Below are 53,553 nucleotides of genomic sequence, written 5' to 3' on the forward strand. Positions count from 1 at the left end.
CTACCCGCGGGTCGTTCCCGGAGCACCAGGTAAGGCAGGTTGCATGGTTGAGCAGAGCGGCAGGACCGGACTCGACCGGTTCTTCAAGATCACCGAGCGCGGTTCGAGCGTCGGCCGCGAAGTGCGCGGCGGCCTGGTCACGTTCGTCACGATGGCCTACATCGTGGTGCTCAACCCGCTGATCATCGGCAGTTTCTCGGCGCAGGACACCGGCGCGCACAAGGACCTGTTCGGCAACATCCTGCCGGTCCCGCAGGTGGCGGCGGTGACCGCGCTGATCGCCGGGGTGATGACGATCCTGATGGGGGTCGTGGCGAACTACCCGTTCGCGATGGCCACCGGCCTGGGGATCAACTCGCTCATCGCCGTCAGCGTGGCGCCGCAGATGAGCTGGCCGGCCGCGATGGGCCTGGTGATGCTCAACGGCCTGGTCATCATGGTCCTGGTGCTCACCGGCGTGCGCACGATGGTGTTCCGGGCGGTGCCCGCGCCGCTCAAGTCGGCGATCGCGGTCGGAATCGGCCTGTTCATCACCCTGATCGGCCTGGTCGACGCCGGGTTCGTGCGGCGGATCCCGGACGCGGCGAACACGACCGTCCCGGTCGGCCTCGGCATCGGCGGGTCGATCGCGAGCTGGCCGACGCTGGTGTTCGTGATCGGGTTGCTGATCACCGGCATCCTGATGGCGAAACGGGTGCGCGGGGCGATCCTCATCGGTGTGCTGGTGACGACGGTGATCGCGATCGGGCTGGAGGCGCTGGTCAAGGCCGGCCCGTCCAACGGCACCAACCCCAAGGGGTGGAACCTGGGTTACCCGGCGCTGCCGGACAAGGTCGCCGGGCTGCCCGACCTGTCGCTGATCGGCAAGGTGAACTTCGACGCGTGGGCGCAGGTGCCGGCGATCACCGCCACGCTGATCGTGTTCACGCTCATCCTGACCGACTTCTTCGACACGATCGGGACGATGACCGGCCTCGGCAAGGAGGGCGACCTGCTCAACGAGAGGGGTGAGCTGCCGGGCACCGGGAAGGCGCTGTTCGTGGACAGCCTCGGCGCGGTCGCCGGCGGGTTCGGCTCCTCCAGCTCGAACACCGTGTTCGTCGAGTCGGCGTCCGGTATCGCGGAGGGTGCGCGGACCGGGCTGGCCAACGTGGTCACCGGGCTGCTGTTCATCGCCGCCATGTTCTTCACGCCGCTGTACGAGGTGATCCCCGTCGAGGCCGCGGCCCCGGCCCTGGTGATCGTCGGTGCGTTGATGATCAGTCAGGTGCGCGAGATCGACTTCGCCGATTTCCGGATCGCGCTGCCCGCGTTCCTGACGATCGTGGTGATGCCGTTCACGTACTCGATCACGAACGGGATCGGCGCCGGTTTCATCACCTACGTGGTGATCCAGATCGTGACCGGCGGTGCGCGCAAGGTGCACCCGCTGCTGTGGGTGATCGCCGTGGCGTTCGTGGCGTACTTCGCCGTCGGCCCGATTCAGGCGGCGCTCGGCTGAGTCACGAGCCGCTCGACGGCGGCGGTGACGAGCTCGTCGCGCTCGGCAGCGGAGAAGACGTCGGGGCAGGGTGAGCTGCTCGACGATCAGCCAGTTGAGGGTGAGGATCAGCAGCCGCACCGCCGTCGCGTCGCCGGGCAGGCCGGACGACGCGTGGTGGGCCACGTTGGCCTCGACGTCCGCGCGCACGCGTTCGGTCAGCACCTCCCGCAGCCGGGGCGGCGGGTGGCTTCCAGGCGTAGTTCCAGCAGTTCCAGGTAGCCGCTGCGGAACGCGCTGATCCGTCCCACCAGCTCGCGCATCAGCTTGGTGCAGGTCTCCCGGTCGGGCTTGGCCGACAGGTGCCGGGCGATCGTCGCGTCGTCGGGCTGGAGCCGTTCGTAGACCCGCTCCCCGGCCTGGTAGAGCAGGTCGTCGCGATTGGCGCCGGTGCCGGGATTCCGGTGGTCGCCGGGAAGTTCGATCCCACCCCGTTCGAGGTCACCGACCGCCGGTCGTTCGGCAACGGGGTGGTGGTCACCTGGTTCGCCCGGCGGTAGTGCGATCGAATTCACCCGGCAGCGTGCTCGATCGTGAGGTATGCTAACTATGTGTCCGATGTGCGGGAGCCTGCCCTCGCGAGCCGGTTGCGGCTCGCGGTGGTGCGGCTCAACCGCAAACTCCGGGCGCAGCGCACCGGCGAGAACGTCTCGCTGACCCAGCTGGCCGCACTGTCCACACTGCACAAGTGCGGCCCGCTCACGCCGGGCAAGCTGGCGGCCAAGGAGGGTGTCCAGCCGCCGTCGATGACGCGGGTCATCGCGGCGCTGGAGGACTTCGGTTTCGTCGAGCGGAGTCCGCATCCCACCGACGGCCGCCAGTCGATCGTCGCCCTCACCGAGCGGGGGCGCGCGTTCGTGGGGGAAACGATTCTGGTGCGCGAAGCCTGGCTGGACCGGAAGCTGACCGAACTGAGCGGCGAAGAGCGGGCAGTCCTCGCTCGCGCCGCCGAGATCATCGACAGAATGGCGGGGAACGAATAACGGTGCGGGCCAACACGGGTACTGACAGAGAGTCCGATCAGACGACCACAGCTACCCGAGGCCAGGCACCTCCCGCCAGGAGCACTCCGGCGGACCGGGCCTGCACCGCGCCCGCGGGCCGGGTGCGGAGCCGCGTCACGGGGCAGCCGCCGACCGCGCAGGCCGAGGGGGCCGCCGAGCAGGCGGCCGGCGCGGCGACCGAGCCGGAGACGAAGCCCGAGCCGAAGGCGAGCATGTTCGCCTCCCTGGCGGTGCGCAACTACCGGCTGTTCTTCTCCGGCCAGGTGATCTCCAACATCGGCACCTGGATGCAGCGCATCGCGCAGGACTGGCTCGTCTTCCAGCTGTCCGGGAACAACCCGGTGGCCCTCGGGATCGCCGTGGCGCTCCAGTTCCTGCCGACCCTGATGCTGTCCCTGTGGGCCGGCGTCCTGGCCGACCGCGTGGACAAGCGCAAGCTGTGCATCGCGATCCAGAGCGGCATCGCGGTGCAGGCGCTGGCTCTCGGGCTGCTCGACGTGGCCGGTGTGGTCACCCTCTGGCAGGTCTACCTGCTGTGCTTCGTGCTGGGCATCTTCAGCTCGCTGGACGTGCCGGCCCGTCAGTCCTTCGTCGCGGAGATGGTGGGGCGCAAGCAGATCAGCAACGCCGTCGCGCTGAACTCGTCGGTGTTCAACATGGCCCGCATCGTCGGGCCCGCCCTCGCCGGTTTCGGGATCACCTGGGTCGGCACCGGCTGGATGTTCCTGGCCAACGCGGTCAGCACGCTCGCGGTCGTCACCGGCCTGCTGCTGATGAACCCGGACCAGCTGTTCCGCGGGCCGGCCGTCGCGCGCGCCAAGGGGCAGCTGCGTGAGGGCCTGGCCTACGTGCGCGGCCGCGCGGACCTGGTGTCGCTGATGGTGCTGGTGTTCTTCGTCAGCACGTTCGGCATCACGTTCTTCACCTCGCTCGCGATCATCGCCGGCAACGTGTTCGGCACCCAGGCCGACGGCTACGGCCTGTTGTCCACGCTGATCGCGGTGGGCACGTTCACCGGTTCGCTCATGGCCGCCCGCCGCGGCGCCCGCGGAAAGCCGAGCGTGCGGCTGCTGCTGGTCGCCGCGTTCAGCCTGGGCGCCGTCGAGTTCGTCGCCGGGTTCATGCCGACCTACCTGGCCTTCGGCCTCGCGTTGATCCCGCTGGGGTTCGCCACCATCACGTTCCTCAACACGGCCAACTCGCTCGTGCAGACCTCGGTCAGCCCGGAGATGCGCGGCCGGGTCATGGGCCTGTACGTGCTGGTGCTGATCGGCGGCAACCCGATCGGCGGTCCGATGGTGGGGTGGATGGCCGAGACCTTCGGCGGCCGCTCCCCGTTCCTGATCGGCGGCGTGATCTCCGCGGTCACGGCGGTGGCCTGCGCGGTCGTCCTGGTCCGCCGGGGCGGGATGACCCGGCCGGTCCAGCTCGCCGGCCTGCGGGTGCTCAGCGGCCGAGGAGGGCCGGCAGCACGGACCCGGCAAGTGCGCTGAGGTCCCGGCCCGTTCCGGTGAAGACCAGTTCCTCGGTCTCGTCGTCGGCGATCTTCACCGCGACCAGGTCGCTGGTGATCAGCGCCGGACGCCCGGCGAGCGTGTCCGGGTAGGCGCGCGGGGTGACGTCGTCGTTCAGCACGGCCTGCACCGTGCGGACCGTGCAGCGGCCGTCGAACTTCGGCTTCGCCGCGGACGGGCTGGTGCCCATCGCCTTCGCGAGCTCGGTGCACAGCTGCCACGACACCACCGGCCAGGGCGCACCGCGGATGCCGTAGCCGGGGACGGGCTCGGTCACCTGCATGGCGATCGTGCCGTCGCGGCTCCGCGCGGGCAGGCCGGGACCGGGTGCCATGGTCGCGTCGAGCACGTCCCGCGCGATGGAGACCGCCAGGTCGTCGAGCGCGAGGTCGGGCCGGGTGACGGCGGACCGCGTGATGTCGACGCGCAGGTACGGGTGCACCCGGCCGCTGGGCGGCTCGTCGACCAGGTGCGCGTTGAGCCGCGCGTTGACGGTGCCGCTGGACTCGACCTCGGCGGCGTGCCCGGACACCGTGACCGCCTGCGGCGCGCTCAGCGTGGCCGGCGCGTTGTCGAGCCGCACGCCGACGTCGAGGCTCCCGGTGACGAGGTGGCAGCCGTTGCCCCGGACCTCCCGCAGCGTCGTGCCGCCGAGCAACGCCTGCCAGTGCCGGTCGGACAGGGCCTGGCAGAGCACGTGAGCGGAGCTGTCCCCGGGCATCGCGACGAGCATCTCGCCGGACGGCATCGGCACGCGGTGCGGCAGCTCGCCGTCCCTGGTGGGCCAGACGGTGGGCAGTCCGGGCGCGGGTGGTGGAGCTGCGGTGCCCCGCGCCCACAGGTAGCCGGCCGCGCCGGCCACGGAGGCGATGGACAGCAGCACGCCGAGCACGATCGCGATCACTGTCGACGTCTTCACGGCCGAAACGCTATCCGGTGGCTTTCCTGGCTCGACCGGTGATCCACGCCGGGCCGCTAGGCTGGGTCTCGCACGACTGGCGTCGGGTGGGTGAACCACCAGGGAGTGCAGGTCGAGAAGGCATCGCCCGCCTGGGTGCCCCGCAGTCCACGATGGATGCGGAGCACTCCATGGTCGCCCGGCTCCTGGACGGCGCATCGGTCGCCGCCACCCTGCTCGACGAGACCGCCGCACGCGTCCGTGCGCTGTCCCGTCCGCCGCTGCTCGCCACGGTCCTCGTCGGCGACGACCCGGCGTCGCACACCTACGGCCGGATGAAGCGCAACCGCTGCGCCCACGTCGGCATCTCCTCGCGCAGCGTCGAGCGTCCGGCGAGCACCACGACCGCCGAACTGGTCGGCCGCGTGGCCGAGCTGTCCGCCGATCCCGGCGTCGACGGGATCCTGCTGCAGCACCCCGTGCCGCGGCACATCGACGAACGGGCGGGCTTCGAGGCGATCGCGCCCGCCAAGGACGTGGACGGCGTGACGATCGCACAGCTTCGCCGCCATGGCGCTCGGTGAGCCGGGCTTCCACTCGTGCATTCCCGGGCGGGATCCTGCGCCTGCTCGACGCCTACCGGGTACCGCTGACGGGACAGCGGGTCGTGGTGGTCGGCCGCAGCCCCATCCCCGGCAAGCCGCTCGGCATGCTCCTGCTCGGGCGGGACGCCACCGTCACCTACTGCCACTCGAAGACGTCCGGGCTGGACGAGGTGGTCCGCGCGGCCGACATCGTCGTGGCCGCGGCCGGGCGTCCCGAGCTGATCCGCGCGCAGTGGATCAAGCGGGGCGCGGTGGTGGTGGACGCGGGCTACCACCCGGGCAAGGTCGGTGACGTCGAGTTCGCGGCGGCGGCCGAGCGTGCCTCGCTGATCACCCCGGTGCCCGGCGGGGTGTGGGCCGATGACGATCGCCGTGCTGCTGGCGCAGACCACCGACGCCGCGGCTGCCACGATCGGATGAGCGGACCCGCTTGCGAGCCGCAGTGAAGTTAGGCTAACCTAATGCTTGTCCGCTTCGTGGTGGGAGCGGCAGTCAGTTCGGGAACGGGCGAGGCCCCGGTGCCGGGAACGATCCGGGCACCGGGGCCTCGTTCACGTCGATCCCGAAGTGCGCCCGGTAGGCCTCGACCTTCTCCGCGGCGGTCAGGTCCCGCTCGGCCCGCTCGCCGTCCACCGTCTCGATCAACTGGTCGCCGGCCAGGGTGATCCGGCCGGACGGCGTCGCGATCGTGCACACCACGTTCTGCGTGAAGTGCGAGTCCGGCGAGGTGGCCTGCCACCAGCAGGTCGGGCCGAAGTCGGCGAGCTCGCGTGGCCGCTGCTCCAGCCGGTACGCGGGCTCGCCGTTCATCCGGATCTCCAGGTCGCCGCCCGGCACGTCCAGCACCAGGAACTCACCCTCGCGATCGGCTTGCGGCTCGCACCCCGCCAGCCGCAGCGGGTGGCGGGCGAAGCGGCCGAAGCCGACATCGGCCAGCCACGGCTCGTCCAGGTCGACGCGCAGCGCCAGGTGGTCGAACGGCGCGCCCCACCGCCCGCCGCCGTGCACGCGAGCGCTCAGCAGGGTGACCCGGAACCCCAGCTCGCGCAGCAACGCGGCGAACAAGCCGTTCAGCTCGTAGCAGAAGCCGCCCCGGTGCCGCCGCACGATCTTGTCGAACAACGCGTCCTCGTCCAGCACGATTCGCTCAGGCAGGTGAACGCTGAGGTTCTCGAACGGCACCGCCAGCTGATGAGCCTCGTGCAGGTCCCGCAGCGTCTCCGCGGTCGGGGCGGCCGGTTGTCGGGCGCCGATCCGGGCCAAGTACGCGTCCACATCCATGCCGCCAGCCTGCATCCTCCACTGTGGTCGAGGTCAAGCGGCAAAAAGGAAGGGCCCTGTCCGCGCGGGCGCGCGGAAGGACCCTTCGGACGGTCGTGCTCTAGAGCAGCAGGCCGTTGCCGCCGGAAACGGCGTTGTCGAAGCGCTTGCTGATCTCCGCCCAGTTGTAGACGTTCCACAGCGCCTTGACGTAGTCCGCCTTGACGTTCTTGTAGTCGAGGTAGAAGGCGTGCTCCCACACATCGACCAGCAGGATCGGCACGGTCGGCAGGACGAGGTTGTTGTGGTGGTCGCGCAGCTGCTGCGTGATCAGCGTCTTGCCCACCGGGTCCCACGACAGGGCGGCCCAGCCGTTGCCCTGGATGGTCGTGGCGACGGCGGTGAACTGCGCCTGGAACTTGTCCCAGGAGCCGAACGCGTCGTCGATCGCCGAAGCCAGCTCGCCGGTCGGCCGGTCGCCACCCTCGGGGGACAGGATCTTCCACCACACCACGTGGTTGGCGTGCCCGGCCAGGTTGAACGCCAGCGTGGTCTCCAGGCCGACGATCGAGCCGAAGTCGCCCTTGTCCCGAGCCTCCGCGAGCTTGTCCAGGGTGTCGTTGGCCCCCTTGACGTAAGCCGCGTGGTGCTTGCTGTGGTGCAGCTCGTTGATCTCACCCGAGATGTGCGGGGCGAGCGCGCCGTAGTCGTAGTCGAGGTCAGGAAGCTCGTAGCGGGCCATCAGCCCTCCTTCTTGTCTGACGCAGAGTCCCTTGCGGTATCAAAACCTAGTCCTCGCGAGCGCGGGAAGCTAACCGGGGAGCCGCTGTCCGCACTGCGGGAACTGGTTCTGGTCCCAGCCTGCAATCTCCAGCTAGATCGAGGTCAACGGGCTGTGCCGATGATCACTTCGCCAGGTCGTCGAGCACCGCGATGTTGAACTCGAACGCGACCAGCGCCTCGGTCACGATGCGGGTGCGCTCGGCCTCGGTCCACGGGGTGGCGTCGAGCAGCGCCCGGTACCGCTTGCGGAAGGCCGGGACGCTGCCGAGGTCGTCGAAGCGGTAGAACAGCGCACCCGGCCCCTCGACGCCGTGCACGTCGGCCAGCAGCTTCCGCACCGCCTGGCCGCCGGCGAGGTCGCCGAGGTAGCGGGTGTAGTGGTGCGCGACGTAGCCACCGGCCCAGTCGAACGCCACCGCCCGGATGCGGTGCACGTAATCCTCGGTGGCCGGGACCGGCTCGATCCGCCCGCGCCAGTGCTCGCCGTGCAGGAACTCCAGGTCGGCGGCCAGCGCGGGCAGCCGGCGCAGCTCGTCGAACACGAACCGTCCGCCGACCGGGTCACGGCGCATGGCGTCGGCGGCCTCCTCGATCGCCTGGTAGATGAACCAGTACTGCGCGGCCAGCCGCGCGTAGTCGGGCAGGTCGAGGTCGCCGTTGAACAGCTCGCGCATGTACCGCGAGTGGTGCGCCCGATCGTGGGCGCGCCGCGTCGATTCCCTCAGGGTTGTCGAGAACGGGGTCCGGTCCAGGTCCAGGTCAACCGCGAGGGGAGCCACCATGAGTGGCAGCGTAGGCGAGATCCGTCACCGGGCCTACCTGCGCGGACCGGATTGACCCGATCAGCGTCCCCATGATCACTCAGGGTCGACCGGCCAGGTGTGCACCGCCGCACCGCCGCGGCTCAGCTCCAGGTAGCGCCCCAGCATCGTGCTCAGCGCGGTCTCGCGGTCCGCGCCGCGCTCCTCGGCCTCGGCGACCGTCGCCCGCTGCCACCACGCGCCGTTGCGGCGGGTCAGGCAGCGCTGCTCGATCACGCCGAGGTAGCGGTCGATGGCCGCCCCGGAGACGTCGGCGCTGCGCAGCCCCTCGGCCGCGAGCGGCAGCAGCACGCGCAGCACCAGTTCGTCCGGCGGCACCCAGCCCTGTCCCGGCCAGTACAGCTGGGCGTCGAACCCGTTGCGGGCACCGGCGTAGAGGTTCTCCTCGGCCGCCTGGAACGACATCTGTGTCCACACCGGACGTTCCGCCTCGGCGAGCGCCCGCTGCGCCCCGTAGAAGAACGCCGCGTTGGCCATCATGTCCAGCACCGTCGGCCCGGCCGGCAGCACGCGGTTCTCCACGCGCAGGTGCGGTTTGCCGTCGACCACGTCGTACACCGGCCGGTTCCAGCGCCACACCGTCCCGTTGTGCAGCATGAGTTCGGTGAGCTTGGGCGCCTGCCCGGCGTCGAGCGCGTCCAGCGGGTCCTCGCTCACGGTTTCCGGCAGCAGGCCCGGGAAATAGCGGACGTTCTCCTCGAACAGGTCGAAGATCGAGGTGATCCACCGCTCGCCGAACCACACCCGCGGCCGCACGCCCTGGTTGCGCAGCTCCTCCGGCCGGGTGTCCGTGGCCTGCAGGAACAGCGGGATGCGCGTTTCGTGCCACAGCGCCTTGCCGAGCAGGAACGGCGAGTTCGCGCCGACCGCCACCTGCACCCCGGCCAGGCACTGCGCCGCGTTCCAGTGGGTGGCGAACTCGTCCGGCGCGACCTGGACGTGCAACTGCACCGAGGTGCACGCGGCCTCGGGCAGGATCGACTCGGAGTGGGTGCGCAACCGCTCCGGGTTGTGCCCGCCGAGCGGCGCCCCGTCCATGGTCAGCGTCATGTTCTCGCCGCGGGCGGCGAAGATCTGGTCGTTGAGCAATGTGTAACGCGTGTTGTCGGTGATCCACTTCTGGTCGAAGTGGTCCTCGGTCAGGGTCGGCAGGATGCCGATCACGGCCAGCCGCGCCCCGGCCGTCGCCGCGCGCGTGTCGGCGTCCGCCAGGTAGCCGACGAGCTCGTGCTCCAGTTCGATCGCCGACTTCCCGGCCAGCGGGCGTGGCGGCACGTTCAGCTCGATGTTGTGCTGCGACAGCTCGGTGGTGAACGACTCGTTGTCCAGCGCGGCCAGCACGGCGCTGTTGGACATCGACGGCCGCAACCGGTCGTCCACCAGGTTCAGCTCGACCTCGAGCCCGATGTGCCGCCGCGGGAACGAGAAGCCGTCGTCGGCGAGCATGCGGGCCAGGGTGTCCAGGCACCGCTGGAGCTTGTGCCGGTACCGCGCCCGGTCCCGGTGGGTGAAGCTCTCCGCCGACACGTCCTTGCCCATGCCATCCCTGCTTCTGGTGTCCGGCCGCGGCGGGTGGTGCCCCGGCATGCCCGGCCGACAACGGTCGCACATGGATAGACGCGCGGCCATCGGCCAAAACGGTGGCTCCACCGTGACGCGCGCGACTTCCTCCGATGCTGCTCCGTTCGGCCCACGGGTGCCCAGCACGTTCGGAGCACCCACCCCGACGACGGAGGATCTACCCCGAAGCCGCAGACTTCATGCCGTGGCGCAGATCGTGCGAACCGAAGACGAGGATGATCCGCGGCTCGACGACTTCCGGGACCTGTCCACGGCCGACCGGCGCCCGGACCGGCCTGGTGGGCGCGGCCTGGTGATCGCCGAGGGCACCGTGGTGGTCCGGCGCCTGCTCGCCTCAGCGTACCCGCCGCGGGCCCTGCTCGGGGTCGATCGGCGGATCGCGGAGCTCGCGCCCGAACTGGCGGACGTGCCGGTGCCGGCCTACGTGACCTCCGCCGAGGTGATGGCGAAGGTCGTCGGGTTCCACCTCAACCGCGGGGTGCTGGCGGTGGCCGACCGGGCGCCGCTGCCGGACGCCGACGGGATACTGGCCCGTTCGCGGGTCGTCGCGATCCTGGAAGGCGTAGGCGACCACGAGAACATCGGCGCGCTGTTCCGCAACGCGGCCGCGCTGGGGGTCGATGGGGTCCTGCTCGGCGCCGGGTGCGCGGATCCGCTGTACCGGCGCAGCGTGCGGGTGTCGATGGGCAACGTGCTGCGGGTGCCGTTCGCCCCGTTGACACCGTGGCCGTCCGGTCTGGACCGGGTGCGCGCGGCCGGGTTCCGCGTCGCGGCGCTCACGCCGCGGGCCGATTCGGTGAGCCTGCGCGAACTGGCCGCGGGGGGCGGCCGCACCGCGCTCCTGCTCGGTTCGGAAGGTCCCGGCCTGACCGCGGGGGCGCTGGCCGCGGCCGATGTCGCGGTCCGGATCCCGATGAGCGAAGGTGTCGATTCGCTCAACGTGGCCACTGCCGCGGCCGTGGCCTTCTACGAGCTCGCCGCAGCGGTAAATTGACTGCGACCCGGCGTCCCGGCGTGCCGGGCGGAAAGGTGCTGGCGTGGAATTGCGGGTCCGCGGCGACCGCGCCGTGCTCAAGGGGCACGGCGCCGCGTACACGCGCGAAATCGACCCCCACAGCCTCGCGCTCGGTGTGGAGCTGGCCGACGCCCTGCACGAGTGGGCGCAGGTCGCGGCGGCGCTGCGGCGGTCGGCGACCGGGCCGGGTGAGGCCGCGGCCGTGGTGTCCCGCCGCGGCCGGCAGCTCGCGGCGCGGGTGGCCGGGGTGATGGGCACACCGGTGCACTACGTCGACCCGGTGACGGGCGAGCAGGTGGTCGTGCCGCCGCCCCCGCGGACCGACCCGCCGCCACGGCTGTTCGCCGGGGTCGGGGACGAGCCGACGCCGTGGGGGACCGGGCTGGTGGCGGCGGGGTTCGTCGCGGCCGTCGTGGTCGTCGCGATGATGGCGCTGGTGGTGGCGCTGGCGGCGGAGACCAGCGGCTGGGTGGTGCTCCTCGCCGCGGTCGTGGTCACCGCCGGGATCGCGCCGTCGCTGTGGCTGGCGCGGAAGCTGCCGATCATCCGGTGGGTCGCGCTGGGGGCCGCCGCCGGGGTGGTGCTGTCCTGGTTCGGCGTGCTGGCTGTCGTGTTCTGATGGACCCGCTCGGTCCGCTGCGGGAGATCTGCCTGGCGCTGCCGGAGGTGACCGAGCGGCTCAGCCACGGGGAGCCGGCCTGGTTCGTCCGCGGCCGCAGGACGTTCGTGATGTTCGCCGACCACCACCACGACGACCGGGTGGCGTTCTGGTGCGCCGCGCCGCCCGGGGCGCAGGAGGAGATGACCGGCGCGGAACCGGACCGGTTCTTCCGGCCACCGTACGTGGCGCATCGCGGGTGGCTCGGGGTGTACCTCGACGTGCCGGTCGACTGGGACGAGATCCGCGCGATCGTGCGGGAGGCGTACCGGGCGGTGGCGCCGGTGTCGCTAGCCGCGCGGCTCCAGGGTTGACCAGCGGTGCACGCCGGCGCCCTGCGCGTAGGACAGGTGCCCGCCGAGCGCGCCGCCCGCGCTGACCGCGAGGAGCCCGGCCGCGGTCCAGGCGCGCGCCGCGCCACGGCTGGACCGGTTCGCGGCGAGGAAGCAGCTCGCGGCGACGGTGTTGGCGGCCGCGTGGACCATCCCGACGCGGCGCTGCTTGCGGTCGAGTCCGGAGAACTCGGCGAGGCCGGTCAGGACGGTCGGCGGGGTCGCGACCAGGCCGATCGTGACCAGGCGGCGGGCCGCTTCGGGCTGACCGGTGAGGTCGAGCACGACCGACGACACCCACGCCCCGATCGGCAGCGTGACCAGCAGCGGGTGCACGGGATGACCCAGCCAGGCGCCGCGCAGGAGACGGTCGGCGGTGCCCCGGCCGATGACCTTGCGCAGGCCGCGTGCCAGCGCGGTGCTGGTGGGGTCGAGAGCGCGGAGTGACTCGGCGGCGTCCAGGATGCGTTTCACACGGGGTCTGTACCCCGTGGCGGGGATTCGATTCGGCGCGGCTGGCTCGTGTTCCGGCGGTTCGTTCCCGCCCCGGATGGGTAGCCGTGCCGGCATGTGGGGACGAGCTGTGGCGCAGGGCGCGGCCGCCGGGCTGGCGGGAACATTCGTGATGACGGCGGCGGAGAAGGTGGAGCAGCGCTGCACCGGGCGGCCGGACTCCGAGGTGCCGGGGCGGACCCTGGCGCGGTTGCTCGGTCGGCCGGACCGCCGCCGCCGCTCGATGAACCTCGCGATGCACTTCGGGCAGGGTGCGCTGGTCGGCGCGCTGCGCGGGGTGATGGCGGCGGCCGGGCTGCGCGGCCCGTGGGCCTCGGCGATGTTCTGGGTGGTGCGGCTGACGAGCGACCAGACGCTGGAGAACGCCACGGGTGTGGGGGCGCCGCCGTGGACCTGGCCGCGCCGCGAGCTGGCCGTGGACCTCACGCACAAGGGCGTGTACGCGCTGGGCACCGGAGCCGTGGCGGACTGGCTGGCCGCGCGGCAGGGACCCGGACCGGGACAGCGCCATGCGGCGAAACGCCCCGGCCGGCGTTCGGGTGCAGGCCCGCTCGCGCGGCGGTCGGGCTAGGCCGTTCTCCTGCCGACGGCCAGCAGTCGTGTGCTCAGCCGCGCTGGCTGCGGACTCCCAGCAGCACATCTTCCCAGGCCGGGACCGCGGGGTGGGCCTTCTTCTTCGGCTTGGGCTTCGCCGCGGCGGGGTCCGGCTGGGCGTCGATGTCGAGCGCGGGCCGGCCGGGGGTCTCCTCGACGGCCGGCTCCGGCGAGTCGGCCTCCACCGCCCGTAGCGTGCGCGGGGTGCGGTGCGGGTCCAGCAGGTCCTCGGCGTGCTCGTCCAGCGCGGTGACCGTGCCGCCGTGGGCGCCGGCCGAGAACTGCCAGTGCGCCGCGTTGTCGGAACGCCCGGCGGTCCACCGGAGCGCCACGATCCACCGGCCGTCGTCGCCGCGCCAGGCGTCCCACGTGGCCTGCGAGTAGTCCTGGCCGCGCACGCCGAACGCGTACGCGACGATTTCGCCGAGCGTCCGCACGTCCGGGCCGTCCTCACGGACGGGGTGCGCCGACTGCGCCAGATCCGCGGTCCGCGACCGCTCCAGCAGCACCGGGTAGGCGAACCGGTCCACCCGTTCCACCGACACCCCGGCGGCGTCCGCGACCTGCTGCACCGACTCGCCGGCCCGGATGCGGGCCTGGATCTCGCGTGGTCGCATCTGGCTCTCCGTCTCGATTTCGATCTGCCCCAGCCTGGGAACGTCACCCCGGACGGCCGCTCGCAGTTTCTCATCGGCGGGCAGGAGGAAACGCTCGCGCCGCGCCGGGTCTTCGCACACGATGGACTTGCCGTCCTCGTGCAGTCCGACCACCCTCAGCGTCCGCATCCGCCGCCTCCTCCTGGCTTCACCTCGGTGGGTGTTCACGGTAGGTCGGCGCGTCCGCTTGACGGGTCAGGCGCGCCGACACTTTTTGGTTGATCTTGCAGGAATTCCGCCGGTTCGGCCACCCGGGGAAACACGCGAGCGCCCGCATCGGCCAGGATTGCCCCATGCGGCGGCGGGTTCTGGTCACCGGAGTGGCGATCGAGGTCGTGCTGGTCGGGATCGTGCTGGCGTGGAAACGGTTGGACGGACTGGATCTCGACGTCTACCGGCTCGGCGCGCAGGCGTTCTTCGACCACGGTGACCCGTACGGCCTATTGCCACCCACCCGGAACGGGACGCTGCTGCCGTTCACCTACCCGCCGTTCGCGGCGATCGTTTTCGCGCCGTTGCTGGTGGTTCCACCGGATGTGGCACTCGTCGCGATCACCGTGGTGTCCGTGGTCGCGCTCGGCGCGGTCGTCGCGTTGTGTTTCGCGCGGTACGACCGGCGGCTGCACGTCACCGGCGGCCTCGCGCTGGCCGTGCAGGCCCTCGCGTTGTTCAGCGAACCGGTGCGCGCCACGCTCGGCTTCGGGCAGATCAACCTGTTGCTGATGCTGCTCGTCGCGGTCGATGCGCTGAGCCCGGTCCGTCGTCGCGGGTTCGGCATCGGGATCGCCGCGGCGGTCAAGCTGACCCCGGCCGCGTTCGTGCTGTTCTTCCTGGTGCGCAAGGATTTCCGGGCCGCCGCCCGCGCGGCGGGTGTGTTCGCCGGGTGTGCGCTGCTGGCCTGGGCGTGCGCGCCGCGGGCGTCGGTCACCTACTGGACGAAGCTGGTGTTCCAGGGCGACCGCGTCGGAGACCCGGGGTACGCCGGCAACCAGTCGCTGCACGGCACGCTCGCCCGGCTCGGCGCGCCCACCTGGGTCTGGCTGATCGCGGTGGCCGTCACCCTCGTCGTCACCGTGCTCGTGATGCGCCGCTCCGACCCGGTGGTCGCGCTGCTGGCGTGCGCCGTCGGCGCGCTACTGGCGTCCCCGGTGTCCTGGACGCACCACTGGGTGTGGGCGGTGCCCGTGATCGGGGTCCTGACGTGGCGAGGGCGGCGGTGCCGGCCGCTCGTGCTCGGCACCGCCGCCCTCGCGACAGTCGTGTTCGTGGTGAGCCCGTTGTGGGACCACCGGGACGTCTGGCCGCTCGCCGAGAGCTACGTCCTCACCGGCGTGCTCCTGCTGCTCGCGCTGGGACTAGGGCGTGTTTCGGATGTTGACTGCCCACCACAAGCGGCTCCGCCGCTCGAGAAACGGAACCTAGTCGCCCAGCCGCTCGACGACCCACTCGATGCAGCTGGTCAGCGCCGTGACGTCGCCCGGCTCGATCGCGGGGAACATGCCGACACGTAGCTGGTTGCGGCCCAGCTTGCGGTACGGCTCGACGTCGACGATGCCGTTCGCCCGCAGCACCTTGGCCACCCGCGCGGCGTCGACGTCGTCCACGAAGTCGATCGTGCCGACGACCTGGGACCGCAGCGCCGGGTCCTTCACGAACGGCACCGTGTAGCTGGTTTCCTCGGCCCACTCGTACAGCCGCGTCGAGGAGTCCTTCGTGCGCGAGACCGCCCAGTCGAGGCCGCCGTTCGACAGCATCCACTCGATCTGGTCGGCCAGCAGGAACAGCGTCGCCACCGCCGGGGTGTTGTACGTCTGGTCCTTGCGCGAGTTGTCCAGCGCGGTGGTCAGCGAGAGGAACTCGGGGATCCACCGGCCGCTCGCGCCGATCTTCTCGACCCGCTCGACCGCCGCCGGCGACATCAGCGCCAGCCACAGGCCGCCGTCGGAGGCGAAGCACTTCTGCGGCGCGAAGTAGTAGACGTCGAAGTCCCCGGCCTGGACCGGCAGGCCGCCGGCGCCCGAGGTGGCGTCGATCGCGACCAGCGCACCCTCGCTCCCGGCGGGGCGGCGCACCGGCACCGCGACGCCGGTCGAGGTCTCGTTGTGCGCCCAGCCGACCAGGTCCGCGCCCTGCTCGTAGGCGATCTCCGGCGCGCTGCCCGGCTCGGCCTCGACGACGATCGAGTCGCCCAGGAACGGCGCGTCCGAGGTCACCTTGGCGAACTTCGACGAGAACTCGCCGTAGGTGAAGTGCTGCGCGCGCGACTCGACCAGGCCGAACGCCGCGGCGTCCCAGAACGCCGTGGTGCCGCCGTTACCGAGCACGACCTCGTAGCCCTCGGGCAGGCCGAACAGCTGGGACAGACCGGAGCGCACCCGTCCGACGAGGGACTTCACCGGCTTCTGCCGGTGGGAGGTGCCCAGGTACGCGGCGCCCTCGGAGGCGAGGTTCGCCAGCTGCTCCGGGCGCACCTTCGAAGGTCCGCAGCCGAAGCGCCCGTCGGAGGGCTTCAGTTCAGCCGGAATGGTCAGCTCATCGGTCATGCATCCCAGTCTCGCAGGTCGCGTTCCCGCCGCGTGACGGCGGTGGCGGGTCCCACTATGCGGTACGCCAGCCGTCCGGGTCGACGCCGCCGGGGACCGGCGCGGCCGGGTCGTACGGGGTGCGGGTGAAGACGAAGGTCGCCAGGTCCAGGTGCCGCGGCGTGCCGTCGGAGTCGCGGCCGACGCGCAGGGTCTCCCCGGCGTAGTAGCCGTCCAGGCCGAGCCACTCGTCCGCGCCCTCCGGGCGGAAGCGGGACGCGCGGCCGGTGCCGCTGACCGGGGTGAGGCTCAGCATGCCGCCCCGGATCAGCCGCAGGTGGTAGGGCGTCGGGCCCCAGTGCCACAGCCCGGTGAGGGTCAGCAGCGAGCGGTCCACCTCGGACGGCCGCCACTGCTCGGGCAGGTTGGGTTCGTGCTCGTCGGCGATCGAGATCAGGTCGACCGTCAGGCCCATGATCGCCGGGCCCGACGTGGCGTTGGCGAAGGCCAGCGCGCCGGTACCGGTGCCCTCGTCGACCAGCGTGCCGGCGAGGAACCCGGGCATCGACCCGCCGTGCCCGGTCAGCCGGCGGCCCTGGTGGCGGACGAGCTGCAGGCCCAGGCCGAAGCCCGAGGTCCAGGTGTCAGCGTCGTCGACCGTGGCGACCGCGCGCATCTCGGCGAGGGTGTCCGGGTTGAGCACCCCGGCGGTGTCGCCACCGACGAACGCGGTCCAGCGGGCCAGGTCGCGGACCGTCGACCAGAGCTGGCCCGCCGGCGCCATCGCACCGGCGTCCGGGCTGGGCTCGGGCAGCAGCAGGTCGGCGAACGGGTGCACGGCCCAGCCGCGCGCGTACCGGCCGCGCGGGTGCGGGGTCGTGCGGGTCATGCCCAGCGGTTCGAGGACCTCGCGGGTCAGCGCGGTCAGCCAGCCGGTGCCGCGGTGGCGGGCGATCAGCTCGCCGAGCACGCCGTAGCCGACGTTGGAGTAGTGGAAGCGGCTGCCCGGACGGTTCTTCAGCGCGCCCTGGGCGAGGCTCGCCTGCAGCGCGGCCCAGTCGCCGCCTTCGCTGCGTTCCCACCACGAGCCGGGCGACTCCGAGGTCAGCCCGCCGGTGTGCGAGAGCAGCTGGCCGACGGTCGAGGCGCCGAAGCTGGTGCCGGGCACGTGCTTGTCCAGCGGGTCGTTGAGGTCCAGGCGCCCCTCGTCGCGCAGCCGCATGACGACCGTGGCGACCAGCGACTTCGTGATCGAGCCGAGGCGGTACTGGGTGTCGTCGTCGGGCGCGGCGCCGTCCACGGTGCCGTCCACCGTGCCGCGGGCGCCCCACCAGGCGATCTGACCGTCGCGGACAACCGCAGCGACCATCGACGGCGCACGGCCGTTGGCCTGCTCGAGGGACAGGCGGCGGAGCAGGGCGAAATCGGTGCCGGGCAGCATGGCGTCATTCTGCCGCCCGCGGTGTGGGAGCCGGAACGGCCCCGGAACCACGCGGTTCCGGGGCGCCGCCCGCCGATCAGAGCGGCTGGACCGCCGACCAGCCGTCGACCTCCTCGGGTGAGCGGGGGCCGGGGCCGACGTAGCTCGCGGAGGGGCGGACCAGCCGGCCGGTCTGCTTCTGCTCCAGGATGTGCGCCGCCCAGCCGGCCGTGCGCGCCGACGTGAACATCGCCGGCATCATGCTCGTCGGGACCCGGGCGAAGTCCAGGATCACCGCGGCCCAGAACTCCACGTTCGTCTCGATCGCGCGGTCCGGGCGCCGCTCCCGCAGCTCCGCCAGCGCCGCCTGCTCCAGCGCGGCCGCGACCTCGTACCGTTCGGCGCCCAGCTCGCGGCACGTCCGGCGCAGCACGCGCGCCCGGGGGTCCTCGGCCCGGTAGACCCGGTGCCCGAAACCCATCAGCCGTTCCTTGCGGTCCAGGATCCCCTTGACGACCTTGCGGGCGTCGCCCTCCTTCTCCACCGCCTCGATCATCGGCAGCACCCGCGCCGGGGCGCCGCCGTGCAGCGGCCCGGACATCGCGCCGATCGCGCCGGACAATGCCGCGGCCACGTCCGCGCCGGTCGACGCGATCACCCGGGCGGTGAACGTCGAGGCGTTGAGGCCGTGCTCGGCGGCCGACACCCAGTAGGCGTCCACGGCCTTGACGTGCGCCGGGTCGGGCTCACCGCGCCAGCGGATCATGAACCGCTCGGTGATCGTCCGGCCCTGGTCCACCCGGGACTCCGGCACGGCGGGCACCCCGACCCCGCGCGCGGACTGGGCCACGTACGACAGGGCGGTCACCGACGCACGCGCCAGGTTCTCCCGCGCTTCGTCGTCGCTGATGTCGAGCACCGGCCGGAAGCCCCAGATCGGCGCGACCATCGCGAGCGCGGCCTGCGCGTCCACCCGGACGTCGCCGGTGTGCACGGGGATCGGGAACGGCTCGGCCGGCGGCAGCCCGTCGCCGAACCTGCCGTCGACCAGCAGACCCCACACGTCGCCGAAGCTGACCCTGCCTGCCAGGTCCTCGATGTCCACGCCGCGGTAGCGCAGCGCGCCGCCGTCGCGGTCCGGCTCGGCGATCTGGGTGCGGAAAGCGATGACGCCTTCCAGTCCGGGCTTGAACCCGTCGTCAGGTTCTGTGTTGTTCGCAACGGGCGCTGAAGTGGTCACTGGTGGAACCTTTCGCTGCGCATTTCCCCGACAGATTTCGCGCGCGGGACGCGTCCGGGGCGCCTCGTCGCACGGTGTCAACACCATCCTCCCGTCGCGGCGGGGGAGCAATCGAAGAATGCGGTGGTTTCGGTCACGATTACGAGAACGATTCAGCCCAGCGTGCGCCGAAGGTGAAAATCTTGCGTTTCCCAGGAGGCTCCGCCGCGGTTGCGTGTCCGTGGCGGGTGTCACCGTTCGTCGGCTTCCCGAGCGGCCCCCCAAGCCCTAACGTGAGCGGTTACGGGTGAGTAAGCGGGTCGTGGAGGTTGGCAGATGCCAGAGGTCGAAAACATCGACGACGTTGCGGTACGCCTTCCCGGCATGCGGGTGGCCTACGACGGTGAGGCGCTGGACGAGTCCGATCTGGCTCCCAGCTGGACCGAGCAGTTGCAGGACTGGCTGAACCACGCCATCGCGGCGGGGGTCGCCGAACCCAACGCCATGGTGCTGGCCACCGCGGACGCCGATGGACGGCCGTCCTCCCGCAGCGTGCTGTGCAAGGGCCTCGACGAGCGGGGTGTGGTGTTCTACACGAACTTCACCTCCAAGAAGAGCCACGACCTGACCGTCACCCGGTACGCGTCGGCGACCTTCCCGTGGTACGCCTTGCAGCGGCAGGTGACCGTGCGCGGCGAGGTGGAGAAGGTCGACGTCAAGGAGACCGCCGAGTACTGGAAGCAGCGCCCGCGTGGCTCCCAGCTCGGCGCCTGGGCCTCGCCGCAGTCCAAGGTCGTCACCGGACGGCGCGACCTGGACGTCGCGCTCGCCTCGATCGAACGCCGCTTCGGCGACGTCGACGAGGTGCCACTGCCGCCGCACTGGGGCGGGTGGCGCATCCGGCCCGAGGTGGTCGAGTTCTGGCAGGGGCAGCGGGACCGGCTGCACGACCGGTTGCGGTACGTGCGCACCGCGGACGGCTGGCACATCGACCGCGTCGCTCCCTGAGGCGCGAGGGAAATCACGCGACCCGATTAGTTAGCGCGGCTAAACTGGTCGGTTGTGAGTGTCGAGGCCGGTGCGCGGCGCGGTAAGAAGCGAAATCTGCTGAAGTCCGTGGTCGTGGACGTGCGGCCGCTGCGCACGCCCGGCTTCCGGCGCCTGTTCACCGGTACCGCGATCACCGCGATCGGCAGTCAGCTGACCACGGTCGCGGTGCCGAAGCAGGTCTTCGACCTCACCGGGTCGTCCGGGTACGTGGGTCTCACCGGCATCGTCGCGCTCGTCCCGCTGCTCGTCTTCGGGCTGTGGGGTGGTGCGATCGCCGACACGGTGGACCGCCGGAAGCTGCTCGTCTTCGGCAACGCCGGTATCGCCGTCGTGTCGGCCCTGTTGTGGGCGCAGGCGTTCTTCGGCGTCGGCTCGGTGTGGCTGGTGTTCGTGCTGCTCGCTTGCAACCAGGCGTTCTTCGCGATCAACATGCCGACCCGCAGCGCGATCGTCGCCCGGCTGATCGAACCCGAGCTGCTCCCGGCGGCGGCCGCGTTGTCCGGCACCGTGAACACCTTCGGCATGGTGTTCGGGCCGATGGCCGCCGGCGCGCTGATGCCGGTGCTCGGTCTGCCGACCCTCTACCTCATCGACACCGTCGCCCTGGTCGTCGCGCTGTACGCGGTCTGGCGGCTGCCCGCACTGCCGCCGCTGTCCGGCACCGCGCGGGCCGCCGGGCTGCGCGACGTGCTGGACGGTTTCCGCTACATGGGCACCCAGAAGGTGCTGCTCGCCTCGTTCGTGGTGGACATCATCGCGATGGTCGCCGGCATGCCGCGGGCGCTGTTCCCGGAGATGGCCGAGCGGACCTTCGGCGACCCGCCCGGCGGCGGCCTCGCCCTGGGCTGGCTCTACGCCGCGATCCCGATCGGCTCGATGGTCATCGGGTTGTTCTCCGGCTGGCTCGGCCGGGTGCGGCGGCAGGGGGTCGCGGTGACGATCGCGATCTGCGCGTGGGGCGCGTCGGTGATCGGGTTCGGGCTGTCGCACTCGCTGTGGCTGGCGATCGTGTTCCTGTGCCTGGCCGGGGCCGCGGACATGGTCAGCGCGATCTACCGCCAGGCGATCCTGGTGATGGCCGCGACCGACGAGATGCGCGGCCGCATGCAGGGCGCGTTCACGGTGGTCGTCGCGGGGGGCCCGCGGCTGGCCGACCTCACCCACGGCTGGACCGCCGCCGCGGTGGGCACAGCGGCCGCGGCGACCGGGGGCGGGATGCTGGTGATCGTGTTCATCGCGATCGCCGTCGCGCTGCTGCCGGCGTTCTGGCGCTACCGCGCGGCCGCGGTCGCCGGCTAGCGATCAGCCGTCGCGGAACGCCTCGGCGCCGGCTCGCGCGCGGTGCGGTTCGAGGGTCTCGCGCTGGTGGGCAGCCCGCTCGATCAGCTCGTCGAAGTCGACGCCCGGTACCCGGTCGGAGAGGTCGGCCTGGTCCCGCAGCGTCGTCCACAGCTGCTTCTTCCCGTCGATGCCCATCGCGAGCACTTCCAGCTCCAGGAACCGGCTCAGCGGTGAGTACGACAGCAGCCGGCCGTTCGGTTTGAGCCGCGCGATGCGTTCGGCACCGAACACGGCCGCCGTCTTGAGCGGGTTCTGCCGGACGCCCAGGTGGTCCATGATGGACCGGAACGTGTCGACGTCCTCCGCGATCCCGGTCGCCACGCGGGACAGTGCCTCGCCCGCATCCGTGGCGCGGTTGTTGCCCGCGGCGCGGCGGGCCAGTTCGCGCCAGCCCACGCCGAGCGCGAGCTGGTCGTTGAGGTAGATCGCCAGGTAGCCGTCCATCGGCGGCGGATACCCGCCGCCGCTGGGATCACGCATGCGATCACTTCGCGCGCCCGCGCTTGAGCGTCCGCCGGATCTCCTCGGACGCCGCGCGGTATGCCGGTGCGGCGCGGGCGAAGTAGTCGAACAGGACGTCCTGCTCTTCCGGCGAGTACTGCGCGATCACCTCGGCGATGTGGCGCCGGGCCGGGCCGACGATCTCCGCGACGCCGGCCAGCGCGTCCGCGACCGGCTCCACGACGACCTTGCGGCGGTCGGCCGGGTCCGCGGCGCGGCGCACGTACCCGGCGCGTTCGAGCCGGTCGATCAGCCGCGTGGTCGCGCCGGTGGTGAGCCCGGTGCGGGCGGACAGCTCGCCGGAGGTCAGCGCTCCCTCGAGGTCGAGCAGGCTGAGCGCGTACCACTCGGTGGCGTGCAGGCCGGCCGCCTCGGCGCCGGCCAGCCCGTGCAGGCCGACGGCGTCGAGGTAGCGGCGGAAGACCACGCGCCGTTCGTGCTGACTTGCCACGGTGACCATCCTCTGCCTATTATCTGCATATGTGCAGATACTGCACTGACCAAGACAAGTGTAGCGGACAGGAGAGACCATGATCGACACCGAGCGGACCGCCTCCGTCACCGCCGTCCTCGACTCGCTCGCGGAAGCGTGGGCCCGCGGCGACGCGGACTCCTACGGTGCGCACTTCACCGAGGACGCCACCTACATCACCTTCGTCGGCACCCGCTACCAGGGCCGGCAGGACATCGCGGACAGCCACCGCAGCCTGTTCGCCAAGTTCCTCAAGGGCACCCGGCTGGCGCACGAGGTGCTCGACGTGCGTTTCCTCGGCCCGGACGCGGCGGTCCTCACCAGCCGCGGCGACACCGTGAAGGGCAAGCAGCCCAAGGCGCTGACCAAGGTGCAGACCTACACCCTCGTGCGCCAGGACGGCCGCTGGCTCGTCGCCGCGTTCCACAACACGCAGCGCAAGTCGCTGATGGAACGCATTTCGTTCGCCTTCGCGCCGGACACCCGCCCGAAGGCCGCCCGGTGAGGGCGCTGGTCACCGGGGCGAGCGCCGGGATCGGCCGGGCGTTCGCGACCGCACTGGCCGCGGCGGGCTACACCGTGACGGCCGTGGCCCGCCGCGAAGACCCGCTCACCGGATTGCTCGCGGAGCTGGGGCCGGGGCACGACCACCTGGCCGCGGACCTCGCCACCCCCGAGGGTGTGCGCGCCACCGCCGGCCTGCTCGCCGGCGGCGGCTACGCGGTGCTGGTCAACAACGCGGGCGCCGCGGTGCACGGCGACTTCGCGGCTACGCCACTGGACCACTCGCTCGCCCAGCTCGACCTCAACTGCCGCGCGGTGGTGGCGCTGGCGCACGCCTTCCTCGGCGCCGCCGAGCCGGGTGCCGCGCTGGTGAACGTCTCCTCGACGCTGGGGCACACGCCGAAACCCGGCCTGGGCGTCTACAGCGCCACGAAGGCGTTCGTCACGGCGTTGTCGGAAACGTTGTGGCACGAGCAGAAGATCCGCGGCGTACATGTGATGGCACTGTGCCCGGGGGTCACCACGACCGCGTCCCAGGACGCGGCCGACGTGCCGGCCTGGCTGGTGCAGACCCCGGAGGAGGTCGTGCGCCGCGCCATGTCCGCACTGGCCGAGCGCGGGGGCCCGGTCGTGGTCCCCGGCCGCGGCAACGCGGTGCTGACCGGGGTCGCGCGGCTGCTGCCCAGGAGGACGGTGCTGTCCCTGCTCGGCTCGGACCGCTAGCTACCGTCCGCTCACGACGTCGTCCAGGAACCAGGGATCGTGTGCGGACAGCACGCTGACCTCGTCCCCGTGGTCGCGCACCAGTTCGCGCAGCCGCTGGTGGTTGCCCCGCCGCGCACCCGGCACGGTCTCCACCTTGGACTCGAACCACGCGAGGCCCGGCGTGACGTGCGGGCGCACCGGGTCGATCTGGCCGTGGTGGAAGAACGCGTCGCCCGCGTGCAGCAGCCAGCCCTCGCCGGTGTCCACCGCGACGCCGGCGTGCCCGCGGGTGTGCCCACCCAGTGGCACCAGCAGGATTTCCGGCGGCAGCCCGTCGAGCTGGCGCACGGCGTCGAACCCGAACCACTTCTCGCCGGTGTCCGGGTAGCTGCTCCACTGTGGACCGTGCGCGAAGTGCTGGGGCTTGTAGCGCGAGCGTTCCCGCGCGTCGCGGGGGGACCGGAGCGCCCGCAGCTCTTCGGCGTGGACGTGCACGGTGGCGTGCGGGAAGTCGACCAGTCCGCCGGCGTGGTCGAGGTCGAGGTGGGTCAGCACGATGTGCCGGACGTCGGTGAGCGCGTACCCCAGGCGGCGCACCTGCTCGGCCGCGGTCTCGGCGACCGAGGTCCGGACGCCGACCATCCGCACGAACCGTGCGCCCAGCCACTCGTCCGCGCGCGTGACCGCCGGGGAGCCCAGTCCGGTCTCGATCAGGACCAGCTCGCTCGCGGTCTCGACGAGCAGGCAGTGGCAGACCAGCTCGGCGCGGTGCCAGAACCCGCCGCGGCCGTCGATCAGCCGTCCGCCGAGCGGTCGCATCGTGCCGCAGTTGAGGTGGTGGACCTTCATGCCAGCTCCCGTTCGAAGGTGTGGCGCAGGTGCTCGCCGACGGCGTGCAGCGGCGCGAGATCGTGCTGGGTCCTGGCCAGGAGCAGGGCGCCTTCGATGGCGCTGAGCGCGATCGTGCTCAGTGTGGCCGCCCGCGCGGCGTCGAGACCTTGACCGGTGAGGTAGCCGGTGATGACGGCGTGCCACGAGCGGTACCCGCCGGTGCACGCCTGGCGGATCGTCTCGCTGTCCCCGGCGTCCAGCGCGACGGTCGCGATCGGACAACCGCTGCGGTAGCCGGTCCCGGCGAGGTTGCGGCCCAGCGCATCGATCACGCCGGTGATGGCGGTGCCGGCATCCGGGGCGGCGGTGAGCACCTCCCGCAGCAGGTCCGCCATCGCCTCCCCGGAGAACGCGATCGCCTCCGCGGCGAGCTGCTCCTTGCCGCCGGGGAAGTGGAAGTACAGCGAGCCCTTGGGTGCGCCGCCGGCGGTGACCAGCTGGTTCAGCCCGGTCGCGTGGTAGCCCTGCGAGCGGAACAGCTCGGCGGCGGAGGCGACCATGCGCCGGCGGGTGTCGGTTCTGCGGACCATGCCGGTCACCCTAACCAAACTATGACGACCGGTCTAGTTAGTGCGCTCGGTCACCCTGGACCGAGGCGCGGCGCGCCGCGGCTATCTTCGGGGCATGGCCAACCCCACCGGACAGCAGTTCGAGATCACCCGCGGCAACGCGCGCGCCGTCGTCACCGAGATCGGTGCGGGCTTGCGGGCGTTCGAGATCAGCGGTGTGCCCTACCTGGAGACCTTCGCCGAGGACGCCGCGCCGCCGAAGGGTGCGGGGCAGATCCTGCTGCCGTGGCCCAACCGGACCAAGGGTGCGGAGTGGACCTACCACGGGGAGCCCCAGCGGCTCGAGGTCACCGAGGAGGCCCGCGGCAACGCGATCCACGGCCTGACCCGGCACCGGCCGTGGACGCTCGTCGAGCACGCCGAATCGTCGATCACCCTCGAGATCGAGGTGCCGCGACAGCCGGGCTGGCCGGTCCCGCTGCGGGCCCGGATCACCTACGACCTCGCGCCGCGCGAGCTGACCGTCACCCACGAGATCCGCAACGAGGGCTCCTCGGCCATCGGGGTCGGCGTGGGTGCCCACCCGTACTTCCGCATCGGGGACGTCCCGACCGACGAGCTGACGCTGACCCTGCCGGCGACCCGCGTGCGCCCGTACGTCGCCGACCAGCAGCTGCCCTACGGCGACGAGCGGGACACCGCGGGCACCGAGTACGACTTCCAGGAGGGGCGCCTGCTCGCCGAGGTCGACCTGGACACCGCGTTCGGCGGTCTCGTCGCCGGCGAGGACGGCCGGTTCCACCACGTCCTGTCGCACGGCGACCGCAGCGTCGAGGTGTGGGCCGGCCCGGACTTCCGGTGGGTGCAGGTCTTCACCCCCGCCGACCTGACCGGCCGCGGCCGCGCCGTCGCGATCGAGCCGATGACCTGCCCGGCCGACGCGCTCAACTCCGGCACCGACCTGGTCGAGCTGGCGGCGGACGGCTCCTGGACCGGCAGCTGGGGCGTCCGCGTCCATGGCTGACCCGGTCCGGCTCGGCGAGGCGGACGCGGGCGAGCTGCTGACCTTGCAGCGGGCGGCGTTCGTCACCGAGGCGCAGGCACACGGCGACCCCGCCCTGCCACCGCTGCGCGAGACGCTCGACGAGCTCGTCGCCGTGCTGCGCGATCCGGACGTCCGCACCTGGGGCGTGCGGGAGGCCGGACGGCTGGTGTCGAGCGTGCGGATCCGGGTGCGTGGTGAGACGGCGGAGGTCGGCCGGCTCGTGGTCGCCCCGGACCGGCAGGGGCAGGGCCTCGGTTCCGACCTGATGCGGGTGGCCGAGCAACGGCTGCCGCCCGGGGTGCGCGTGCTGCGGTTGGTCACCGGCGAGCGCAGCGCGGGACCGCTGCGCTTGTACACCCGGCTCGGCTACGTCGAAACCGCCCGGACCCCGGAAGGGGACTACCACCTCGTGCACCTGGAGAAGCACATTCCGTGACGCCTGGCCGGACGCCGGTGGCCTCGACCAGGGCGCCTTCGGCGCCGCTGATCCCGGAGCCGGGAACGCCGTGCGGCGAGCCGGACGGGTTTCCCGCGCGCCGGTCCGTTAGCTTGGCTCACCATGGTGAAGGCGATTGTTGGCGGATACGTGGTGCCGGTCGAGGGCGACCCGATCGACGGCGGCACGATCCTGATCGAGAACGGCAGGATCACCCAGGTCGGCGCGGACGCGGAGGTCGACGTCCCGGAGGACGCGGAGCTGATCGACGCCTCCGGCGCGTGGGTCCTGCCCGGGTTCGTCGACGCCCACACCCACCTCGGCGTGCACGAGGAGGGCGAGGGCTGGGCGGGCAACGACACCAACGAGATGACCGACCCGAACGGCGCGCGCTTCCGGGCGATCGACGGCATCGACCCGTTCGAGATCGGTTTCGACGACGCCCTGTCCGGTGGCGTGACCAGCGTCGTGATCAAGCCCGGCTCCGGCAACCCGATCGGCGGGCAGACCGTCGCGGTGAAGACGTGGGGCCGTACGACGCTGGACATGGTGTTCGACGAGGCGGTCAGCGTGAAGAGCGCGCTCGGCGAGAACCCGAAGCGCGTGTACGGCGACAAGAACCAGACGCCCTCGACGCGACTCGGGGTCGCCGCGATCATCCGCGAGGCGTTCACGAAGGCACGCAACTACGCCGCCCAGCGTGACCACGCACGGGCCGAGGGCAAGCCGTTCGACGTCGACCTGACGCTGGAAACGCTCGTGAAGGTCCTCGACGGCGAGCTCTACTGGGACCAGCACACCCATCGCGCCGACGACATCGTGACCGCGATCCGGCTCGCCGAGGAGTTCGGTTACAAGCTGGTGGTCAACCACGGCACCGAGGGGCACCTCATCGCGGACGTGCTCGCGGCGAAGGACGTGCCGGTCATCCTCGGGCCGCTGTTCACCACGCGGTCGAAGGTGGAGCTGCGGAACCGGACGCTGCGGTCGGCAGGCATCCTGGCGCGCGCCGGGGTGAAGATCGCGATCACCACGGACCACCCGGTGGTGCCGATCAACTTCCTCGTGTACCAGGCCGCGCTGGCGGTGAAGGACGGGCTGGAGCCGGAGGTGGCGCTGCGGGCGCTGACGGTGAACCCGGCGAGCATGTTGTCGCTGGACGACCGGATCGGCTCGCTCCGGCCCGGCCTGGACGCCGACATCGTGCTCTGGTCGGGCGACCCGCTGGACGTGATGAACCGCGCCATGCGGGTCTTCGTGCGCGGCCAGGAGGTCTACCGCTTCGACGACGCCCGCGGCGAGGGCGTGGTAACCCCCCGCCGCTACGCGGAGTAACACCCGGTCCGGCGGGCGCGGGGCGAGGCGGCCCCGCCCCGCCGCGGGGCAGGTCAGGCCCGCTTCAGGTGGCGGGCGATGACCATGCGCTGGATCTGGTTCGTGCCCTCGAAGATCTGTGGCACCTTCGCCTCGCGCATGTACCGCTCCACCGGGAAGTCACGCGTGTAGCCTGCGCCGCCGAGGACCTGGACGGCGTCGGTGGTCACCTTCATCGCGGCGTCCGTCGCGATGAGCTTGGCCACCGAGGCGGCCCGGCCGAACGGCATGCCGCGGTCCCGGCGCCGGGCGGCGTCGAGGTACGTCGCGCGTGCCGAGTCGACCGCGGCGGCCATGTCGGCGAGCAGGAACTCGAGTCCCTGGAAGTCGATGATCGGCTTGCCGAACTGCGTGCGTCCCTTCGCGTACGCGACTGCCTCGTCGAGCGCCGCCTGCGCCAGACCGACGGCGCACGCGGCGATCCCGAGCCGGCCGGAGTCCAAAGAGGACAAGGCGATGCGCATGCCGGCCCCGGCCGGTCCGATGAGCCGGTCCGCGTCCACCCGGGCGTCGGAGAAGATCACCTGCGCGGTGGTCGACCCGGTCAGGCCCATCTTCCGCTCCGGTGGCGCCGCGGACAGCCCGGGCGTGCGGCCGTCCACCAGCAGGCAGGAGATCTCGTCGTCGCCCGTGCGGACCATGGTCGTGTAGAAGTCCGCCTGCCCGCCGTGCGTGATCCACGCCTTGGTGCCGTTGACGACGTACGCGTCACCGTCCAGCCGGGCTCGCGTGGACAGCGACGCCGCGTCCGACCCGGCGTGCGACTCCGACAACGCGTACGCGCCCAGCAGCTGCCCCTCGAGCATGTCCGGCAGCCAGCGGTCGCGCTGCTCGTCCGTGCCGTGGTGGGCCAGCGCGTAGCAGGCCATGATGTGCGTCGACAGGCCGATGCCGATCGACATCCACGCGCCCGCGATCTCCTCCAGGACCTGCAGGTACACCTCGTAGGGCACCTCGCCGCCGCCCCAGCGCTCGGAGTACGGCAGCCCGAGCAGGCCGGACTTGCCGAGCAGCCGGAACTGCTCCCGCGGGAAGCGCTCGGCCTCCTCGTACTCGGCGGCGAGCGGCTTGAGCTCGTCCCGGGCCAGTTCCGTCGCCAGCGCGAGCAGGTCCGCGTACTCGCGGTCGGGGAGCAGGCGGTCGATCGGCATCGTGCCTCCGGTGTACTCGAAGCAGTACTCTGTAATCGTCTCCAGTACAGCACATACGGTGGTTCCATGACCAGTCGCGAGGTGCTCCCGCCACCAGGCGGCAAGGCACTCACCGCCCGGCAACGCGCGCTGCTCGCCGAGCTGGAGGAGCTGTTCCTGGTCGAGGGCTTCGTCCACTTCACGCTCGACGACCTGGCCGCGAAGACGCACTGTTCGAAGTCGACGCTGTACGCGCTGGCGCCGAGCAAGGAGCAGCTGGCCGTCCGGGTGGTGCAGCACTACTTCAAAAGTGCCGCCGGCGTGCTGGACGAGCGGATCGCCGGCCTCGGGGACGCGCGCGAGATCATCGGCGTCTACCTGAGCGGCATCGCCGAGCACCTGAACCGGGCGTCCGCGGCGTTCATGCGCGACATCAGCGACTTCGCCCCGGCGCGGGCGGCCTACGAGCTCAACAGCCGGGCCGCGGCCGCGAAGATCCGCTCGTTCATCGCCAAGGGCGTCGCGGACGGGGTGTTCCGCGAGGTGCACGCCCCGCTCATCGCCGAGATGGCCGCCGTGCTCGTCGAGGCCATCCAGACCGGTGTGGTCGGCTCGCGGACCGGCGTCTCGGACGCCGAGGCGTTCACGGCGCTGTCCGAACTGCTCCTGGGCGGGCTAGCATCTCGCCCGTGATCGTGGTGGGTGGCGAGGCGCTGGTCGACCTGGTGCCGGGTGCCGAGAAGACGAACGACGGCCTGACGTCCCTGGTGCCGCGCCTCGGCGGCGGCCCGTACAACGTGGCCCTCGCGGCGGGACGGCTCGGCACGCCGACCGCGTTCCTGTCCCGGATCTCGGCCGACCGCTTCGGGCAGGCCCTGCGGGACCGGCTCCTGGCGTCGAACGTCGACATATCGATGGTGCAGGACGGTCCGGAGAACACCACCCTCGCCGTCGTCGCCCTCGCACCGAACGGGTCCGCGAGCTACACCTTCTACACCGAGGGCACGGCCGACCGGCTGGTCGCCGACCCCGGTCCGCTGCCCGAGGACGTCACCGTGCTGTGCCTGGGCACCCTCGGCATGGTCCTGGAGCCCGGCGCCTCCACCTACGAGACGGTGCTGCGGCGCGAGGCCGCCCGTGGCGTGCTGACCGCGCTCGACCCGAACATCCGCGCGGACCTCATCGCCGATGCCGACGCCTATCGCAGCCGGTTCGCCTCCTGGCTGCCCGACGTGCGCCTGCTCAAGCTGTCCGACGACGACGGCGAATGGCTGGCCGGGCCTGCCGGGCTGGACGCGGCGGTCAAGTCGTGGCTGGACGCCGGGGTGGAGGCGGTGGTGGTGACCCGCGGCGGCGACGGCCTGGTCGTCCACACCGAATCCGTGACCGTTCCGGTACCGTCCGCGCCCGCCCGGCTGGTCGACACGATCGGCGCCGGGGACACCGTGCAGGGAGCCCTGTTGTCGTGGCTGCACGACCGGAATGTGGGCGCGCTCACCGAGCTGACTGAGTCCGACTGGCGCGAGGTCTTGACTTTCGCGGCCCGGGCGGCGTCCATCACGGTGTCCCGGAGCGGCGCGGAACCGCCGACCGCGGCCGAGATGTGTGAACCTGATCCCAACGGTTTGCTCTAGGTAACACAATGGCTGCGCGAAGGGCCACTGTTCGACTAGCGTAATAGGGGAATTCATACCCCAGCGGGGCGGTGTGCGCGGACTTTTTCCGGTCGCGCGCGATCAGAAAGCTGCCTGTGTGACCTGCAGGAGCTACCGGCCCGTGTGACCGTGAGAGGGACGACCTGCATGTCCGACGCGACTGCGGCGACCGGTGGCGGCACCGTATCGCTGCGCCTACCGACTGGCGAGCACGAGCTGAAGGTTGTCAATGCCGTCGAGGGTGCTCCCGGCATCGAGCTGGGGAAGCTGCTGGCGTCGACCGGGTACATCACCTACGACCCGGGGTTCGTCAACACCGGGTCGTGTTCCTCGGCCATCACCTACATCGACGGTGACGCCGGGATCCTGCGGTATCGCGGCTACCCGATCGAGCAGCTGGCCGAGCGTTCCAGCTTCCTCGAGGTGTCCTACCTGCTGATCTACGGCAACCTGCCGACGCAGGCCCAGCTGGACGACTTCACCCAGAAGATCAGCAGGCACACCCTGCTGCACGAGGACCTCAAGCGCTTCTTCGACGGCTTCCCGCGTGACGCGCACCCGATGCCGGTGCTGTCCTCCGCGGTGTCCGCGCTGTCCACCTTCTACCAGGACTCGCTCAACCCGTTCGACGAGCCGAACGTCGAGCTGTCCACCGTCCGGTTGCTGGCCAAGGTGCCGACCCTGGCGGCCTATGCCTACAAGAAGTCCATCGGCCAGCCGTTCCTGTACCCGGACAACTCGCTGGGCCTGGTGGAGAACTTCCTGCGGATGACGTTCGGCCTGCCCGCCGAGCCGTACGAGGTCGACCCCGAGGTCGCCAAGGCCCTCGACCTGCTGTTCATCCTGCACGCCGACCACGAGCAGAACTGCTCGACGTCGACGGTGCGTCTGGTCGGTTCGTCCGAGGCGAACCTGTTCGCCAGCATCTCGGCCGGCATCATGGCGCTGTTCGGCCCGCTGCACGGCGGTGCGAACAGCGCGGTGCTGGGGATGCTGAACGGCATCAAGGCCGACGGTGGCGACGTGGCGAACTTCGTCAGCCGGGTCAAGAACAAGGAAAAGGGCGTCCGCCTGATGGGCTTCGGCCACCGGGTGTACAAGAACTACGACCCGCGCGCCAAGATCATCAAGCGCACCGCGGACCAGATCCTGGGCAAGCTCGCGCCGAACGACGAGCTGCTGGACATCGCGAAGCGCCTCGAGGAGACCGCGCTCTCGGACGACTACTTCGTCGAGCGCAAGCTGTACCCGAACGTCGACTTCTACACCGGTCTCATCTACCGGGCGCTCGGGTTCCCGACGCAGTTCTTCACGGTGCTGTTCGCGCTCGGCCGGCTGCCCGGCTGGATCGCGCACTGGCGCGAGATGATCAACGACCCGCAGACCAAGATCGGCCGCCCGCGGCAGATCTACGTCGGCGAAAAGGAGCGCGAGTACACCGCGATCTCCGAGCGCTGAGTTCTTTCCGGCGGCGCGTCCCGGCTCGGGACGCGCCGTCTTTTTTGTGCGTTCTTCCGGCTGTGCGAGAAATGGCGGAATGGGGCCGGCGAGCCGAGCCGGATGGCGCGGCATCGCCTAGAGTCGGAGGCGTGGGTACCGCCTTGTTATGGTTCCGGCGCGATTTGCGGCTCGCCGACCTGCCCGCGCTGGCCAGCGCGGGCGAGCGCGCCTCCCGGGTCCTGGCGCTCTACGTGCTCGACGACGCCCTGCTGAAACCGGCTGGTGAGCCCCGGCGGGCGTTCCTGCACGGCTGCCTGGAGGCGCTCGCCGGGAGCCTGGACGGGCGGCTCCTGGTGGTGCACGGCGACCCGGTGCGCGAAGTGCCCCGGGTGGCGCGCTCGATCGGCGCGGGCAGCGTGCACGTCAGCACCGACACCGGCCCGTACGGGCGCCGCCGGGACCGTGCGGTCGCAGCGGCACTCGGTGAGGTCGACTGGGTCGAGTGCGGTTCGCCCTACGCGGTGACCCCGGGCCGTCTCACGAAACCGGACGGGCAGCCCTACCGGGTGTTCAGCCCCTTCTACCGGGCCTGGTGCCGGCACGGCTGGCCGGCACCCGCACCCTCGTCCACAGTGGATTGGATCGAGCCGGGGGAGCCCTTCTCGCTGCCCCCGGCTCCCGATCCGCGGCCGATGTCGCTGCCGCGTCCGGGTGAAGCGGCCGCGCACGAGATCTGGCGGTCCTTTGTGGAGAGCGGGCTCGACGGCTACGCGGCCGGCCGTGACCGCCCCGACCGGCCGGCCACCACCCGGCTCTCCCCGTACCTGCGCTGGGGTTGTCTCCACCCCCGCACGATGCTCGCCGACCTCGGCAGCCGGCGCGGGGCGGACGCCGAGTCGCTGCGCAGCGAACTGGCCTGGCGCGAGTTCTACGCGGACGTGGTGTACCACCGTCCGGAGACCGCGCGGCAGAACTACGACCGCCGCTTCGACCGGCTGGAGTACGACAACGGCCAGGACGCCTTCGACCGCTGGCGCACGGGCCGCACCGGCTACCCGATCGTCGACGCCGGCATGCGCCAGCTGCTGGCCGAGGGCTGGATGCACAACCGGGTGCGGATGATCGTGGCGAGCTTCCTGGTCAAGGACCTGCACCTGCCGTGGTGGCTCGGCGCGCGGCACTTCATGCACCACCTCGTCGACGGGGATCTCGCGTCCAACCAGCTGAACTGGCAGTGGGTGGCCGGGACCGGCACCGATCCGGCGCCCTTCTTCCGGATCTTCAACCCGACCACGCAGGGCGAGAAGTTCGACCCCGACGGGGACTACGTCCGCCGGTACGTGCCCGAGCTGCGGGAGATTCCGGGCAAGGCGGCGCACCAGCCGTGGAGACTGCCGCGGCTGCCGAAGGGCTACCCGCCTCCGATGGTCGACCACGCGCACGAACGCAAGGTGGCGCTGGACCGCTTCAACGCGATCACCTGAGCGCTGTACCCGGTCGCCTGACCGTCCCATGTGGATGGTGGGCCGCGTGCCGGATCACAGTGGCCGCAGGGCCGCGTTGAGGTGGTGCGCGAGTTCCCCCAGCAGCGACTCGGTCGTGACGTCCGTGGTCGCGGCCCGCAGCGACAGCACGAACGACTGCACGACGAGCAGCACCGACCGCGCCTGCGCGGCTGTCGACCCGCGCCGGATCGAGCCGTCCCGGTGACCGGCCTCCAGCAGTGCGACGATGAACTTCTCGCCGAGCCGCTGGGTGCCGCCGAGCCGTCCGAGCACGTAAGGCACCACGACTTCGGTGTCCACGTCGAGGATCGTCCGCATCAGCGGGTCACCGTTCAGCAGCTGCACCGCGGCCACCGCGCTGCGGACCAGGCGCGTCCGGGCGGTCGGGGCGTCTGCCCCGCTCACCGTGGCCTGGTGCAGCAGCGCGCCGAACTCGCGGGTCATCAGCGCCGACAGCACGCTGCGCACGTCCGGGAAGCGGCGGTAGAGCGTCATCCGGCTGACCTTCGCCGTACGCGCGATCTCGGCCAGCGTGGTGCGCCGCAGCCCGGTGGCCAGGACACACCGCCGCGCGGCGTCGAGCAGCACGTCGTCGGATACGCGAGCGGCCGTGGGACGACCGCGGGCGTTCGCGAGCGCACTGGCGGGCCGGGCCTGCCCGATCATCGCGCGACCTTCATCGTCCATCGGTTGCACTGGAGCCCGTTGCCGCCATCGTTGACCACCATGCCTCGTGGTTGTCTACCCCCATCGGTACCGAGAGTATCGGGAAATGTGCTCTGAGGTGCGGCGTGCGTCACCGGCAGGCTAGATCGGCGGTCTCGATCGAGGTCAGCGGCCTGACCCGAACGGGTTCACCAGTTACCACTTGCGGGTGCCGGCCTCATTGGCCCCTTCCCGGTCCGTCACGGCGTGATGAGGTAGACGATCCCGCCGGGGCCACCGGCCACCGAGCCGTCCGCGGTGTGCCGCTTGGTGCGCTGCCAGATGTTTTCGAATTGGGCGCGCGGGTAGACCGTCCGCACGTTCTCGTTGCTGTTCGCGGCCGGGTCGTTGGCGATGACGTCGCCGTCCTTGGTGAACCCGACGACGACCATGATGTGGCCGGCCGTGCCGTAACCCGCGCCGTCCAGCTCGTCGGCGCGGAACGACTGGGACGTGATGACCGGTATCCCGCGCGCGATGTAGTCCTCCAGCTCGGTCAGCGAGTGCAGGCGCGTGACGTGCCCGCGCAGGCCGAAGGTCGCCGCGTAGGCGGTGTTGAACGGCCAGTTCCCGGTGCCCTCGTAGGCGAGGTCGTAGGTCTGACGGGCCGCGTAGTCGACGGTGCGGTCGGCGTACTCCGCTGGGATCCAGGTCATGTCCTCGGGTCGCGGGCGGCGACCCCAGTACTCGACCACCATTTCGGTGGACGTCGGGCTGCACCAGTTCTCCCCGCCGCCGCCGTACTCCGGAAACTGTCCTTTGTGGATATTCTGGGCGTAGGCGGGGACCGCGAGTTCGATGCCGGACGCCCGGCCGGGCGGCGAGGTCGGCACCTCGAACCGGTCCGGCACGTTCGACGTCATCGCGCCCACCGCGTTGATCGCCGGCATCGTCCGGGTGCCCGGGGCGCGGTAGAGCGAGACCCGCAGCCGGTAAGCGCGCAGCAGCTCGCCGGGTTTCATCACCAGCGTGTCCACCGAGACCTGTGCGTGCGCGTCGTCCTGGCCGTCGACGCTGGTGCGCCGGATGTCGCCGTCGCCGCTGGCCCACCGGCCCATCACGTACCACGGGGTCTGCGTGCCCGCCGTGGTCCGGACCTGGGTCTCCACCTCGATCCAGGTGCCCGGCGGGGTGTGCGCGTTCCAGGACGCGATCAGCTCCGTGGCGTCGAAGCCGGGCGTGTGGAACGGCGAGGTCCACTGCGACCGCTCGTAGTCGCGTCCCTCGTAGGACCGCACCCCGGCGGGTTCGAACGGGCCGGCGTGGGCCCATTCGTGGTAGTCGATCGCCTCGTCGCCGGCGCGGCCGGGAGCGGCGGAGGCGGGTTGCACGGACACCGTCGCCATCATCGCGGCGGCGAGCACGGCGAGCAGAGCGCGGGTCATCCGGGAATTCTCCCCCGGCGGCCCGGTGGTGTAAACCACTGACCGGGCGAGCGGGTCAGAGCACCGCCTGGGACTGGGTCACCTTCGCGACCAGCTTGCCGGCGTCGTCGTGCAGTTCGGTCTCCACCACGATCACCTTCCGGCCTGTGTGCAACGGGCGCGCGGTCGCGACCACGTGCCCCTCCCGCACCCCGCGCAGGAAGTTCGTCTTCGACTCGATGGTGGAGGTGCCCTGCGCGCCCTCGGGCAGGTTGAGGAACGCGCACACCGCGCCGGTCGAGTCGGCGAGCGCCATCAGCGCCCCGCCGTGCAGCACGCCGCCGATCGTGCACAGGCTTGCGTCCCACGCCAGCCGGGCGCGGACGACGTCCGCCGAGTGCTCCAGGACCTCGATGCCGAGCCGCTCCGAGAACGGCATCGACTGGTGGAACAGCGCCGTTCCGGTCTCGTCGAGCTGAGTCATGATCCGTTTCTAGCGCACCGGGCGGGTCCGCACCAGCACCCCGGCCCCACCGGCGGCCCGCACTCCCCTGTGGACGGTGCAGCCGCCGGGGAGGCATCAGAAGTGCCGCACGTCGAGCTTGCCCTGCGAGTGGAAGGCACGCAGCCGCTTCTTGTCGAACTTGCCGACGCTGGTCTTGGGCACCTCGTCGATGAACGTCCAGTGCTCCGGCAGCTGCCACTTCGCGACCTTGTCCGCCAGGAACTCGCGCAGCTCCCCGGCCGTCACCTGGTGGCCCTCGCGAACCACCACGGCGACCAGCGGCCGCTCGTCCCACTTCTCGTCCGGCACCCCGATCACCGCGGCCTCGGCGACGGCCGGGTGGCTCATCACGGTGTTCTCCAGGTCGACCGAGGAAATCCACTCGCCACCGGACTTGATCACGTCCTTCGCGCGGTCGGTCAGCGTCAGGTAGCCATCCGGGCTGATCCGGCCCACGTCACCGGTGCGCAGCCAGCCGTCGTGGAACTTCTCCGGGTCGGCGCCGCCGTGGTACCCGCCCGCGATCCACGGGCCGGCGACCTCCAGTTCGCCCACGCTCTCGTTGTCCCACGGCTGCTCGTTGCCGTGGTCGTCGATGAGCCGCGCCCGCACCGACGCCGGGAACCGGCCCTGCGAGTACCGGTACTGCCACGCCTGCTCGCCGGTCGCGCCGGCGGGCGGCCGGGCCACGCTGCCCAGCGGCGAGGTCTCGGTCATGCCCCACGCGTGCAGGATCGGCACGCCGTAGCGCTCCTGGAAGGTGCGCATCAGCGACGGCGGGCAGGCCGAACCCCCGACGACCACCTCGCGCAGGTGCGAGATGTCCTGCGGGTGTGCCTCCAGCTGCTGCAACAGGCCCTGCCAGATGGTCGGCACGGCACCCGCGAACGTCGGCCTCTCCGAGGCCAGCATCTGCGCCAGCGGGGCCGGCTGCAGGAACCGGTCCGGCATCACCAGCGACGTCCCGACCATCATCGCCGCGTAGGGCATGCCCCAGGACATGGCGTGGAACATCGGCACGATGACCAGCGCGGTGTCCTCCGGGGCCAGCCGCATGCTGTCGCTCATGCACACCTGCATCGAGTGCAGCCAGATCGACCGGTGGGAGTAGGCCACACCCTTCGGCTCGCCCGTCGTGCCCGACGTGTAGCACATCGCGGCGGCCGAGCGCTCGTCGATCTCCGGCCAGTCGAAGGTGTCCGGCTGGGCGGCGAGCAGCTCGTCGTAGGAGTGCACCTCGACACCGGCCGGGGCCTCCAGGGTGGCCGGGTCGCCGTTGGCGACGACGACGTGCCGGACGGTCTTCATCTCCGGCAGCTGCCGGGCCAGCAGCGGCACCAGCGAGCCGTCCACCAGCACGACCTGGTCCTCGGCGTGGTTGGCGACGAACGTCAGCTGCTCGGGGAACAGGCGGATGTTGAGGGTGTGCAGCACGGCGCCCATCGCGGGGATCGCGAAGTAGGCGGCCAGGTGCTCGGCGTTGTTCCACATGAAGGTGCCGACCCGCTGGTCCCCGGTGATGCCGAGACCACGCAGCGCGCCGGCGAGCCGCGCGGCGTTGCGGCCCAGCTCCCCGTAGGTCTCGCGGCGAGGACCCTGGTCGGTCCACGTGGTCACCCGGCTGGCAGCGTGGATCCGGCTTCCGTGTTCCAGGAGGCGAGCCAGGGAGAGCTGGCCGTCCTGCATCGTGCTCAACATGGGCACTCCCGCGCGGTGAAAGTTCGTCGTCGAACGTGTCTGACGTCACTCTAAGGTGAAGACACCGCCGGTCGCCAGAACCGGCCGCACCCGCCCCGACCGGGGGTTTCCGCGCGTGTCGAGGTCGCGGCCCCGGCCCTGGTGGCGTTTACTGGGCGCGTGGACCAGACGGCCTGGCCAGCGCTTGCGCGAGCAAGCACCGCGCTGGGTGCCAGCCGTCGCCGCGAGAGCGGATATCCGACACACGGAAGGACTACTACGTTGGCTCTGCCCACGTTGACCCCGGAGCAGCGCGCGGAAGCGCTGGCCAAGGCCGCCGAGGCCAGGAAGGCCCGCTCCGAGCTGCTCGCGTCGATCAAGTCCGGTCAGCAGTCCATCGACTCGGTGCTGGCGAAGGCCAAGGACGACAAGACGATCGGCAAGACCAAGGTCACCCAGCTGCTCAAGGCGGTGCCCGGGCTCGGTGCGGTGAAGGTGGCCGCGCTGCTGGAGAAGGCCGGGATCGACCCGGACCGGCGGGCCGGCGGTCTCGGCGAGCGCCAGCGCGCGGCGCTGATCGACGCCCTCAAGTAACCCGTTTCCGCAGGTCGGCGTGGAAGTGTTGCGCGAGTGACACTTCCGTTCCCCGCTGCCCGACCGGGAGCACAATGGGGGTGTGGATGCCGCAGGGACACTCGAGGAGTACACGCCGGGCGACTTCTACTTCGCCACGTCCCGGCACACGATCTTCGGGTCCGGCTCTCGGCTGACCTTCGCCGACACCGATGTGCCGGCGCTCAGTGAGGCGGTCCCGGCCGCGCTGGCCGGGTCCCCGGGCTCGCTCGCGGTCGGTGTCCTGCCGTTCGACACCGCCGCGGCACCCGGCTACCTCGTCGTGCCGGAGACCGCCCGGGTGGCGGGTCCGGCGCACCCCGGCGCGGCGGACCTGCCGCGGATGCCTGTCGTCGGCCCCGACGTGGTGCGAGCCGTGCCCGAGCCGGTCGCCCACGTCGAGGCCGTCGCGCGTGCCGTGCGGGCGCTGGCCGACCGCGGCATGCGCAAGGTCGTGCTCGCGCGTGCCCTGGACCTGGAGTTTCCCGGTCCGGTGCCGGTCAAGGCCGTGCTGCACAACCTGGTCAAGGACAACCCGCACGGCTACACGTTCGCCGCGGCCCTGCCCGGCGGGCGGTCCCTCATCGGCGCGACACCGGAGCTGCTGCTGTCCCGCAGCGGCCGGCGGGTCGTGTCGCACCCGCACGCCGGTTCCGCGCCGCGCTCGGCCGACCCGGTCACCGACCGGGAGAACGCCGAGCGGCTCGCGTCCTCCCGCAAGGACCAGGTGGAACACGCGATCCTGACCGAGGCCATCGTGGAGACGCTGCGGCCGTTCTGCCGCAACTTGCGCGTGCCGGGCACCCCGTCGCTGGTGGCGACGCCCACGGTGTGGCACCTGAGCACGATGGTGACCGGTGAGCTGGTCGACCCGGAGGTGACGGCGCTGCACCTGGCCGGTGTCCTGCACCCGACGCCGGCCATCTGCGGGTCGCCGACCGGCGACGCGCGGCGGCTGGTCGGCGAGCTGGAGCCGTTCGACCGCGGGTACTACGCGGGAACGGTCGGCTGGATGGACGCCCACGGCGACGGCGAGTGGGCGGTCTCCATCCGGTGCGCCGAGGTGAGCGGGGAGCGGTTGCGCCTGTACGCGGGTGGCGGCATCGTGCCGGCCTCGGACCCGAAGGCGGAGCTGGACGAGACGTCGGCGAAGTTCCAGACGCTGCTGCGGGCGATGGGGCTGGAGCTGTAGCCCCACGGGGCTACGGGGTCGGCCACCACCGTTCGGTCACCCGCAGCTCCTGCTCGGCCAGCACCGCGACCGCCGCCCGGTACCCCTCGCCGGGGTCGAGATCGGCCAGCCGGGTGCGGGCCGGGTTCAGCGCCGGATCCGCGGACGCGACCAGCCGCGGCGGATCCCCGGGCCCGGCCAGCGTGAGGCTCCGCAGCGGGATCCGCAGACCCCGTCCGGTGGCCTTCATCAGCGCCTCCTTGCCGGTCCAGAACCGGAAGAAGGCGGCCACCCGCTCCGGTTCGGTCAGGTCCGCCAGCGTCGCCCGCTCGGTCTCGTTCAGCGCGTACCTGATCAGCGAGTCGTCCACGCGCCGGGTGGTGGCCTCGACGTCCAGGCCGACCGGAACGCCACTGGTCACGGCCACCCCGACCCGCTCGCCGGAGTGCGAGATGGACAGCTCGAACCCGGCCCCCGGCACCCGGGGGCGGCCGTGCGGCTTGCCGCAGTCGTCGCAGGCCGCGTCGAAGGTCACGTCCGCGGCCGCGCGTCCGAGCAGGTCACCGGCCACCGTCTTGGCCAGCACCCGGCCGGTGAGGAACCGCTGCCGGTCGATCTCCCGCCGGTAGGCCCGGTACCGCCCGCGCTCGGCGTCGTCCAGCAGGGCGAGGTACTCCGGTTCGTCCGGCAGCGGAACCGCCCACCACACCGCGCACTCGATCACGTGCCCAACCTACGCGGTGCGTGCAGCCGGGCGCCTGCGCAGTGCTGGCCCCAGCTGCGAGCCACCACCCACGCGAGCGGCCTGGCACCGAACGGGATTTGGGGCCTTTGCCCGGGCACCTGGTGCGGGAGTATCTGCGTGTCCATTTCCATACCGAACCGGATTCCGATCTGAGCCGCCGTGCGCTAGTCTGGGTAGTAAGCAAGCGCTTAGTAGAAGGGCCGACGATGGACTTCAGCTTGAGCACCGAAGAGCGGGAAGTGCGCGACTGGGTGCGCACGTTCGTGCAGCGTGAGCTGATGCCGCTCGAACCCGAGGTGCTGCGCCGCGAGCGCCGCAACGAGCCCGGCCTCACCTCCGACGAGCTGGCCGCGCTGCAGCTCAAGGCGAAGGAGTCCGGGTTCTGGGGGGTGCAGACGCCGGAGGAGTACGGCGGCATGGGCCTGTCGGCCATCATGACCGCGCTGCTGGAGGCCGAGCTCGGCCGCACCTTCGTGCCCTTCCGCTTCGGCGGCGCGGCGGACAACATCCTGTTCCACGCCAACGACGAGCAGAAGGAGCGCTACCTGCTCCCGACGATCGCCGGCGAACGCAAATCGTGCTTCGCGATCACCGAGCCGGGTGCGGGCTCGGACGCCAAGAACATCCGCACGTCGGCCCGCAAGGACGGCGCGGACTGGATCATCAACGGTGAGAAGACGTTCATCACCGGCGGCAACGAGGCCGACTTCGCGATGGTGTTCGCCGTCACCGACCCGGCGAAGGGTGCGGCCGGCGGGGTGACCTGCTTCCTGGTCGACCGGGACATGGGCTGGAAGTCCGAGCCGATCGACACGATGGGCGAATGGGGGCCGGCGTCGCTGGTCTTCGACGAGGTGCGGGTGCCGGAGAGCCAGATCCTCGGCGAGGAGGGCCGGGGCTTCGCGCTGGCGATGCAGTGGATCGGCCGCGGCCGCTACCTGCTGCCGGCCCGCGCCATCGGTTCCTGCGAGCGGCTCATCTCGATGGCGATCGAGCACGCCAACACGCGCGAGACGTTCGGGGCGCCGATCGCGACCCGGCAGGCGATCCAGTGGATGATCGCCGACTCCGGTGTCGAGCTGGAAGCCCTGCGCTGGCTGGTGCTGCACGCGGCCTGGCAGGTGGATTCCGGAATGGACTCCCGCCACGCGCAGTCCGTCGCGAAGCTGTACGGCGGCATCAAGGCCAACGAAATCGTCGACCGGGTCCTGCAGATCCACGGTGGCATGGGTTACACGCGGGAACTGCCGATCGAGCGGTGGTACCGCGAGCTGCGGCTGCTGCGCATCTACGAGGGCACGGACGAGATCCAGCGCCGCACCATCGCCCGCAACCTGTTGAAGGGGCACGTCAAGATCGGTGGTGCGCTGGGCTGAGGCCGGCACCGGCGGGGACCAGAGCCGCGCCCCGCCCGCGGATCGACCCGTCGGAAGAACCACCTCGGGGCCGCCTCCGGAAACTCCGGAAGCGGCCCCGAGGCGTGTTTTTCGGGAACTGTCTCAGGATTCGTTCGCGGCGTCCCGCAGTGCGCGCGGAGCCCCGGCCAGGTCCTCCTCGTTGCAGAGGAGCTTCAGGTCGTAGTACGGCGCGCCTTCGCGGTCGTCGTAATCGAGGTGGATGGAGACCACATCCACCGGCTCACCGAGCCACTCCTGTGCCGACCTGAGCCAGTTCGCGCAGCGCTCGAGCGCGGTGGGCAGGTCGTCGTCACGGAACTGCACGGGACGGTAGGGCACATCGTGGACATGATCCTGAGGGTGTGACGGAGCAGGGAGTCCCAACGCGAGACCCTGCTCGTCCAGTTCCAGGTGGATCGTTCGCTCAGTCACCCTTCGAGGGTCCCTCAGCCCGGCCGAGTCGGCAAGACCCCAGCTAGGGCCGTATGCGCCACACTCTCGACGCGACCTCGCGGGCCCGTTCCGCGGCCGCCGCGCCGGGGGAAGCGGGGCAATCCAGCATGCGCAGCGCGAGCTGGGCATATCGGGCGGCGAGGTGGTCCAGCGGCAGTGGACCGCGTGGTGAGTACCAGCGGGCCACGCCGGTGCACATCTCCAGCAGGGCGAGCCTGGTCACGGCCGGGTCGGGGACGTCGAACAGGCCGGCCGCGACGCCCGCATCGATGGTGTCCGCCCAGATGGTCTCGTACTCGTCCCGCAGGGCGACGATGCCCTGCCGGGCGGAACGGGACAGGGCGCCGACCTCGTGGTCCACCACCCGGGTCTCGTCCGGCTGCGCCGCATGGGCCATGACGTGCAGCGTGACCAGGGCGGACAGCGCCGCGACCGGGTCGTCGACGGTCTCCAGCGTTTGACGTGCCGCCAACAACAGCCGGTCCAGGCACTCCCGCATGATGCCGACGAGCAGGTCCTCCTTGGTGCCCATGTAGTGGTAGAGGCTCGCGCTGGAGATCTTCGCCGTGTGCGCCAGGTCCCGGATACCGGTGCCGTGGAACCCCTTCGCGGCGAACAGCTTCACCGCCGCCCGCCGGACGCGCTGCTCGGTGGTCAGAGCCATGCCTCGGCCACCCGGTCGTAGGTCGGGGTGTCCAGGGCGGACAGCTTGCCCTTCGCGATGCGTTCCGAGGGCGTGCGCGGCAGGTCGGCGGTCATCGACCAGTACCGCGGGACCTTGAAGTAGGCCAGCTGGGTCGCGCAGAACTCGGCCAGCTCACCCGGGGTGGTGTCGCGGGCCGGCACGACGAAGGCTTTCACCTCTTCCCCGCGCAGGTCGTCCGGCACGGCGATCACCGCCGCCAGCTCGACGGCGGGGTGCAGCAGCAGGGCGCGCTCCACCTCGTCGGCGGAGATGTTCTCGCCGCTGCGGCGGATCATGTCCTTCGTCCGGCCCACGTAGTAGACGCGGCCCTCGGCGTCCATTGTGGCCAGGTCACCGGTGTGGAACCAGCCGCCCGAGAACGCGCGGGCGGTCGCCTCCGGATCGTCGTGGTAGCCGTGCATGAGCCCGACACCGCGGATGAGCAGCTCGCCGGTGCCGCCGCGGGGGACCGGCCGGCCCTCCTCGTCGGCGATCATCGCCTCGCGCTCGCGGATGGGGCGGCCGATGCAGCCGCTGCCGGGCCGGTGGTCGGCCGGACGATCCCGGATGTCGCCGCCGGTCTCGGTCATGCCGAACGCCTCGTACCAGGGCACGCCCCACCTGTCCTCCAGTTCGGCGTGCAGGTCGCGCGGGATCGCCGAGGCCATGACGGAGCGGACCCGGTGGTCGCGGTCGCCGGGACCGGCGGGCTGGCGCAGGAGCAGGGTCGGCATCAGACCGAGGCAGTAGAACCAGGTGACGTCGTGCTCGCGGACCTTGGGCCAGAACGTGCTGGGGTGGAAGCGGTCGAGCACGACGAGTTCGGCACCGGCGGCCAGGGCGGCCGCGACGTTCCACTGTGGATCGATGTAGTGGAACGGTTGTGCGGTGAGGATCCGGTCGTCGGCGGTGAGGTGGGGGAAGTCCTCGACGAGGCTGCGCGCGAGAGTCGTCCAGTAGCGGTGCGGCAGGACGCAGCCCTTCGGGGCGCCGGTGGTGCCGGAGGTGTACTGGATGTTGGTGGGCGCCTCGGCCGCCGGCTGGTGCTCGGGTGGTGCGCCGGCGGGCAGTTCGTCCGGGGTGACGACGGTGTCCGGGCCGATGCGGGTGAGCAGGTCGGTGAACTCGGGCGCGGCGACGGCGATGCGGGCGCCGGAGTGGCGCAGCACGTGGGCGCCGTCGAGCTCGCGGTAGTTGGTGTTGACCGGCACCAGGACCGCGCCGATCTTCGCGAGCGCGAGCCAGAGCAGCGGGAAGGCCGGTTCGTTGCGGAGCATGACGGCGACGCGGTCGCCGGGCCGGGTGCCCAGCGTGGCGAGCGAGCCGGCGAGGCGGTCGGTCTCGCGGTCGATGTCGGCGAAGGTGAAGCGGGCGCCGGTTTCGTCGAACCGCCAGCCGGTGCGGTCCGGCCACAGCCGCGCCGCGCGGCGCACGAGGGAGGCGAGGTCGTCGGGGATCATGCGCGGCTGCCGAGAGCGGTGCCCGGGAGGTGCTCGGTGATCAGCGCGTGGCTGACCTCCAGCTCGAGTGCCTGGTCGAGGGCGCTGTCGATGCCCGCGTCGAGCGCGCGCTTGGCGAGGGTGGTCGCGGGGTGGGCGGGGATGCGACGGGCCCAGTCGAGTGCCGTGGCGTGCACGTCCGGGACGACGGCGTTGACGAGGCCCAGTTCGTGCGCGGTGCGTGCGTCGATGCGGTCGCCGAGGAGGAGGAGTTCTTTCGCCTTGAGCGGTCCGACGAGGAGGGGGAGGAGGCGGGAGGCGGCGCCGGTGACGCTCAGGCCGAGGCTCGCCTCGGGGAACGCGAAGACGGCGTCCTCGGCGGCGAGCACGAGGTCGCAGCCGAGCGCGAACTCCGCGCCGGCGCCGATGGCGTACCCGTGCACGGCGGCGATCACGGGCTGCGGGAGGGCGCGCAGCCGCCGGGTGACGTCCTGGAGACGTTCGATGCGGGCGCGGGAGTCGCCCTGCGGGTTCTCCTTCAGGTCGTGGCCCGCGCAGAACGCCCGGCCACGCCCGCCGAGCACCACCGCCTTCGTGTCGCCCACATCGCCGAGCGCGGCGAGCAGGTCATCGACGAGCCGCGGCGCGACGGCGTTCAGCCGCTCCGGTCGGTTCAGCCAGATGTGTGCGACGTCGCCGTCGATCTCGAGGTCCACCGAGCTCATGGGGCGAGGGTAGCCGACCGATCGATCGATCGGCCAGGAGCGGGCGCGCGGGCGCGGGTGCGCTGGTCCGCCGGCTGCTGCACGATGTGCCCGCTCGTGCGTCGCCGGCAGGGTCGGTCCCCCGCTCGACGAGAGCGCCAGTTCGTGCAGTCAATGGAGTTCCCGGCGCAGGTCGTCGAGCCGGTCGGCGACGTCCGCCGCGGTGGCGGGCGCCAGGTGCAGGACCTGATCGTCGTAGTGCGGGGCGGTGAGGACGGTCCAGCGACCCTCGGCGTTGTCGTAGACGCGGAGCGGGAACCGCGGCTGGCGCGGCTGGCCGCTGGGGTCCCGCGTCTCGGCGTACAGCTCGGCGATGAAGAACGGCTCGAGGGAGGCGAGGTGGTCGACGCGCTGGACGGCACGGCTCGGCCGGGTGCCGTTGCGCTCGGCCCGCCGCGCGCCCCGGACCTCGCTGCGCAGCACGGTCAGCATCGGTTCGGATGACTTCCGGACGTCCTGGGGGAGAATGTCGGCGAGCACTGTGCTGAGCCGGTCGCGCTGGAAGGTGCGGACGGTGACCTCGCGGTCCTCGCGCACCGCGACCAGCCCGAAGTAGTGGTTCGCCGCTACGAGCGCGGACCGGTTGACGCCGGTCGTGGTGTCGGACAGCCAGCCGAAACGGGCTTCGTCCGGGGTGCTGAGCAGGCGCGCGATGTCGGTGAAGGCCGGCTCGTCGCGGCCGGCCGTCCGGAAACGCGCGAGGGCGGCGTCGACCGCACGGTCGAAGGCGGCCTCGATGTCGTCCGGCCGCCACACGGCCTGTGGCGCGAGCGCGAGGTGCAGCTCGTTCCCGGTGACCTTGGCGACCATGGCGGCGAGGAGGTCGACCTGAAACCGTTCCGGTTCGGCGAACCACATGACGTCACTGACCGAGGACCGGCGAGGACACGGTCAGGCCCGTGATCGGGTCGACCGCTTTCTCGCCCTCCGCGGTGAGCTGGAAGTGATCGTCCTCGTCCACAATGTACTTCCGCTGGTGATCCTTGTCGTCCTCACCCTTGCCGCGGTTGCCCGCGCCGGCGCCCATCGCGCCCGGGCCACCGGCGGCACCACCGCGCCCCGACGCGCCACTCCGGGCGAACGACTCGCCCGCCCCGGCAGGGTTTGCCGCGCCGAGCCGCTTGCCTCCGGCAAGCGAATTGCCGGCGCCACCGCTGCCAGGCCCGAAGCCGCGCCCGGCGCCGCCCGAGCCTCCGGCGCCGCCCACGCCCGGTCCGAATCCCCGCCCGGAAGCGATCCCGCCACGGCCCGCGCCTGCCCCGAACCGCTCTCCCGGCGGCACGGCACCGGGATAACCGGTCGAGTTGCCGTACCCGGGGACTCCCTCGCCGCTCGACGTGCCGTAGCCGGGGTTGCCGCCCTGCGGAAGCGGGTTGTGAGGGGACGGTGCGTCCGCGGCGTCCGCGGCGACGGTGCGCGCGTCGGCCGGCGCCTGCCCTGCCGGGGCGTGGTACGGCCCCGACAGGGAAGGGGTGGCGCCGGTGACAGCGCCGCCGCCACCCCGGGAGGCACCCCCAGGGCCTCCGAGGCGCGGACCGTCACTCGTCGGCTGGTGCTGCTCCACGACGACCTCACTCGGCGAGCTCTGGATGACGCCGAGGACGCCCGCGTCGAGGGTGCCGTAGGAGGTGGGCATTTTCGAGCCGTTGTCACCGGAGGTCGTCGTCCAGGCGCGCATGGCCTCGACGTTCCGCTTCGCGGCGTCGTTCGCCAGGGCGACCTTGGTCGTCTGGAGGAAGCTGGAGTCGTGGAAGATCTGCTGACCCAGCGTCGAGGGCGTCATGAATGTCTCCGGCACCGGGACGACCCTGTTCTTGGTGTCGAAGAACGCCTGACTCTGGTTCCCAATCAGATCGCTCGCGGTGTTCATGGCATCGGCGGCCGCGGAGTGGGAAATGGCCAACCTGCCCACGCTCTCGGAGGCGGCGCTCGCAGCCTCTCCGCGCCAGCCCTCGTTCATCATCTCCGACAGGGAGCTGATCTGTTTGCTGCGAACTTCGTATTTCTTCATCACCGCGCGCAGCTTGTGGCCGGCTTCTTGAAGGCCGGCAGGGCCCACGGCATTCGTGAAGTTGTCGTAGATCTGCTGACCCGTCATGCCACCGAGTGAGGAGGTAGAGCCCAGCACCGCGCCGCTCATCAATTTCCCCCAGCCTTGATCTTCGAGATGACCCGTTCGGCGACGTTCGCCGCCGCCTTGCAGTTGTCTCTGGTGGCTTCGCCGGTGACCGCGGTGGTGAGCAGCATCTGGTCATTGATGCCGACAGCCAGGTCACACCGCCCGTGCGGGCGGGTGTCGGACACGTTGCTCAGGACCCCGGGGTATCCGGCAACCGAAGTGGGAACGAAGTAGCCGCCGTCGAACCAGCCTGCCGAATTCTGGTCGTATTCGTTCTGAAGGCCGTTCCTGCTGCCGGGCATTACAAACGCCACTTGGATCGTCCATTCGAGATTGAGCCCGTATTGCCAGTCGCACCCTTTTCCGCCGTCGGTGTCGACGACCGTTTCATTCCCCTTGTGCGCGACTCCGAGACGATCGAGTTGATCGGCAGTGAGGCTGTCACACGGGTGCGCAACAAGACGTGCGGCATCCAGCGGATCGGTCACCTGAGGCGCGAGTTGCCGGTTCCGAGCCGGTGTCTCGCTGGCAGCGCCAGGAGCCTTGGTAAGGCTGCTGCTCGAGCTCCTGCCCGACAACGTACCGGTCGCTCCTCCGTCCGAACACGCCACAAGTGCGAGCAGCGCGGTGCTCGCTAGAGTCACGCTGGTTAGCGTCTTGAACTTGCCCACGTGATCCCCTACTCGTAGAGCCCGCTGCCGTCGGCTGCACCAGAAGCCCGGTTCAGGACGGAACGAGTGTGATCGTCCTGACTCTGATAGGTGCCATTTGCCCTCTTCAGCATGTAGATCCAGCTCTGCGCGTAGTCGAGCAAGATTGCGTTGTGGTCGATCGCAGCCTGAATGGATGCGGCGATCCGAAGTGCGTTCGCCTGAGCAGGCTCATCCGCCGATGGGGCCGTCGTCTCCCGGAGTGCGACGCGCAGCCGTTCCTGATCCTGGGTGATGCCGACGCGCAGCTCTTCCCACTTCGGGATCAGCTCGGCGATCTGGTCGGGGTCGAAGTCATATCCCGCGCCGCCCACCGCGGTCAGTCCCGCGCCTGCCGTTGGACCGATCGTGGGCGCCCGGTCGCCCTCGTTCATCTGCTCCCTACCCCCCGTGTAGTACACAGTTCAAGAGCAGCATAGCCGGAACGGATCATGGATGGTGAGCGGTTGGGACGAATCACCCATAGTGGTACGAGGCGTCGAGGTGTCGCAGGTCCGGACGTTCCGTTTCGCGGCGTCATTCACTGCGGCGACCTTGGCTCGTCTGGAGGAAGCTGGAGTCGTTGAAGATCTGCTGACCCGGCGTCGAGGGCGTCATGAATGTCTCCGGCACCGGAACGATCCTGTTCTTGGTGTCGTGAAGCGCCTGGGTCTTGATCGGGACCTTCTCCAAGGTGATGCGAGATCTGCTGGGCCGTCATCTCGGTGAGTGAAGCTGTGTAACCCAGCGCGGCGTCGGTCATCAATTCCCCCCGGATTTGATCGTCGTGATGATCCGTTCCGCAACCGTGGACGCGGCTTTGCAGTTGTCCTTGGTGGCTTCGCCGGTGACTGCCGTTGTGAGCATCATTTGACCGTTGATGCCGATGGCGAGGTCGCAGCGGCCGTGCGGGCGGGTGTCGGAGAAGTTGCTGAACAGTCCGGGGTAGCCGGCAACCGAGGTGGGAACGAAGTATCCATGGTCGAACCAGCCGACCGACTTTTGGTCGTACAGGTTTTGGAGGCCGTTCTTGGCGCGCGGGACAACATAGGCGACCTGAATTCTCCACTCGTGGTTGGCGCCAAATTGCCAGTTGCAGCCTTTGATGTTGTCAATGCCCACGTCTTTTTTAGTTCCGAGCTCCTGTATTTGCAGGTCCGCGGTTTGCGCGACGGTCAAGCTACGACACGGGTCCTCGACGAAGCCGCCTGGGTCGAGCGGGTTCGGAACGGGTGGTGCCTGTTCGCTTCTCGGCGGAGGTGGACTCGATAGTGCTGCGGCGGTGCTGGTACTGGCAGCCGTGCCAGTCGCGCCGCCAGCAGAGCACGCCGCAGTTGCCAAGAGCGCTGTGGACATCAGGGTTAGCCGGGCCGCTGCCTCGATCTTCCTCACGGGTGCTCCCTATTAGTAAAGCCCGCTGCCGCTGGTGTGCTCGGATGATCCGGACAGGCCCTTCTGAGCCTTGTCGTCTTGCTGCTGGTAGGTCCGGTTCGCCTTCCTCAGCATGTCGATCCACGTCTGAGCGTATTCACGTAACCTCAGGTTGTTTTCGATCGCGGCTCCGATCGAGGTGCTGATTCGCTGCAGGTTGTCCTGCGCGGGTAGGTCGGCGGACGGGGCCGTAGCGGCTTGCCCCGCTGCGGTCAGCAGCTGGGAATCCTCGTCGATCCCGTCGCGCAGCGCTTCCCACTTCGGGATGAGCTCGGCGATCTGGTCGGGGTCGAAGTGGTATCCCGCGCCGCCTACGGCGGCCAGTCCTGCGCTGACCGTCGGGCCGATCGCGGACGCCCGGCTACCCTCGTTCATCTGCTCCCCACCCCCGAGTAGTACAAAGTTCAAGGGGATCATAGCGGGACCGGATCATGCATGGCGCCCGGTTGGGGCGAATCGCCGAGTTCCGTAGCGGCCTTGCCGGTAGGAGACGCCGAGGTAGTGGGGCATCGACGGCGAATTTGCCGGCCGCTCGTCTCCGCGTGTGAAGCACCCGAGCACTGCGCCACGGATCACCGGCCGGCGGCTTTGATGGTCCGGATCGCGGCAGACGCGGCGTTGCCGGTGGCTTTGCAGTTGTCCCTGCCGACTTGGCCATGCACGGTCACGCTCATGATCATCTCGTTGTTCACCCCGACGGACAGATCGCACGTTCCTTGCGGTCGGAGGTCCGTACCGGAATTGAAGACGGCGGGGTAGTTCTCGATCGTAGTCGGCTCAAAGTACCCTTTGTCGTACCAGCCGGCGGCCTTCTGGTTGTACAGGTTCTGCAGACCGTTCTTGGCATCGGGAAGTACATAGTAGATTTGCAACGCCCAGTCCAAATTAGGTCCGAACCGCCAAGTGCACGCTGTTCCGTTGCTGGCATTCCGTTCGCTCGAAATCCCCAACTGCTCTGTCTGTTCGGCGGTAAGCGTGCTGCACGGCGCGCTGACGAATCTCGTCGTATCCAGCTGGTCGGCGATGTGGACGTCGGAGTCCGGCGCTGAACTCGATGATACTGCCGTCGATCCCCGTGTTGTCACGGATGCGCTTCCGATATCCGACTTTCCGCAGGCGACAACGCTGAGAGCGATGGCTGACATAGCTGCAGTGAGAATAGTTGTTTGTTTCAAACCTTTGTCTTTCACCGGTAGAGTCCGTTGCCGGAGGTGTCTGCTCGACTGTCATGCAGGCCGCGCCCCGTGCGGTCTTCCTGGTTTCCATAGGTGCCATTGGCTTTCCGGAGGGTGCGAATCCACTCGTCGGCGTACTGCCGCATCTGCCGGTTATGAAGCGTTGCTGTCTCCAGCGAAGCGCGTATGGCCTGCGCGTTTGCCGCGGCGGGTTCGTCGGCTGATGGCGGATTGGCTGATTGAAGAGCGAGCCTCAGTGCTATGAAGTCCGAATCGAGGTCGTTGACCAGCTCTTCCCACTTCGGGATCAGCTCGGCGATCTGGTCGGGGTCGAAGTGGTATCCCGCGCCGCCCACGGCGGTCAGTCCCGCGCCTATCGTCGGGCCGATCGTGGGCGCCCGGTCGCCCTCCTTCATCTGTCCCCACCCCCGGTGTAGTACACAGTTCAAGGGCAAGCATAGCGGGAGCGGATCATGGATGGCGCCCGGTTGGGGCGGATCGCCCCTTAGCATGGGGTGCATGCCGGTACGAGAAGCCGAGGTGGCCGACGTCGAGGAGATCTGCGCGCTCATCGAGGAGCACGCCCGGTACGAGGGCAACGACACCCTCGTGCTGGACCGCGCCGAGATGACGAAGCACCTGTTCGGTCCGGAGCCGAAGGCGTGGGTCCTCATCGCCGAGCCGCCGGGTGAGCGGGCGGTCGCCGGGATGGCCTTCTGCTCCTGGAACTTCTCCACCTGGGAGGGACGGCCGGGCATCTGGCTGGACGACCTGTACGTCCGCCCCCAGCACCGCCGTCACGGGCTCGGGAACGAGCTGCTCGGCGCGTTGCGCGCGCGGACCGATGGGCGGGTCGAGTGGGACATGCAGGAAGGCAACGAGCGGGCCGCGGCCTTCTACGCCCAGCTCGGCGCGCAGCCGGTTCCGGGGTGGATCCGCTACCGGTGGGCACCGGGGGCGCCGAGTTAGGCAAGGCTGACTCCGGCCCGTCCCGCACGTAGAGTTGTTGCCATGCCCGACAGTCCGCACCGCTCGCCCTCCTCGTCCATCGAGGACTACATCCGGGTCATCTACGGCCTGGTCGAGCGCGGTGAGGCCGTCACCAACGCCACCCTGGCGGGCCGGCTCGAGGTGAGTCCCTCGTCCGCGTCGGGCATGGTCACCAAGCTCGCCCAGCAGGGGCTCGTCGAGCACGTTCCGTACCGGGGCATCGCCCTGACCCCGGAGGGCCGTCGGCTCGCGCGCGGCGTGCTGCGGCGGCACCGGCTCATCGAGACCTACCTGGTCCAGGAGCTGGGCTACACCTGGGACGAGGTTCACGGCGAAGCCGACGCGCTCGAGCACGCGGTGTCGGACCGGCTCATCGAGCGCATCGCGGCCAAGCTCGGCAACCCGGTGCGCGACCCGCACGGCGACCCCATCCCCGCCGCCGACGGCAGCGTCGAGGAGGTCCCCACCCGCCTGCTCGACGAGATGGAGCCAGGCGCGGTCGGGCAGATCGTCCGGGTGTGGGACACCGATCCCGACATGCTGCGGTACCTCGCCGACCACGCGATCGCGCTCGGTGAGCGGATCGAGGTGGTGGAGCGGCAGCCGTTCGGCGGGTCGCTGGTGGTGAAGGTGGGATCGGGCACCGAGGCGGCCACGCACGCGCTGGGCAAGGAGATCGCGCAGGCGCTGAGCGTCGCCGTGTTCTGACCGTGCGCCTCCGGACGTAGCGCGCGAAGTCGACAACCGGCGGACGCGGGGAACCGCCGGACGGTGTCATCCTCGGCTCCATGACCGGCAAACCCTTCCGCTTCGGCCTCGTCGCCGGGCAGGTGAACGGCCTGGACGACTGGACCCGGCTCGCCCGGAAGACCGAGGCCCACGGCTTCGACACCCTCGTCTCCCCGGATCCGCTGGGCGGGCTCGACCCCTTCACCGCCCTGTCCGCCGCCGCGGCCGTCACCACCGACCTGCACGTCGGGACGTTCGTCGCCGTCGACAAGTTCCGCGACCGGCGCCTGCTGGCCTGGCAGGCGGACAGCCTGCACCGGCTCACCGGCGGCCGGTTCGAACTGGGGCTCGGCACCGGGCGCCCGGACGCCGGCCGCCACCTGGAAAGACTCGGCGTCGAGTTCGGCACCCCTGGGGAGCGGCTCGACCACATCGCCGACACGGTCCGGCACCTCAAAGCCCGGCCGGACCGCCCGAAACTCCTCCTCGCCGCGGGCGGACCCAGGATGCTGGCCCTCGCCGGGCGGGAAGCCGACATCGTGACCGTGGCGTGGTCACCCCGCGCCACCGAGGACGAAGCGCGTGACCTCGTCGGCACCGTCCGCGAGACTGCCGGTGACCGAGACGTGGAACTCGCCATGAACCTGCTCGCCGTCGGTGACGAGCCGGCGCCCTGGCTGGAGCGCTATCTCGGCACCACCGTCCACGAGCTGGCCGCCCACGGCTCCGTCTCCGTCCTGCCCGGAACCCCCCGGCAGGCCGCCGACACCCTCCTCCGCCGCCGCGACGAGCTCGGCATCTCCTACGTCACGATCAACTCCGGCCACGCCGACCAGTTCGCCCGCGTCGTGGAACTGCTCAAGGACCGCTGACGCGACGTAGGGTGGCGGGGTGCGCGCTGTCGTCTTCACCGAGTTCGGAGCACCACCGCAGGTCCGTGACCTCCCCGACCCGGCGCCGGCCCCGCACGGAGTGGTCGTCGCGGTGGAGGCGACCGGCGTGTGCCGCAGCGACTGGCACGCCTGGCGCGGCCACGACAGCGACATCACCCTCCCGCACGTCCCCGGCCACGAGCTGGCCGGCCGGGTCGTCGCGGCCGGCGACCGGGTCCGTCACTGGCGGCCCGGGGACCGGGTGACCGTCCCGTTCGTGTGCGCCTGCGGTTCGTGCGAGCAGTGCGTCACCGGCAACCAGCAGATCTGCGCCCACCAGACCCAGCCCGGGTTCACGCACTGGGGCTCCTTCGCCGAACTGGTCGCCCTGGACCACGCCGACGTGAACCTCGTCCGGCTGCCCGAACACCTGCCCGGCACCACCGCCGCCGCGCTCGGCTGCCGCTTCGGCACCGCCTTCCGCGCGGTGCTGCGACAGGGCCGGGTGCGTGCCGGGCAGTGGGTCGCGGTGCACGGC

Annotated in this window: 61 protein-coding genes, 1 pseudogene and 1 riboswitch (1 of these 63 cut by a window edge); of the genes and pseudogenes, 28 read left to right on the forward strand and 34 right to left on the reverse strand. The window is 70.9% G+C overall.

Annotated features, from left to right (window positions below):
• Positions 1-43: 43 nt before the first annotated feature.
• Complete coding sequence (locus tag FHX45_RS19320; RefSeq protein WP_167103847.1) at positions 44-1,501, forward strand: NCS2 family permease; 1,458 nt, start codon at positions 44-46, stop codon at positions 1,499-1,501.
• 102 nt (positions 1,502-1,603) lie between these two features.
• Here FHX45_RS19320 and FHX45_RS28640 read toward each other — a convergent pair.
• Positions 1,604-1,705, reverse strand: a pseudogene (locus tag FHX45_RS28640) (TetR/AcrR family transcriptional regulator); the annotation flags it as partial.
• The gene (locus FHX45_RS28165) at positions 1,699-2,055 is read right to left on the reverse strand and encodes a hypothetical protein (protein ID WP_243869137.1); all 357 of its coding nucleotides are present in this window, start codon (positions 2,053-2,055) and stop codon (positions 1,699-1,701) included. The gene FHX45_RS28165 and the pseudogene FHX45_RS28640, both read right to left, overlap by 7 nt.
• 45 nt (positions 2,056-2,100) lie before the next feature.
• On the opposite strand from FHX45_RS28165, the gene FHX45_RS19330 reads away from it, so the two are divergent.
• Positions 2,101-2,523, forward strand: a complete 423-nt coding sequence (locus FHX45_RS19330) for a MarR family transcriptional regulator (protein WP_167109204.1) — start codon at positions 2,101-2,103, stop codon at positions 2,521-2,523.
• 233 nt (positions 2,524-2,756) lie between these two features.
• Positions 2,757-4,037 (forward strand): MFS transporter, encoded by a 1,281-nt coding sequence (locus tag FHX45_RS19335; protein WP_167109206.1) that lies wholly within the window; start codon positions 2,757-2,759, stop codon positions 4,035-4,037.
• Here FHX45_RS19335 and FHX45_RS19340 read toward each other — a convergent pair.
• On the reverse strand, positions 3,991-4,977 hold the full coding sequence (locus tag FHX45_RS19340; protein ID WP_167103850.1) for a hypothetical protein: 987 nt from the start codon (positions 4,975-4,977) through the stop codon (positions 3,991-3,993). The genes FHX45_RS19335 and FHX45_RS19340 overlap by 47 nt on opposite strands.
• 62 nt (positions 4,978-5,039) lie before the next feature.
• Positions 5,040-5,121: riboswitch (ZMP/ZTP riboswitch) on the forward strand.
• Between the two features lie 26 nt (positions 5,122-5,147).
• On the opposite strand from FHX45_RS19340, the gene FHX45_RS28445 reads away from it, so the two are divergent.
• Entirely contained in the window at positions 5,148-5,540 is a 393-nt protein-coding gene (locus FHX45_RS28445) for a tetrahydrofolate dehydrogenase/cyclohydrolase catalytic domain-containing protein (protein ID WP_279588884.1), read from the forward strand.
• A complete protein-coding gene (locus tag FHX45_RS28450; RefSeq protein ID WP_341771531.1) occupies positions 5,537-6,007 on the forward strand; it encodes a hypothetical protein in 471 nt (156 codons plus the stop codon). The genes FHX45_RS28445 and FHX45_RS28450 overlap by 4 nt, the downstream gene beginning before the upstream one ends.
• 46 nt (positions 6,008-6,053) lie before the next feature.
• Here FHX45_RS28450 and FHX45_RS19350 read toward each other — a convergent pair whose 3' ends face one another.
• From FHX45_RS19350 to FHX45_RS19365, 4 genes are all read right to left on the reverse strand, one after another.
• Entirely contained in the window at positions 6,054-6,842 is a 789-nt protein-coding gene (locus FHX45_RS19350) for an arylamine N-acetyltransferase family protein (protein ID WP_167103853.1), read from the reverse strand.
• A gap of 100 nt (positions 6,843-6,942) precedes the next feature.
• Positions 6,943-7,563, reverse strand: a complete 621-nt coding sequence (locus FHX45_RS19355; RefSeq protein ID WP_167103856.1) for a superoxide dismutase — start codon at positions 7,561-7,563, stop codon at positions 6,943-6,945.
• A gap of 163 nt (positions 7,564-7,726) precedes the next feature.
• Positions 7,727-8,386, reverse strand: a complete 660-nt coding sequence (locus FHX45_RS19360) for a biliverdin-producing heme oxygenase (RefSeq protein ID WP_167103859.1) — start codon at positions 8,384-8,386, stop codon at positions 7,727-7,729.
• Positions 8,387-8,461: 75 nt separating this feature from the next.
• Positions 8,462-9,964, reverse strand: a complete 1,503-nt coding sequence (locus tag FHX45_RS19365) for a glutamate-cysteine ligase family protein (protein ID WP_167103862.1) — start codon at positions 9,962-9,964, stop codon at positions 8,462-8,464.
• Positions 9,965-10,190: 226 nt separating this feature from the next.
• Between FHX45_RS19365 and FHX45_RS19370 the strand changes: the two genes are divergently transcribed.
• The 3 genes from FHX45_RS19370 to FHX45_RS19380 are packed head-to-tail and all read left to right on the forward strand — an operon-like array spanning position 10,191 to position 11,993.
• A complete protein-coding gene (locus FHX45_RS19370) occupies positions 10,191-11,000 on the forward strand; it encodes a TrmH family RNA methyltransferase (RefSeq protein WP_167103865.1) in 810 nt (269 codons plus the stop codon).
• A gap of 43 nt (positions 11,001-11,043) precedes the next feature.
• On the forward strand, positions 11,044-11,640 hold the full coding sequence (locus tag FHX45_RS19375; RefSeq protein ID WP_167103869.1) for a DUF2537 domain-containing protein: 597 nt from the start codon (positions 11,044-11,046) through the stop codon (positions 11,638-11,640).
• Positions 11,640-11,993 (forward strand): MmcQ/YjbR family DNA-binding protein, encoded by a 354-nt coding sequence (locus FHX45_RS19380; protein ID WP_167103872.1) that lies wholly within the window; start codon positions 11,640-11,642, stop codon positions 11,991-11,993. Before FHX45_RS19375 ends, FHX45_RS19380 begins: the two co-directional genes overlap by 1 nt.
• Here the strand turns inward: FHX45_RS19380 and FHX45_RS19385 are convergent.
• Positions 11,970-12,485: a DUF2231 domain-containing protein gene (locus FHX45_RS19385; RefSeq protein WP_167103875.1), complete on the reverse strand. Its 516-nt coding sequence runs from the start codon at positions 12,483-12,485 to the stop codon at positions 11,970-11,972. The two genes, FHX45_RS19380 and FHX45_RS19385, sit on opposite strands and share 24 nt — an antisense overlap.
• A 94-nt stretch (positions 12,486-12,579) precedes the next feature.
• Between FHX45_RS19385 and FHX45_RS19390 the strand changes: the two genes are divergently transcribed.
• Positions 12,580-13,095, forward strand: coding sequence for a hypothetical protein (locus FHX45_RS19390; RefSeq protein WP_167103878.1), 516 nt, complete (start codon positions 12,580-12,582; stop codon positions 13,093-13,095).
• A 34-nt stretch (positions 13,096-13,129) separates the two neighbouring features.
• Here the strand turns inward: FHX45_RS19390 and sepH are convergent, their stop codons facing one another.
• Complete coding sequence (gene sepH, locus FHX45_RS19395) at positions 13,130-13,903, reverse strand: septation protein SepH (protein ID WP_167103881.1); 774 nt, start codon at positions 13,901-13,903, stop codon at positions 13,130-13,132.
• A 164-nt stretch (positions 13,904-14,067) separates the two neighbouring features.
• On the opposite strand from sepH, the gene FHX45_RS19400 reads away from it, so the two are divergent.
• Positions 14,068-15,285, forward strand: coding sequence for a glycosyltransferase 87 family protein (locus tag FHX45_RS19400; RefSeq protein ID WP_167103884.1), 1,218 nt, complete (start codon positions 14,068-14,070; stop codon positions 15,283-15,285).
• Here the strand turns inward: FHX45_RS19400 and serC are convergent.
• The 3 genes from serC to FHX45_RS19415 all read right to left on the reverse strand — a co-directional run bounded on the left by serC (position 15,193) and on the right by FHX45_RS19415 (position 18,956).
• Positions 15,193-16,317, reverse strand: coding sequence for a phosphoserine transaminase (gene serC, locus FHX45_RS19405; protein ID WP_167103887.1), 1,125 nt, complete (start codon positions 16,315-16,317; stop codon positions 15,193-15,195). The two genes, FHX45_RS19400 and serC, sit on opposite strands and share 93 nt — an antisense overlap.
• 55 nt (positions 16,318-16,372) lie before the next feature.
• Positions 16,373-17,737, reverse strand: coding sequence for a serine hydrolase domain-containing protein (locus FHX45_RS19410; RefSeq protein WP_167103890.1), 1,365 nt, complete (start codon positions 17,735-17,737; stop codon positions 16,373-16,375).
• A 76-nt stretch (positions 17,738-17,813) separates the two neighbouring features.
• Entirely contained in the window at positions 17,814-18,956 is a 1,143-nt protein-coding gene (locus FHX45_RS19415) for a citrate synthase (protein ID WP_167103893.1), read from the reverse strand.
• Positions 18,957-19,271: 315 nt separating this feature from the next.
• On the opposite strand from FHX45_RS19415, the gene pdxH reads away from it, so the two are divergent.
• Both pdxH and FHX45_RS19425 read left to right on the forward strand, forming a co-directional pair.
• Positions 19,272-19,943: a pyridoxamine 5'-phosphate oxidase gene (gene pdxH, locus FHX45_RS19420; protein WP_167103896.1), complete on the forward strand. Its 672-nt coding sequence runs from the start codon at positions 19,272-19,274 to the stop codon at positions 19,941-19,943.
• Between the two features lie 54 nt (positions 19,944-19,997).
• On the forward strand, positions 19,998-21,284 hold the full coding sequence (locus FHX45_RS19425) for an MFS transporter (protein ID WP_167103899.1): 1,287 nt from the start codon (positions 19,998-20,000) through the stop codon (positions 21,282-21,284).
• A 3-nt stretch (positions 21,285-21,287) separates the two neighbouring features.
• Here FHX45_RS19425 and FHX45_RS19430 read toward each other — a convergent pair whose 3' ends face one another.
• Both FHX45_RS19430 and FHX45_RS19435 read right to left on the reverse strand, forming a co-directional pair.
• Positions 21,288-21,806, reverse strand: a complete 519-nt coding sequence (locus FHX45_RS19430) for a hypothetical protein (protein ID WP_243869139.1) — start codon at positions 21,804-21,806, stop codon at positions 21,288-21,290.
• A gap of 4 nt (positions 21,807-21,810) precedes the next feature.
• Entirely contained in the window at positions 21,811-22,278 is a 468-nt protein-coding gene (locus FHX45_RS19435) for a MarR family winged helix-turn-helix transcriptional regulator (protein WP_341771532.1), read from the reverse strand.
• A 79-nt stretch (positions 22,279-22,357) separates the two neighbouring features.
• On the opposite strand from FHX45_RS19435, the gene FHX45_RS19440 reads away from it, so the two are divergent.
• Positions 22,358-22,804 (forward strand): SgcJ/EcaC family oxidoreductase, encoded by a 447-nt coding sequence (locus FHX45_RS19440; protein ID WP_167103905.1) that lies wholly within the window; start codon positions 22,358-22,360, stop codon positions 22,802-22,804.
• Positions 22,801-23,526 carry an SDR family NAD(P)-dependent oxidoreductase gene (locus FHX45_RS19445; RefSeq protein WP_167103908.1) on the forward strand — a complete coding sequence of 242 codons (726 nt, stop codon included), beginning with the start codon at positions 22,801-22,803 and terminating at the stop codon, positions 23,524-23,526. The genes FHX45_RS19440 and FHX45_RS19445 overlap by 4 nt, the downstream gene beginning before the upstream one ends.
• On the opposite strand, the gene FHX45_RS19450 is transcribed toward FHX45_RS19445, so the two are convergent.
• Both FHX45_RS19450 and FHX45_RS19455 read right to left on the reverse strand, forming a co-directional pair.
• On the reverse strand, positions 23,527-24,357 hold the full coding sequence (locus tag FHX45_RS19450) for an MBL fold metallo-hydrolase (RefSeq protein WP_167103911.1): 831 nt from the start codon (positions 24,355-24,357) through the stop codon (positions 23,527-23,529).
• On the reverse strand, positions 24,354-24,929 hold the full coding sequence (locus FHX45_RS19455) for a TetR/AcrR family transcriptional regulator (protein ID WP_167103914.1): 576 nt from the start codon (positions 24,927-24,929) through the stop codon (positions 24,354-24,356). The genes FHX45_RS19450 and FHX45_RS19455 overlap by 4 nt, the downstream gene beginning before the upstream one ends.
• Before the next feature lie 94 nt (positions 24,930-25,023).
• On the opposite strand from FHX45_RS19455, the gene FHX45_RS19460 reads away from it, so the two are divergent.
• The 3 genes from FHX45_RS19460 to FHX45_RS19470 all read left to right on the forward strand — a co-directional run bounded on the left by FHX45_RS19460 (position 25,024) and on the right by FHX45_RS19470 (position 27,724).
• Positions 25,024-25,932, forward strand: coding sequence for an aldose 1-epimerase family protein (locus FHX45_RS19460; RefSeq protein WP_167103916.1), 909 nt, complete (start codon positions 25,024-25,026; stop codon positions 25,930-25,932).
• Positions 25,925-26,389, forward strand: coding sequence for a GNAT family N-acetyltransferase (locus tag FHX45_RS19465; RefSeq protein ID WP_167103919.1), 465 nt, complete (start codon positions 25,925-25,927; stop codon positions 26,387-26,389). The genes FHX45_RS19460 and FHX45_RS19465 overlap by 8 nt, the downstream gene beginning before the upstream one ends.
• Positions 26,390-26,512: 123 nt before the next feature.
• The gene (locus FHX45_RS19470) at positions 26,513-27,724 is read left to right on the forward strand and encodes an amidohydrolase (RefSeq protein ID WP_167103922.1); all 1,212 of its coding nucleotides are present in this window, start codon (positions 26,513-26,515) and stop codon (positions 27,722-27,724) included.
• Between the two features lie 53 nt (positions 27,725-27,777).
• On the opposite strand, the gene FHX45_RS19475 is transcribed toward FHX45_RS19470, so the two are convergent.
• Positions 27,778-28,914, reverse strand: a complete 1,137-nt coding sequence (locus FHX45_RS19475) for an acyl-CoA dehydrogenase family protein (RefSeq protein ID WP_167103925.1) — start codon at positions 28,912-28,914, stop codon at positions 27,778-27,780.
• Positions 28,915-28,980: 66 nt separating this feature from the next.
• On the opposite strand from FHX45_RS19475, the gene FHX45_RS19480 reads away from it, so the two are divergent.
• The 4 genes from FHX45_RS19480 (at position 28,981) to FHX45_RS19495 (ending at position 33,472) form a co-directional block, all read left to right on the forward strand.
• Positions 28,981-29,586, forward strand: a complete 606-nt coding sequence (locus FHX45_RS19480) for a TetR/AcrR family transcriptional regulator (protein ID WP_167103928.1) — start codon at positions 28,981-28,983, stop codon at positions 29,584-29,586.
• Positions 29,583-30,527: a PfkB family carbohydrate kinase gene (locus tag FHX45_RS19485; protein ID WP_167103931.1), complete on the forward strand. Its 945-nt coding sequence runs from the start codon at positions 29,583-29,585 to the stop codon at positions 30,525-30,527. Before FHX45_RS19480 ends, FHX45_RS19485 begins: the two co-directional genes overlap by 4 nt.
• A 168-nt stretch (positions 30,528-30,695) precedes the next feature.
• Positions 30,696-32,006 carry a citrate synthase gene (locus tag FHX45_RS19490; RefSeq protein ID WP_167103934.1) on the forward strand — a complete coding sequence of 437 codons (1,311 nt, stop codon included), beginning with the start codon at positions 30,696-30,698 and terminating at the stop codon, positions 32,004-32,006.
• A 131-nt stretch (positions 32,007-32,137) separates the two neighbouring features.
• A complete protein-coding gene (locus FHX45_RS19495) occupies positions 32,138-33,472 on the forward strand; it encodes a cryptochrome/photolyase family protein (protein WP_341771535.1) in 1,335 nt (444 codons plus the stop codon).
• Positions 33,473-33,526: 54 nt separating this feature from the next.
• Here the strand turns inward: FHX45_RS19495 and FHX45_RS19500 are convergent, their stop codons facing one another.
• From FHX45_RS19500 to FHX45_RS19515, 4 genes are all read right to left on the reverse strand, one after another.
• On the reverse strand, positions 33,527-34,180 hold the full coding sequence (locus FHX45_RS19500) for a TetR/AcrR family transcriptional regulator (RefSeq protein WP_424923816.1): 654 nt from the start codon (positions 34,178-34,180) through the stop codon (positions 33,527-33,529).
• A 218-nt stretch (positions 34,181-34,398) separates the two neighbouring features.
• Positions 34,399-35,583 (reverse strand): peptidase C39 family protein, encoded by a 1,185-nt coding sequence (locus FHX45_RS19505; RefSeq protein WP_167103940.1) that lies wholly within the window; start codon positions 35,581-35,583, stop codon positions 34,399-34,401.
• A gap of 55 nt (positions 35,584-35,638) precedes the next feature.
• Positions 35,639-36,046, reverse strand: a complete 408-nt coding sequence (locus FHX45_RS19510) for a PaaI family thioesterase (RefSeq protein ID WP_167103943.1) — start codon at positions 36,044-36,046, stop codon at positions 35,639-35,641.
• 96 nt (positions 36,047-36,142) lie between these two features.
• Complete coding sequence (locus tag FHX45_RS19515) at positions 36,143-37,765, reverse strand: long-chain fatty acid--CoA ligase (protein ID WP_167103946.1); 1,623 nt, start codon at positions 37,763-37,765, stop codon at positions 36,143-36,145.
• 261 nt (positions 37,766-38,026) lie between these two features.
• Here FHX45_RS19515 and mihF point away from each other — a divergent pair, with 261 nt between their 5' ends.
• Both mihF and FHX45_RS19525 read left to right on the forward strand, forming a co-directional pair.
• Positions 38,027-38,338 (forward strand): integration host factor, actinobacterial type, encoded by a 312-nt coding sequence (mihF, locus tag FHX45_RS19520; protein WP_167103949.1) that lies wholly within the window; start codon positions 38,027-38,029, stop codon positions 38,336-38,338.
• 82 nt (positions 38,339-38,420) lie between these two features.
• Positions 38,421-39,548, forward strand: a complete 1,128-nt coding sequence (locus FHX45_RS19525) for an isochorismate synthase (RefSeq protein ID WP_167103952.1) — start codon at positions 38,421-38,423, stop codon at positions 39,546-39,548.
• A gap of 10 nt (positions 39,549-39,558) precedes the next feature.
• Here the strand turns inward: FHX45_RS19525 and FHX45_RS19530 are convergent, their stop codons facing one another.
• Positions 39,559-40,251 carry a 4'-phosphopantetheinyl transferase superfamily protein gene (locus tag FHX45_RS19530; RefSeq protein ID WP_167103955.1) on the reverse strand — a complete coding sequence of 231 codons (693 nt, stop codon included), beginning with the start codon at positions 40,249-40,251 and terminating at the stop codon, positions 39,559-39,561.
• A gap of 227 nt (positions 40,252-40,478) precedes the next feature.
• On the opposite strand from FHX45_RS19530, the gene FHX45_RS19535 reads away from it, so the two are divergent.
• Positions 40,479-41,648, forward strand: coding sequence for an acyl-CoA dehydrogenase family protein (locus FHX45_RS19535; RefSeq protein ID WP_167103958.1), 1,170 nt, complete (start codon positions 40,479-40,481; stop codon positions 41,646-41,648).
• 123 nt (positions 41,649-41,771) lie between these two features.
• On the opposite strand, the gene FHX45_RS19540 is transcribed toward FHX45_RS19535, so the two are convergent.
• The 12 genes from FHX45_RS19540 to FHX45_RS19595 form a co-directional block, all read right to left on the reverse strand.
• Positions 41,772-42,101, reverse strand: coding sequence for a hypothetical protein (locus FHX45_RS19540; RefSeq protein WP_167103961.1), 330 nt, complete (start codon positions 42,099-42,101; stop codon positions 41,772-41,774).
• A gap of 43 nt (positions 42,102-42,144) precedes the next feature.
• Positions 42,145-42,786, reverse strand: coding sequence for a TetR/AcrR family transcriptional regulator (locus tag FHX45_RS19545; RefSeq protein ID WP_167103964.1), 642 nt, complete (start codon positions 42,784-42,786; stop codon positions 42,145-42,147).
• Entirely contained in the window at positions 42,777-44,267 is a 1,491-nt protein-coding gene (locus FHX45_RS19550) for an AMP-binding protein (protein WP_167103967.1), read from the reverse strand. Before FHX45_RS19550 ends, FHX45_RS19545 begins: the two co-directional genes overlap by 10 nt.
• Positions 44,264-44,971 (reverse strand): enoyl-CoA hydratase/isomerase family protein, encoded by a 708-nt coding sequence (locus tag FHX45_RS19555; RefSeq protein ID WP_167103970.1) that lies wholly within the window; start codon positions 44,969-44,971, stop codon positions 44,264-44,266. The genes FHX45_RS19550 and FHX45_RS19555 overlap by 4 nt, the downstream gene beginning before the upstream one ends.
• A gap of 150 nt (positions 44,972-45,121) precedes the next feature.
• Entirely contained in the window at positions 45,122-45,868 is a 747-nt protein-coding gene (locus tag FHX45_RS19560; RefSeq protein WP_167103973.1) for an ESX secretion-associated protein EspG, read from the reverse strand.
• 4 nt (positions 45,869-45,872) lie between these two features.
• Positions 45,873-47,108 (reverse strand): hypothetical protein, encoded by a 1,236-nt coding sequence (locus FHX45_RS28455; RefSeq protein WP_279588885.1) that lies wholly within the window; start codon positions 47,106-47,108, stop codon positions 45,873-45,875.
• Positions 47,109-47,149: 41 nt separating this feature from the next.
• Positions 47,150-47,800, reverse strand: coding sequence for a DUF3558 family protein (locus tag FHX45_RS19570; protein WP_167103976.1), 651 nt, complete (start codon positions 47,798-47,800; stop codon positions 47,150-47,152).
• Between the two features lie 8 nt (positions 47,801-47,808).
• Complete coding sequence (locus FHX45_RS19575; RefSeq protein WP_167103979.1) at positions 47,809-48,213, reverse strand: hypothetical protein; 405 nt, start codon at positions 48,211-48,213, stop codon at positions 47,809-47,811.
• Between the two features lie 367 nt (positions 48,214-48,580).
• Positions 48,581-49,210, reverse strand: coding sequence for a DUF3558 family protein (locus tag FHX45_RS19580; RefSeq protein WP_167103982.1), 630 nt, complete (start codon positions 49,208-49,210; stop codon positions 48,581-48,583).
• 12 nt (positions 49,211-49,222) lie between these two features.
• Positions 49,223-49,624 carry a hypothetical protein gene (locus FHX45_RS19585; RefSeq protein ID WP_167103984.1) on the reverse strand — a complete coding sequence of 134 codons (402 nt, stop codon included), beginning with the start codon at positions 49,622-49,624 and terminating at the stop codon, positions 49,223-49,225.
• Between the two features lie 197 nt (positions 49,625-49,821).
• Complete coding sequence (locus FHX45_RS19590; RefSeq protein ID WP_167103987.1) at positions 49,822-50,439, reverse strand: DUF3558 family protein; 618 nt, start codon at positions 50,437-50,439, stop codon at positions 49,822-49,824.
• Entirely contained in the window at positions 50,436-50,840 is a 405-nt protein-coding gene (locus FHX45_RS19595; RefSeq protein WP_167103990.1) for a hypothetical protein, read from the reverse strand. Before FHX45_RS19595 ends, FHX45_RS19590 begins: the two co-directional genes overlap by 4 nt.
• Before the next feature lie 103 nt (positions 50,841-50,943).
• Between FHX45_RS19595 and FHX45_RS19600 the strand changes: the two genes are divergently transcribed.
• The 4 genes from FHX45_RS19600 to FHX45_RS19615 form a co-directional block, all read left to right on the forward strand.
• Positions 50,944-51,393, forward strand: coding sequence for a GNAT family N-acetyltransferase (locus tag FHX45_RS19600; RefSeq protein ID WP_167103993.1), 450 nt, complete (start codon positions 50,944-50,946; stop codon positions 51,391-51,393).
• 42 nt (positions 51,394-51,435) lie between these two features.
• Positions 51,436-52,122, forward strand: coding sequence for a metal-dependent transcriptional regulator (locus FHX45_RS19605; RefSeq protein ID WP_167103996.1), 687 nt, complete (start codon positions 51,436-51,438; stop codon positions 52,120-52,122).
• A gap of 80 nt (positions 52,123-52,202) precedes the next feature.
• The gene (locus FHX45_RS19610) at positions 52,203-53,015 is read left to right on the forward strand and encodes an LLM class flavin-dependent oxidoreductase (protein WP_167103999.1); all 813 of its coding nucleotides are present in this window, start codon (positions 52,203-52,205) and stop codon (positions 53,013-53,015) included.
• Positions 53,016-53,034: 19 nt separating this feature from the next.
• Positions 53,035-53,553, forward strand: partial view of a zinc-binding dehydrogenase gene (locus tag FHX45_RS19615; RefSeq protein ID WP_167104002.1) — the start only. 522 nt of this gene lie beyond the right edge of the window; only the first 519 of its 1,041 coding nucleotides appear in the window; its start codon is at positions 53,035-53,037; its stop codon lies beyond the right edge, outside the window.

Source organism: Amycolatopsis granulosa (assembly GCF_011758745.1).
Classification (GTDB): Bacteria; Actinomycetota; Actinomycetes; order Mycobacteriales; family Pseudonocardiaceae; genus Amycolatopsis_E; species Amycolatopsis_E granulosa.

What these genes read in the sequence shown, in the direction of transcription:
- FHX45_RS19410 (WP_167103890.1), bottom strand. Translation starts at nt 17,737, where the DNA reads ATGCTGCCCGGCACCGATTTCGCCCTGCTCCGCCGCCTGTCCCTCGAG.
- sepH (WP_167103881.1), bottom strand. Translation starts at nt 13,903, where the DNA reads ATGCGGACGCTGAGGGTGGTCGGACTGCACGAGGACGGCAAGTCCATC.
- FHX45_RS19550 (WP_167103967.1), bottom strand. Translation starts at nt 44,267, where the DNA reads ATGATCCCCGACGACCTCGCCTCCCTCGTGCGCCGCGCGGCGCGGCTG.
- FHX45_RS19480 (WP_167103928.1), top strand. Translation starts at nt 28,981, where the DNA reads ATGACCAGTCGCGAGGTGCTCCCGCCACCAGGCGGCAAGGCACTCACC.
- FHX45_RS28455 (WP_279588885.1), bottom strand. Translation starts at nt 47,108, where the DNA reads ATGACGGGTCAGCAGATCTACGACAACTTCACGAATGCCGTGGGCCCT.
- FHX45_RS19475 (WP_167103925.1), bottom strand. Translation starts at nt 28,914, where the DNA reads ATGCCGATCGACCGCCTGCTCCCCGACCGCGAGTACGCGGACCTGCTC.
- FHX45_RS19605 (WP_167103996.1), top strand. Translation starts at nt 51,436, where the DNA reads ATGCCCGACAGTCCGCACCGCTCGCCCTCCTCGTCCATCGAGGACTAC.
- FHX45_RS19460 (WP_167103916.1), top strand. Translation starts at nt 25,024, where the DNA reads ATGGCCAACCCCACCGGACAGCAGTTCGAGATCACCCGCGGCAACGCG.
- FHX45_RS19595 (WP_167103990.1), bottom strand. Translation starts at nt 50,840, where the DNA reads ATGAAGGAGGGCGACCGGGCGCCCACGATCGGCCCGACGATAGGCGCG.
- FHX45_RS19360 (WP_167103859.1), bottom strand. Translation starts at nt 8,386, where the DNA reads ATGGTGGCTCCCCTCGCGGTTGACCTGGACCTGGACCGGACCCCGTTC.
- FHX45_RS19350 (WP_167103853.1), bottom strand. Translation starts at nt 6,842, where the DNA reads ATGGATGTGGACGCGTACTTGGCCCGGATCGGCGCCCGACAACCGGCC.
- FHX45_RS19470 (WP_167103922.1), top strand. Translation starts at nt 26,513, where the DNA reads ATGGTGAAGGCGATTGTTGGCGGATACGTGGTGCCGGTCGAGGGCGAC.
- FHX45_RS19490 (WP_167103934.1), top strand. Translation starts at nt 30,696, where the DNA reads ATGTCCGACGCGACTGCGGCGACCGGTGGCGGCACCGTATCGCTGCGC.
- FHX45_RS19510 (WP_167103943.1), bottom strand. Translation starts at nt 36,046, where the DNA reads ATGACTCAGCTCGACGAGACCGGAACGGCGCTGTTCCACCAGTCGATG.
- FHX45_RS19545 (WP_167103964.1), bottom strand. Translation starts at nt 42,786, where the DNA reads ATGGCTCTGACCACCGAGCAGCGCGTCCGGCGGGCGGCGGTGAAGCTG.
- serC (WP_167103887.1), bottom strand. Translation starts at nt 16,317, where the DNA reads ATGACCGATGAGCTGACCATTCCGGCTGAACTGAAGCCCTCCGACGGG.
- FHX45_RS19600 (WP_167103993.1), top strand. Translation starts at nt 50,944, where the DNA reads ATGCCGGTACGAGAAGCCGAGGTGGCCGACGTCGAGGAGATCTGCGCG.
- FHX45_RS19335 (WP_167109206.1), top strand. Translation starts at nt 2,757, where the DNA reads ATGTTCGCCTCCCTGGCGGTGCGCAACTACCGGCTGTTCTTCTCCGGC.
- FHX45_RS19575 (WP_167103979.1), bottom strand. Translation starts at nt 48,213, where the DNA reads ATGAACGAGGGCGACCGGGCGCCCACGATCGGTCCAACGGCAGGCGCG.
- FHX45_RS19535 (WP_167103958.1), top strand. Translation starts at nt 40,479, where the DNA reads ATGGACTTCAGCTTGAGCACCGAAGAGCGGGAAGTGCGCGACTGGGTG.
- FHX45_RS19365 (WP_167103862.1), bottom strand. Translation starts at nt 9,964, where the DNA reads ATGGGCAAGGACGTGTCGGCGGAGAGCTTCACCCACCGGGACCGGGCG.
- FHX45_RS19585 (WP_167103984.1), bottom strand. Translation starts at nt 49,624, where the DNA reads ATGAACGAGGGTAGCCGGGCGTCCGCGATCGGCCCGACGGTCAGCGCA.
- FHX45_RS19455 (WP_167103914.1), bottom strand. Translation starts at nt 24,929, where the DNA reads ATGGTCCGCAGAACCGACACCCGCCGGCGCATGGTCGCCTCCGCCGCC.
- FHX45_RS28445 (WP_279588884.1), top strand. Translation starts at nt 5,148, where the DNA reads ATGGTCGCCCGGCTCCTGGACGGCGCATCGGTCGCCGCCACCCTGCTC.
- FHX45_RS19505 (WP_167103940.1), bottom strand. Translation starts at nt 35,583, where the DNA reads ATGACCCGCGCTCTGCTCGCCGTGCTCGCCGCCGCGATGATGGCGACG.
- FHX45_RS19355 (WP_167103856.1), bottom strand. Translation starts at nt 7,563, where the DNA reads ATGGCCCGCTACGAGCTTCCTGACCTCGACTACGACTACGGCGCGCTC.
- FHX45_RS19320 (WP_167103847.1), top strand. Translation starts at nt 44, where the DNA reads ATGGTTGAGCAGAGCGGCAGGACCGGACTCGACCGGTTCTTCAAGATC.
- FHX45_RS19450 (WP_167103911.1), bottom strand. Translation starts at nt 24,357, where the DNA reads ATGAAGGTCCACCACCTCAACTGCGGCACGATGCGACCGCTCGGCGGA.
- FHX45_RS19440 (WP_167103905.1), top strand. Translation starts at nt 22,358, where the DNA reads ATGATCGACACCGAGCGGACCGCCTCCGTCACCGCCGTCCTCGACTCG.
- FHX45_RS19515 (WP_167103946.1), bottom strand. Translation starts at nt 37,765, where the DNA reads ATGTTGAGCACGATGCAGGACGGCCAGCTCTCCCTGGCTCGCCTCCTG.
- FHX45_RS19555 (WP_167103970.1), bottom strand. Translation starts at nt 44,971, where the DNA reads ATGAGCTCGGTGGACCTCGAGATCGACGGCGACGTCGCACACATCTGG.
- FHX45_RS19390 (WP_167103878.1), top strand. Translation starts at nt 12,580, where the DNA reads ATGTGGGGACGAGCTGTGGCGCAGGGCGCGGCCGCCGGGCTGGCGGGA.
- FHX45_RS19430 (WP_243869139.1), bottom strand. Translation starts at nt 21,806, where the DNA reads ATGCGTGATCCCAGCGGCGGCGGGTATCCGCCGCCGATGGACGGCTAC.
- FHX45_RS19400 (WP_167103884.1), top strand. Translation starts at nt 14,068, where the DNA reads ATGCGGCGGCGGGTTCTGGTCACCGGAGTGGCGATCGAGGTCGTGCTG.
- FHX45_RS19610 (WP_167103999.1), top strand. Translation starts at nt 52,203, where the DNA reads ATGACCGGCAAACCCTTCCGCTTCGGCCTCGTCGCCGGGCAGGTGAAC.
- FHX45_RS19560 (WP_167103973.1), bottom strand. Translation starts at nt 45,868, where the DNA reads ATGTGGTTCGCCGAACCGGAACGGTTTCAGGTCGACCTCCTCGCCGCC.
- FHX45_RS19500 (WP_424923816.1), bottom strand. Translation starts at nt 34,180, where the DNA reads ATGGACGATGAAGGTCGCGCGATGATCGGGCAGGCCCGGCCCGCCAGT.
- pdxH (WP_167103896.1), top strand. Translation starts at nt 19,272, where the DNA reads ATGCCAGAGGTCGAAAACATCGACGACGTTGCGGTACGCCTTCCCGGC.
- FHX45_RS19380 (WP_167103872.1), top strand. Translation starts at nt 11,640, where the DNA reads ATGGACCCGCTCGGTCCGCTGCGGGAGATCTGCCTGGCGCTGCCGGAG.
- FHX45_RS19465 (WP_167103919.1), top strand. Translation starts at nt 25,925, where the DNA reads ATGGCTGACCCGGTCCGGCTCGGCGAGGCGGACGCGGGCGAGCTGCTG.